Below are 57,372 nucleotides of genomic sequence, written 5' to 3' on the forward strand. Positions count from 1 at the left end.
CCTCGGCGATCGCCGCCGAGAAGCGGTCGGCATGGCTGAGGAAGCCGATCTTCGGGTCGGGCGAGAAGATCTTCTGCCAGCCGGCGGTCAGGGTGCAGATGCAGAGCCAGACCGTCGGGATGATCGTGATGAAGGCGTAGCGCTCGCGCTTCATCTTGAAGATCACCACCGTCGCGAGCGTCAGCGCCACCGCCGCGAGCATCTGGTTCGAGATGCCGAACAAGGGCCACAGGGTGTAGATGCCGCCAAGGGGGTCCGTGACGCCCTGGTAGAGGAAGTAGCCCCAGGCTCCCACGCAGAGGGCGGTCGCCACCACGCTCGGTCCCCAGGACGACGTGTCCTTGAAGGTCGGTGAGATCAGGCCGAGCAGATCCTGCAGCATGAAGCGGCCGGCGCGCGTGCCCGCATCCACCGCGGTGAGGATGAAGAGCGCCTCGAACAGGATGGCGAAGTGGTACCAGAAGGCCATCATCGCCTTGCCGCCGATGGCCGAAGAGATGATGTGGGCCATGCCGACCGCCAGCGTCGGGGCGCCGCCGGTACGCGAGATGATCGAGTGCTCGCCCACGTCCTTCGCGGTCTGGGCGATCACGTCCGCGCCGATCGGGAAGCCGAGTTTGGTCACGGCCGCCGCCGCCGTTTCCGGCGAGGTGCCGAGCAGGGCGCCGGGCGAGTTCATGGTGAAGTAGATGCCCGGATCGATCACGCTCGCGGCGACCAGCGCCATGATCGCGACGAAGCTCTCCATCAGCATGCCGCCGTAGCCGATGAAGCGGGTGTCCATCTCGTTGTCGACGAGCTTCGGCGTCGTGCCCGACGAGATCAGCGCGTGGAAGCCCGAGACCGCACCGCAGGCGATGGTGATGAACAGGAACGGGAAGAGCGAGCCTGCCCAGACCGGGCCGGTGCCGTCGACGAACTTCGTGGTGGCCGGCATCTGCATGTGCGGAGCGACGACGACGATGCCGAGCGCGAGGCCGACGATGGTGCCGATCTTGAGGAAGGTCGAGAGGTAGTCGCGCGGGGCCAGCAGCAGCCACACGGGCAGGATCGCGGCGACGAAGCCGTAGCCGATCAGCATCCAGGTCAGCTGGGTACCGGTGAAGGTGAAGGCCGGACCCCAGGTCGGGTGCTCGTTGATCTGACCGCCGCCGAGGATCGCGGCCATGAGCAGGACGAAGCCGATGATCGAGACCTCGCCGATCTTGCCCGGCCGGATGTAGCGCGCGTAGAGGCCCATCAGGATCGCGATCGGGATCGTGGCCGCCACCGTGAAGGTGCCCCAGGGGCTCTCGGCCAGCGCCTTGACCACGATCATCGCCAGAACGGCGAGCAGGATCACCATGATCATGAAGGTGCCGAACAGCGCGATCACGCCGGGGATCACGCCGAGCTCGGCCCGGATCAGCTCACCGAGCGAGCGCCCGTCGCGGCGCATCGAGATGAACAGGATCATGAAGTCCTGCACCGCGCCCGCGAGCACGACGCCCGCCAGGATCCAGAGCATGCCGGGCAGGTAGCCCATCTGCGCGGCGAGCACAGGACCGACGAGCGGGCCCGCGCCGGCGATGGCGGCGAAGTGGTGGCCGAACAGAACGGTCTTGTTGGTGGGAACGTAGTCGAGGCCGTCATTGTGACGGTGGGCGGGGGTCTCGCGCTTCGGATCGAGGCGCATGACGTTGTTTGAGATATAGAGGGAGTAGTAGCGGTAGCCGATCAGGTAGACGCAGACCGCGGCTACGACGACCCACAACGCGTTGATCGATTCGCCGCGTTCCGTGGCGACGACCGCCAGCGCAGCGGCCCCCAACGCCCCGACCAGGGCCCAGGGCCCGTGTTTTTGTAATGCGCCCATGCGACGCCTCGCTCCGTAATCAGCCGCATTCTTGATGCAGGCGGCTTTCGCGGATCTGTTTGGCGCAATTTTTCCGGCGAGGCCAGTCGCGGGAACCACACAGCCGCCGGCTCTATCAGAGATCGTGGTGACATCTGCCGACCAGCGTCACTGGAACGTTGGGATCAATCGAGGACGATCACCCGGTTCGGGAGTTCGTTGTCGCTGCGACGTCCCGGCAACGCGGTCGCGAGGACGGCTCCGACACGCTCCACGGTTGTGACCAGGCCATCGCCCAGAGCGTGGCGCCCCGCGGCGGCGAGGAGTTCGGAGACGATGGCGCGCCATTGCGTTTCCTCCACACGGACCCGAACGCCCTTGTCCGCGACGATTTCGGCGTAGCGCTCGGCGAGTGCGACGTAGATCAGCACGCCCGTGCGCCCCCGCGTTCCGGTCAGGCCGTGAGCGAAGAACTCGCGGCGGGCGGCGGCGTGGGCGCGCTCCCGCCGCCACCGGCGCGGGGTGAGGGCGACCCGCAGGCGCGGATTCAGGGAGAGCAAGAGCGTGCCGAGCACGAGGCCCGCCTGTGCGAGCGCGATCTCCCCGGCATTGAGCTCGGTGAGCAGGATCAGCGGCCAGGGCAGGGCGAGCCCGAGCGCCAGCGCGAGCGCGAGGCCGGGCGAGCGGTAGAGTCCGGCGCTGGCGGCCACGAGCACCACGATCTCGCCGGTCGTGCCGGCTTCCGCGCGACCGATCGCGGTGGCGATCCGCTCCCGCTCGGCGTCTGTGAGGATGGTCTGGCTACCAGTCACCGGACGCACCTCCACCGCCGAACGAGCCGCCCCCGCCCGAGAATCCTCCCCCGCCGCCATCCGAGAAGCCGCCGCTCCAGCCGCCGGAGGACCCCGGAATGACGACGAAGCCGCCCCCACCGCCGCGGCCCCCGCGCCCACCGCCGCTCAGACGGGTCAGGACGATCACGAGCACCACGATGACGACGATCCAGAAGATTACCGTGACGGGATCGACCGCATCCTCCCGCACGGGAGCGCGGCGCTGCCACTCGTCGGCATCGCCCGCGAGGATGGGCAGGATCGCATCCACGCCCGCCTCGACCCCGCCGGAGAAGTCGCCCTGCCGGAAGCGCGGGGTGATCGCGGTGGTGATGATGGTCTTGGACAGGGCGTCGGTGAGCGCGCCTTCGAGGCCGTAGCCGACCTCGATGCGGACCTTGCGCTCCGTGGGCGCGACCAGCAGCAGGACGCCGTTGCTGGTCTTCTTCTGGCCGATGCCCCAGGCCCGGGCGAGGCGGTTGGCGTAGTCCTCGACCGTCAGGTCTTGGAGGCTCGGAACGGTGGCGACGACGAGCTGGTCGCCGGTCCTGTCCTCGTGGGTTTTGATCTTGCCGTCGACGCGCGCGCGCGCCTCCGGCGAGAGGATGCCCGCCGCATCCACGACGCGGCCCGTGAGCTTCGGGAAGTCGGGATCGGCGGCGAGGGCAAGCCCGGCGAAGATCAGCAGGGCGAGCGGAAGCGCCGCGAGCCAGCCGATCGCGCGGGCAACGCTTCCGTTCGGACGGCGTGTCACCGGAGCGGGGACCGGACCAGCCGGGGCCTAGAACTTCACGCTCGGCGCGCGCTCCGAGCCCGGCGTGGAGGTGAAGGTCTCCATCGGCTTGGCCTCGGGGTAGAACCACGCGGCGATCCAGCGGCCGGGGATGGTGCGGATCTCGGTGTTGTAGGCCTGGACGGTCTGGATGTAGTCGCGCCGCGCCACCGCGATGCGGTTCTCCGTGCCTTCCAGCTGCGATTGAAGCGCCAGGAAGTTCTGGTTCGACTTCAGGTCGGGATAGGCCTCGACGGAGGCGAGCAGCCGCCCGAGCGCGCCTGACAGCTGGTTCTGCGCGTCCTGGAACTGCTTGAACTTTTCGGGGTCGCTCACCGTGGAGGCATCGACCTGGATGCTGGTCGCCTTGGCGCGGGCCTCCGTCACCCGGGTCAGAGTCTCCTGCTCCTGCTTGGCGTAGCCCTTCACGGTCTCAACGAGGTTGGGGATCAGGTCGGCTCGGCGCTGGTACTGATTCTGCACCTCGCTCCAGGCGGATTTCGCCTGCTCCTCCAGGCTCGGCACCCGGTTGATCGCCCCGCAGCCCGAGAGGCAGGTCGCCAGCCACAAGGCGGCCAGGGCGGAGACGATCCGGCCGAGCACCGAGCTGCGGGCTGGCGCCGCGGGGCTGAAGGAGAGGGACATGATGGTGGATCTCCTGGATCAGCTTGGCGGTGAGGCTGCAGAGGGAGATAGGCGCACATCCTCCCGAGAGAAGGGTGCCCACGAGCGCTCGGACGTGCGATCTGTCGTTTTGAGACGAGGCGCCTCGGCCAATCTGGCCGCAACACGAGTTCGCCGGCTTTCTCAAATGAGTGCGAGGACAGGAGCGTCCTCGTCGTCACGGCTTGGCCCAGCCTTGATTTGCCTTACGGGTTTAAGGAAGACTGACCAGTGGCAGAGATGCGCGAGCTCACGGTATGTAGCCAGGAAGGCATGAAATGACGTTGCCTCGCTGCTCAACGCTGTTCGGAGAAGCGCACATCGTTTCGGAAAATCCCTCGGCACGAGTGTACGACGAGTGTTTTTTCCGCCCGATGTCGAAAAATGTTTTTCTGGATCAAGACAATGATTGGGGGTTATACGCTGCTGACGGGCGTCTAATTGAGGAGGCTGCCTACCGGCGGGGGGCTTCAGGCGCATTGGTTGGGCAAAGCGAATTCCACAGTCATGATACGGCTGTCGAGCATGGTCCCGAGGACTGTGTCTACTTCGGTCCGATCATCCCCCATTTCGGACATTTCCTCGTAACGTCTCTGGCGCGACTCTGGTTGGTGTCTGAGCAGGTCAAATTGGGAAAGAAGCTACTTGCTCACAGTGACCATTCCCCGGCGGATCACTTCGCGAATCGTTATATGGGGCCCTTGCTCACCGCAGCCGGCCTTTCGGAAGCTGATTTTGCCTCTCCTTCCGTGCCATCGCGGTGCAAAAACGTTTTGGTTCCCTCGGCAGCTTTCGTTGAGCAGCACCTAGCGCATCCGGCCTATCTTCCCGCGATGCATGGCATCGGACGGAAGCTCTTAGGTGGTGTTGTGCCCACCAGACTCGATCGTTCGGTATATTTGTCGAAATCGCAGTTGCCGGCCGGGTCTGTTGCCTTCATCACGAACGAAGGAGAGCTCGAAAAACGGCTGTCCGATCGCGGATTTGACATTGTTTACCCAGAGCAACTTTCTCTACCCGAGCAAATTTCGCTATTTTACAAGTATAAATCAGTTTTAGGTTTTGTTGGATCTGCTTTTCATGCGCATATATTTTGTGAAAATCCGCCATCTGTATTTGGCCTTACGCTTGAATCATATGTCAATTCGAACATGATCCTCCTCGATAAGCTGAACCGGGTGGATGCAACTTATTTCGACGCATCGCAATACCTCATTGAGGTGCAAAAATCTGGCTATTTGAAATCGCGTCAGATCAATGACGTCGATGTACTGGCGCAAAAACTAAGTGCTGCGGTCGGCGGCAGTCCAAGCGTGGCGTCTTCCGGTCGTTCATCGTCGAATCCAAAATTCAGCGAAGAGGGCTCGAGTATGTCTTTATATTCTTATTTTCTAGACAATAAAGGCCGACCGATCCACAAGAGTGGGCATTACTTCTTTGCCTATGAACGACATTTCGCAAAATACAAGGATCGTCCCTGCACATTCCTCGAAATCGGAGCCGGAAACGGCGGTTCTTCGCAGATGTGGAAACGGTGGTTTGGGCCACACGCACGTATCGTGACAATCGACATCAATCCCGTTTGCTTGCAGTACGGAGATGAGCAAGTCGAAGTAAGGATCGGCGATCAATCTGATCCTCACTTCCTACAGTCCCTTCTCGATGAGTTCGGCGCATTCGATGCGGTCTTGGATGACGGAAGTCATCACATGGATCATGTGCCGGCAACGTTTGAATTCCTCTATCCCCGTATCGCGCCGAGCGGCGTATACATGATAGAAGATATGCACACGGCGTACTGGGCGAACTATGGTGGCGGGCTAGGTGCCTCGAACTCGATGGTCGAGAAGTTTAAGCACATGATAGACAAACTTAATGCGGACCACGTGCATGACGGGAGTCTTGTAGCCGACGCCTTCACGAAATCAACTATAGCGATGACCGCCTACGATAGTATTCTTGTTTTTGAAAAGACGCCATACGCGAACAAGATCATGAGAATCGTCGGCGACGAGAATCTGCGCGTCAACTACTAAGAGCCATTGCCGGGCGCTAGGGCCACATGAGGGACCGCCGACCGGTCAGGCTTGCGGAGGGCAGGGGGTTTAGTGCCAAGCCGTACGGACCCGACCGATGGTCGACTTCGATGCTGCCAACATATCCTCGCGATTGTGAGGGCCCGACAGCAATGCCTCGGAACCTACGTCGAGGCGTAGACGGCGTTCTTCGGCACTCGGCGCCTTGGTCGCAACCAGCTGGTCGCCACGAGGCGCGTCGGTTTGTGGCAATAACGGCAAGAATGCAGCTTGCCATCACCTGAAAGGTCGTGAAGCCCCTGTAATGTCTGACGTAAATAAAGATTCGGATCTCCGATCCTTACAGAATCGCCACCGCATCACGATTACCTACTGCACGCAGTGCCAATGGCTCCTGCGTGCGGCTTGGATGGCGCAGGAGCTTCTGTCGACTTTCCGTGACGACCTCCGCGAGGTCGCGCTCCGGCCGGGCACGGGCGGCGTGTTCGTGATCGAAGTCGAGGGGGAGGTGGTCTGGGAGCGGGTGCGCGACGGCGGCTTTCCCGACGTGAAGACGCTCAAGCGGCGGGTGCGGGACCGGCTCGACCCGGCTCGCGACCTCGGCCATGTGGACCGATCCGGGGGAACAGCCTGATCTGGGGGCGCGGCGCGGTCTCCTGCCGCAAGGTGGTTGGCATGGCCACCTGCGCTGGGGCATGATGCGTCCGCGCCGAGCCCAAAAACTTCTCAGAGCGTGAAACGCGGGACGCCTTGATCCGACGCATGCTCTCCCGGCTCGGCCAGCGTGGCTTCTCCACGCAATTCTACCTCATCATGCTGGTGATCGCGCTGATCGGGCCCGGCCTGGTCTTTACGGCGATCCTGCTGACCCGCTACGCCGCGACCGAGCGTGCCCGCTTCGAGCAGGATGCCCGGGAGAACGTGCGCGGCATCGCCCTGTCGATCGACCGCGACACCGCAGGCCTCGTCTCCGTGCTGCAGACGCTCGCGACCTCGCCGCGCATCCGGGAGGGCGAGTTCGCCAATTTCGAGAATCAGGCCCGCCTCGTGCGCGAGGCGGTCGGCCTCGATCTCGTGCTGCGGCGCCCGGACGGCCAGCAGATCGTCAACACGGCGCTCAAGCCCGGCGCGCCGCTGCCGGTCACTTCGCTGCCGATCGACCGGGAGCTGATCGAGGGCGGGCAGCGCTCGATGGTCACCGGCTATCTTGCCGGAGCCAACCCGGAACACGCGCACTATGCCGTCGCGGTGCCGGTACGGATCGACGACGCGGTCAGCTACATCCTCAGCTTCTCGGTGCCCCTGACCCGCGTCGCCGGCATCCTGTCCCGCGAGCAGGTCAAGGGATGGGTCTCCGGCGTCTCGGACCGGGACGGCGTTCTGCTGGCTCGCCTGCCGGAACTGCCGGGGGCCATCGGGCACGCCCGTCTCGCAACCCTGCGGCAGAAGGCGACGGGCACGCCCGGGGTGTGGGAGGGGCGCGACCGCGACTTCAAACCCGTCACCGTCGTCGAGGCGCGCTCGCGGCTCAATGGCTGGACCGCCGGGGCGAGCATCCCGCACGCGCTGGTCGAGGCGCGGCTGCGCCGCTGGATCTGGGCCTTCGGCGGTTTCGGCCTCCTCGTGCTCGCGACCTCCTCGGTGCTCGCGGTTCATCTCTGGTCGCGGGTCTCGAAGCCCCTGCGCCAGCTCGCGGCCTCCGGCCCGGCGCTGGCCCGCGGGCAGGCGATCCCGCGGGTCGCCTCGCCGATCCACGAGATCCGCCGCCTCGCCGACGTGCTCTCGGAGGCTTCGCTGCGCCTGCGCACCCGCAGCGAGGAGCGCGACCGGGCGCTCGCCGAGACGCAGCGCGGCCTCTCGGCCCTGCGCGAGAGCGAGGCGCGCTTCCGCCACATGGCCGATTCCGCGCCCGCCCTGATCTGGATGACCGACGAGACGGCGAAGGTGGTCTTCGCCAACATGCATTTCGACCATCTGTTCGGCCGTCCCGCCGCGGAGATGACCGGCGAGGGCTGGGAGGCGATCATCCATCCGCCCGACCTGGCCGGCTTTCAGGCGCTGTTTCAGGACGCCTTCGACAATCGCCGCCCGTTCCGGGCCGAGGTGCGGGTGATCGACCGCAACGGCGAGATCCGCTGGCTGCGTTGCGAGGGCGTGCCGCGGCTCGACGACAACGGCACCTTCCTTGGTTTCACCGGCTGCAACGTCGATGTCTCCGACGCCAAGCGGGCCGAGGAGCACCTGCGGCTGCTCATCAACGAGCTGAACCACCGGGTGAAGAACACGCTCGCCACCGTCCAGTCGATCGCCATGCAGTCCCTGCGCGGTCTCGACGGAGAGGAGGCGCAGGCGGCCAAGGCCGCCTTCGAGGCCCGGCTCCTGGCGCTGGCCCGGGCCCACGACGTCCTGACCCGCGAGAGCTGGGAGGGCGCCGAGCTGAAAACGGTGGTGGCCGATGCGATCCGCCCGCTGGAGGCAGCCGATGGCCAAGCCTCCCGCTTCGCGGTGTCGGGGCCGCGGCTGCGGCTCGCGCCCCGGCTCGCCCTCTCCATCGCCATGGCGTTGCACGAACTCGGCACCAACGCCGTCAAGTACGGCGCCCTCTCGAAGGAGGGGGGCAAGGTGACGATCACCTGGACCGTGCAGCGCCGGCCGGAGCTGCATCTTTCGCTGCGCTGGAGCGAGAGCGGGGGACCGCCCGTCACGCCGCCGACGCGGCGGGGCTTCGGTTCGCGCTTGATCGAGCGCAGCCTCGCGCGCGAGCTCGCCGGGACGGTGGAGCTGCTCTACGAGCCGGAGGGCGTGATCTGCATCATCGAGGCACCGGTGCCGCCGCCGGGCCTGCTCGAGCGGAAGGGCGGCACGCAGCTCGCCGCGACCAAACCCCTGCCGCTGGCCGGTTAGTCGAACATCCCGAGGCGCTGCCCCGCTCCGGGAAAGGGCGGCACGCCTACTGGAAGGTCACCGGGTCCGGGCCGATGCGCCCGTCGGCTTGGTCGAGCCCGGCGATCGCCCCGTGGTCCTCCGCGGTGAGACGGAAGCTGAACAGGTCGATGTTCTCGTGGATGCGGGCCGGCGTCGCCGATTTCGGGATCGCCACGAAGCCGCTCTCGATGTGCCAGCGCATCACGATCTGGGCGGGGGTGCGTCCGAGGCGGTCGGCGATGCGGGTGATGACGGGCTCGTCCAGCACCTGGGCTTGGCCCAGCGGGCTCCAGGCCTCGGTGACGATGCCGAGCCGGGCATGCGCCGCCCGCAGGGAGTGCTGCTGGAAGCGGGGGTGCAGCTCGATCTGGTTGACGGCGGGCGTGACGCCGGTCTCGGCCACGAGCCGGTCGAGCTGATCCTCGGTGAAGTTCGAGACGCCGATCGAGCGCGCACGGCCCTCCTCGCGCAGGCGGACCAGGGCGCGCCAAGTCTCGAGATAGAGGCCGCGTGCGGGGCAGGGCCAGTGGATCAGGTAGAGATCGACGTTTTCCAGGCCGAGCCGCGCGAGGCTGTCGTCGAAGGCGCGCAGGGTTGCGTCATGGCCCTGGCTGTCGTTCCAGAGCTTGGTCGTGACGAACACGTCGGAGCGCGGCACCACCGTCTCGCGCAGGCCCCGCCCGACGCCGCCCTCGTTGCCGTAGATCGCGGCGGTGTCGATCGAGCGGTAACCGCTGCCGAGCGCCGTGCCGACGAGGGCCGGCGTGTCCGCTTCCGGCATGCGCCAGACCCCGAAGCCGAGTTGAGGGATCGACCGCCCATCGTTGAGGGTGATCTGCGGGACGGGATCGGGGGATGTCATGGCCTGCCGGCTGCGGTGCACGGCCCCGGACGACGGCCGGGGCAACGGGCCGGGAGAATCTGCACGATCTTGCCTGTCGTACAGGCGCTCAGCCGAGGGGCTGGCCTGCATTTCCGTCAGGGCCCGGTCCCCGAGAGCGGTTCGGAGGCCCCCTGTTCGGGCGTGTTCACGAGGTGGAGATAGGCCGGGTCGAAATCGCAGAAGGCGCGCAGGCGCTCTACCTCCGGGACGTGGAGGTGGCGATCCTTCAGCTCGATCAGACCGGCCTCGCGCAGGTCGCGCAGGATGCGGCTGACGTGGATCGGGGTGACGCCGAGGATGTCGGCGAGCATGGGCTGGGTCAGCGGCAGCGGACAGTCGCGCGCGCCGGCGGCGCCGACGAGCTGCTGGCGCAGCAGCAACTCGCAGAACAGGTGGGCGATCCGCTTGTCGGCGGGGCGCTGGCCCATGCTGGCCAGCCACTCGCGCAGGACGCTCTCGTCCACCAGCGTGGCCCACCACAGGGCTCGGGCGATGCGCGAGTCGCGGAAGATCAGGGCGTCGACCTGCCGCTGCGGCACGTCGGCGATGATGCAGGCCGTCAGGGCCGCGATGTAGTGGTCGGAGGGGCCGAGCACGATCGACTGGAGGTCGCAGAAATCGCCCGGCAGCAGAAGGCCGAGGATCTGCCGCCGCCCGTCCCTGACGAGCTTGTAGCGGAAGGCAAAGCCCTCCAGCACGAGGTGGACGCCGCTCGACCGCTCGCCGGCCCGGACGATGTCCTGCTGCGGCTCCAGGCTCCGCGTCGCCCGGAAGGCGTCACCGAGCAGGGCGCGGTCCCCGGCATCGAGATCCATGCCGAAGCGAAGTTTCAGAAGCAGCGGATTCACGTGTGGGAGCGTAACGATCGCGTCCATCCACGCACAACGTCAGCGACCCGATTTCGTGCCATGCATTCCATGTCTCGGGACGGGCCGTCGGCGTTCCCGCTGCGCGAGGGCAAAGGGACTCGCAGCGCAGCGCGCAGGATGATCGATACGGACGCGGTCCGACGCGTCAGGCCGCCTTCCAGCGCCGGGCGGTGTGGTTGCCGAAGGCGCGGGCGTAGAGGTCGCAATAGTTCAACGCAGCCCCGTCCCAGCCGAAGGAGCGGGACATGGCGCTGCGGCGCATGGTGTTGAGGCGCTTCTTCTGGCCGAAGGTCTCGAAGGCGCGCCGGATCGCGGAGCCCAGTCCCCGGGGCGACGCCTCACCGAAGGTGAAGCCGGTGACGCCGTCCTCCACCGTGTCGTTGAGGCCGCCGGTGCGCCGCACGATCGGCAGGGAGCCGAAGCGTTGCGCATACATCTGCGCCAGCCCGCAAGGCTCGAAGCGCGAGGGCATCAGCAGGAAGTCGCTGCCGGCGAAGATGCGGCGCGCCTCGGTCTCGCGGAAACCGACATGGACGCCGACATTGTCGGGATGGCGCCCGGCGAGATCCCGCAGCGCCTCCTCGAAGCGGCCCTCGCCCTGGCCGATCACCACGAGCTGCCCGCCCTCGGCGACGATCGACTCGGCGGCACTGATGCTGAGATCGATTCCCTTTTGGTGGACGAGCCGGGAGACGATGGCGAAGAGGGGGCCGCGCGAGACCGCCATGCCGAACTGCTTGCGGACCTCGTCGGCATTCGCCCGCTTGCCCTTCCAGTCGTCGGGCTCGAAACGGGTGGCGAGGTGGGGGTCGGTGCGCGGGTCCCAGCTCTCGTCGATGCCGTTGAGGATGCCGGTCAGCCGGCCCTGCGCGGCGCGGGTGCGGAGCAAGCCGTCGAGACCGCAGCCACCCTCGGGCGTGGTGATCTCGCGGGCATAGGTCTCGCTCACCGTGGTGACATGCGAGGCGTGGTAGATGCCGGCCTTGAGGAAGGAGAGCTGCCCGTAGAACTCCACGCCATCCATCTGGAAGGCGTAGTCCGGCACGCCGATCCGTCCGAGATTGTCCCGGTGGAACAGGCCCTGATAGGCGAGATTGTGAATCGTCAGCACGCTCGGGCGGCGGATGCCGAGCCAGGACATGTAGGCGGGCGCCAGCGCCGTCTGCCAATCGTTGAGGTGCAGGAGGTCGGCCGACCAGAGCGGATCGAGACCGGCGGCGAGTTCCGCGGCGGCCCGGCTCAGGCGGGCGAAGCGCAGGTCGTTGTCCTCGAAATCGCCGCGCGCGTCGCCGTAGGGGGTTCCTTCGCGCTCGTAGAGATCGGGGGCGATCAAGACGTAGACGCCGAGGCCGTCGGGCGTCGTGCCGAAGCCGAGCTCACAGGCCGGTACGCTCGCGAAGGCCGCAAACCGGCCCAGCATCGTCAGGTTTTCGAGGCCGGCGAGGACCCGCGCGTAGCCCGGGATGAGCACGCGCACGTCGTAGTGACGACGCAGCGCCCGGGGCAGGGCGCCCGCGACCTCGCCGAGGCCGCCGGTCTTCACGAAATCCGCCATTTCCGGCGTGGCGTAGAGGATGCGGGGGAGAAGGGCGTTGCCGAGCCTGGCATCCGGCTCGACGGCGAACGGAGACGGCGCCTCGGTGACCCGCGGCACACCGAGATCCACGTAAGCCATTAACCTGCCCCCAAACCGCTTCGAAAAAGCGGGTTCCGCTACTGCTGCGCCCGGCATGAGAATGCTCCGGAAGGCGTTCGGTTCCGTTGCATCGCACAATTCAGACCAGGTTCAGCCGCTTATTTTTCCGGGAGAGCGGCGCCGGCATCATGGGTTGCATGCGTTGGGCGAATGCGGCGGGTGTTCCGCTCTAAGGCACCGCTTCTCGCGCCCGCGATGTGGCCGGATGCAACCGCGTCAGACGGATAGGGCACCGAGGATGAAGCCCTCATCCGGCTCGAGACAAATGTTGCGCTGCGCAGTCTCGCCGCTTCGCCCTGCATGGGTCGAGAGCAGGACGGTCCAGGCGCTTCCGTCTTCAAGGGCGAGGTTACGCTCCGCGCTGCCGAAATTGAGCAGAATGCGCAAGGTTTCCCCTTCCGCGATCCGCTCGAAGGCAAGCACATCCCCGGCGAGATCCGGGGGCAGCTGCATGCCGCGATAATCACCGACCGACAGGGCCGGGTGGTCCCGGCGCAGGGCCAGCAGCCGGCGGTACAGGGTCAGGATCGAGCGGGAATCGTCGCGCATCTCATCGACGTTGCGCCGGGCCGCATCGGCGCTCTGCGGCAGCCAGGGCGTCCCGGTGCTGAAGCCCGCATGCGGCGCATCCTCCCACTGCATCGGCGTCCGCGCCGGGTCGCGGCCGTGACCGGGCTCGTTGCGCCCCCAAGGATCCTGCGCCCGCTCCGGCGGAACCGGTACCCGTCCAAGCCCGATCTCGTCGCCGTAATAGAGGGTCGGCGTACCGCGCAGGGTCAGGAGCAGCATGGCGGCGATTCTGGCCTGCGCCTCGCCGATGCGGGCGGCGATGCGGGGCTGATCGTGGTTGCCCAGCACCCAGTTCGGCCAGCCGCCCTGGGGCAAGGCCGCTTCGTACTCCTCCACCAGCGCCGCCACCGCATCGGCGCGCCACGGCGTCTGGATGAGCTGGAAGTTGAAGGGTAGGTCGGCGCCTGTCAGACCCGGACCGTAATAGGCCACCAGCCGCTCGATCGGCAGGTAGATCTCGCCGATCAGAACCCGCTCGCCGTAGGCGCGCAGCACCGCCCGCATGCCAGCGATGACGTCGAGCACCTCCGGCCGATCGCAGGAATAGACCTGCTGGAAGCGGTTGATCCCGGCTTGGTGCGCTTCGAAGTCGGCGTTCTCCGGATTGTCGCGAAAACCCTCGTCCTTGATCAGGTGCCAGATCACATCGACGCGGAAGCCGTCCACGCCGCGCTCCAGCCAGAAGCGCAGGACATCGTGCATCGCTGCCCTGACGTCGGGGTTGCGCCAGTTCAGGTCCGGCTGCTCGGGCAGGAAGGCGTGGTAGTAGTACTGGCCGGTGGCCTCGTCCCGGGTCCAGGCCGGGCCGCCGAAATTCGAGAGCCAGTTGTTGGGCAACCCGCCATCGGGGGCGGCGTCGCGCCAGATGTACCAGTCGCGCTTCGGACTCTCGCGGCTTGCCCGGCTCTCGGCGAACCACGGATGCTCGATCGAGCTGTGGTTGGGCACGAAGTCGAGGATCACCTTGAGCTTCCGCCGATGTGCCTCGGCGATCAGGGCGTCGAAATCCGCGAGCGTTCCGAACAGAGGATCGACATCGCAGTAATCGGCTACGTCGTAGCCGAAATCGGCCATCGGCGAGCGGTAGAAGGGCGAGATCCAGACGGCGTCGACGCCGAGCCAGGCGAGGTAGTCCAGCCGCGCCGTGATCCCGGGAAGGTCGCCGACGCCGTCGCCATCCGTGTCCTGGAACGAGCGCGGATAGACCTGATAGACCGTCCCGCTTTGCCACCAGATCGTCTCAAAGCCGCTCGTGCCGGACATCGGACCTCCCGCGGTGACGGCTTTGCTGCCTCTCGCTACGGGGTGGGTTAGGGCCGTTCAGGAAGCCTTCAAGCGTTGCGGTGCAATTCTCGTCTTCGAGACCGATGGATGCGGCAGGGTTGTGTTGGGGAAGACACACGCATGCAGGCACGCGTCTTGCGCGGAGGATCTTCGCCGGGATGTGTCTCGACAAGTCAGGCCACCGGCAACACCATGGCCGGTGCAGGGCGACAGACCATGTCGCGGATCAGCGCGCCGCCGCCAGAAGCGGGCGAGTTCCGTGGCGAACCGACAACGTATCGGCTGCAACGAAGGGGGATACCTAGGTGCTTAACGAAGCTCTGTCCGTTCCCGCCAGGGGCGATAAGGCGGATACGTCCAACTCATTGACGACGACGAAGAAGGCTGCCGCTACCTATGTTAAGCAAGGCGCGCAAGACCGGGGCGATCTCGTAGTGGAACTGCGCGAGGACATCCGCGCCAAGCTCATCTACGCGCTCGGCAAGTCACCGGATTCGGCCCGCGAGCGCGACTGGTTCGCTGCGACCGCGTTGGCCCTGCGCGACCGGATCGTCGATGCCGGGCGAAAGGGCCAGGTCGATCGCGTCCCCGACAAGCGGGTCTACTACCTCTCGCTGGAATTCCTGATCGGCCGGTTGCTGTCGGACGCGATGAACAATCTCGGCCTCGTCGAGGCCACGAAGTCGGCCCTGCGCGACCTCGGCGTCGACCTCGCCGAGGTCGAGGGGGCCGAGCCCGACGCGGCTCTGGGCAATGGCGGCCTCGGACGGCTCGCCGCCTGCTTCATGGAGAGCATGGCGAGCCTGTCGATCCCGGCCATGGGCTACGGCATCCGCTACGATCACGGCATTTTCCGCCAATCGCTGGAGGATGGCTGGCAGCGCGAGGCGCCGGAGACCTGGCTCGAGGAAGGCAATCCCTGGGAGTTCCCGCGGCCAGAGGCGACCTACACCATCGGCTTCGGCGGCCACGTCACCCTGTCGAGCCAGGGCGACCATCACATCCGCCGCCACTGGCATCCCGCCGAGACCGTGAAGGCGGTCGCCTACGACATCCCCGTCGTCGGCTGGCGGGGCAAGCACGTCAACGCCCTGCGCCTGTGGAAGGCGGAGTCGGATGCGCCGGTCGAACTCGCTCGCTTCAATGCCGGCGACCATGTCGGGGCCGTGGCCGGCCGCGCCCGGGCCGAGGCGATCTCGCGGGTGCTCTATCCGAGCGACTCTTCCGCGGAAGGGCAGGAGCTGCGCCTGCGCCAGGAGTTCTTCTTCACCTCCGCCTCGCTGCAGGATCTCGTTCGCCGTCACGTCGCCGAGCGCGGCAGCCTGCACAGCCTGCCGGACCACGCCGCGATCCAGCTCAACGACACCCACCCGGCCATCGCCGTGCCGGAGCTGATGCGCATCCTGATGGAGGATCACGACCTCACCTGGGAGGATGCGTGGCAGATCACCTCCAACACGCTGCACTACACCAACCACACCCTGCTGCCCGAGGCGCTCGAGACCTGGCCGGTGGAGCTGATGGAGCGGCTGCTGCCGCGCCACATGCAGATCATCTACCTGATCAACTGGCTGCATCTCGAGGAGCAGAGCAAGCACGCCCGGGCCGATGCGCCCGACGGGGCGGCCCATCTCGCCGCGATCTCGCTCATCGACGAGTCGAACGGCCGGCGCGTGCGCATGGGGCCGCTCGCCTTCCACGGCTCGCGCCGGGTCAACGGCGTCTCGGCGCTGCACAGCGAGCTCCTGAAATCGACCGTGTTCGAGGATCTGCACACGATCGAGCCGGAAAAGATCGTCAACAAGACCAACGGCATCACCTTCCGCCGCTGGCTGCACAACGCCAATCCCGAGCTGACGGCGCTCGCCGTCGAGGCGGCGGGCGAGGCGGTGCTCGACGATCCGATCAACCTGCTCAAGCTCAAGCCGTTCGCCGACGATCCCGAGTTCCGCACGCGCTACGCGGCGATGCGAAAGCTCCGCAAGAAGCGGCTGGCCGCTGTCATCGCAGAGCGCACCGGCATCGCCGTCGATCCCTCGGCCCTGTTCGACGTGCAGATCAAGCGCATCCACGAGTACAAGCGCCAGCTGCTCAACCTCGTCGAGACGGTGGCGCTCTACCAGGCCATCAAGAAGGCCCCGCACAAGGACTGGACGCCGCGCGTCAAAATCTTCGCCGGCAAGGCGGCGCCGAGTTACGTCCAGGCCAAGCTCATCATCAAGCTGGCCGGCGACATCGCCCGGGTCGTCAACGACGATCCTGAGATCGGCGGCAAGTTGAAGGTGGTGTTCCTGCCGAACTACTCGGTGAGTCTGGCCGAGGTGATCATCCCGGCCGCCGATCTCTCCGAGCAGATCTCGACCGCCGGCATGGAGGCCTCGGGCACGGGCAACATGAAGCTCGCGCTCAACGGAGCGCTCACCGTCGGCACGCTCGACGGCGCCAATATCGAGATCAAGGACCACGTCGGCGCGGAGAACATCTTCATCTTCGGCCTCGACGCCGAAGGGGTGCTCGCCCGCGTGAACGAGCCGGACTACGCGGGCAAGGCGATCGCCGCCTCGGCCCGGCTGGCGGCAGCGCTCGACGCCATCGGCGACGGCACCTTCTCGCCCGACGATCCCGGCCGTTTCGCGCCCCTCGTCGACGAACTGCGCCACCGCGACCGCTACCTGACCACGGTCGATTTCGAGGATTACTGGCGCGTCCAGCGCGAGATCGACGCCGCCTGGAAGCGCCCGGCCCAATGGTGGCGCACGGCCATCCTCAACACCGCCCGGATGGCGTGGTTCTCCTCCGACCGCTGCATGCGGGAATATGCCGAGGAGATCTGGCGGGTGAAGCTGGGCTGAGAGCCACGACGCGAACAATCAAAGGGGAGGAAGGGCATCCTTCCTCCCCTTTGTCTTGGCTTGCGGTGTGCAGGGGCAGAAGCGCTCGCAGCCTACCCCGCCTTGAATGCGGGGCGCCTTCCTCGTGAAGGATGCTTCGAAGAGGCGTCACCTTCTTGCCGGCGAACGGGGCCTGACCGACGCGACCGTCTCATCCGGTCAGCGCCGCGCTGGCCGGATGGCTTCGGCGTCGCTTCGCAATGACGGCGCAAGTCGTTCTCTTCGTCGTCGCGAGCGTCAGCGAAGCGATCCAGCACCGTGACGGCTGCCGAAGGAAGCGCCACGGCGCATCGGGAGAGCGGGCCTGCCTAAGGGCGCCCCTCACGCTCCCGGTTCGAGCGGGATCGGGTAGAAGCGTGCGCCCGCCGCTGCCGCCAGCACCTCGACCGCGCCGAGGGTCGAGGAGCAGCCGGAGGCGTGCACCACGTCGTTGGTGCGCAGGCTCGGGATGTGGGCGGTGAGCGGGCCGGGGCGCACGTCCGGCGCGCGCTGGCGGTGGCGGTCGGCGGCCAGTGTGATGCGGGTGACGCCTGTGGCGCGCAGCCATTCGAGCGAGGGGCGCATGTAGAGGTCGAGGGGATCGCGCGCGCCCACCACGAGGCAGATCTCGCGGGCCGGTTCCACGTAGCGCGCGGCGCGCGCGATGGCCCAGATGCCGGCAAAACCCGTCTCGGCGGCGACGAGCACGAGGCGTCCGCCGCCGGGCCGGTAGGCGCCGTGGCCGACGGGACCCTTCACCTTCAGCGCGAGGCCGGGTGTGGGCGCGCAGCCGAACAGGGCGCCGAGATCCTCCGCGCATTCGCCGCGCAGGTGAAAGACGAGTTCGTTGAGTTCCGCCCCGCCCTCGACGCCGAGGGTGGGGGCGAGCGTGACGGGACGACCGCCCTCGAGCGTGACGACGACCTGATCGCCGGGCTCGAAGGAGAGCCGCCGGTCCAGCGTGGCGACCACCTGCAGGACGCGCGGCGCCAGCGCCGTGATCGCGTCGATGCTGCCGGTGCGTCGCGCCACCGTCCGCGACAACGTTTCGGACTTGCTCCTGGCCTTGGCCCCGGGCCGGATCGCGGCCGCCGGATCGGGTACGGACAGGGTGACGGATTCCGCGCGCCGCGCGCGGGCCGGCAGTCGCCGCGAGGCGGGGCCGGCGCCCTGGCCGAGCAGGCCGGTCATCGGGGCGATCACGCCGTCGGCGAGGGCGGTTTCGAGAGAGGTGTCGCCGGGGGACACCCGCAGGGGCTGGCCGTTCACGACAAGCGAGCAACGGGCGCTCGTGGGAGCACGCATGGCGGCAACCCGCTCCGATCGGATCAAACAGGTTTCGGGATCAGAGCGAATCGTGGATCAGGCGCTCGACCAGGGCGGCCCAGCGCTCGCGCACGGCCCGCGCCTCCTCGCCCAGCGTCTCGGGCTCGGAGAGGCCGAGGCTGGCCCGCAAGGCCTCGCTCTCCCGGCGCTCGGCGGCCAGGGCCGCCTTCATCATCATCACTTCGAGGCGCAGGCGCGCGAGGTCGTCCGCAGCCTCCTCCGGCTCGTCGGCGGCCGGCGACGCTTCCACCACGGTGAGGTGGGGTTGCGCGGCGCCGCTGAGCTGCGCCTGGATCGGGCGGGTCATGAGGCGCCGCATCGCGCTGCCGGTGGGGGCCGGGCTCCTGCGTCTCGTCGCCTCGATCATCGTCCATCCTCGGGTAGGCCGGATCGCCGACGGGCGTCCCGGATACTAGGGATGAACCTTCCCTCAACATGGTTAAGGGAGATTTAAGCGGATCCTCGACGCTCCTGCCTCGTCGTGGGATCGGCTCGCGTCAGGCGGCCTCGGGTGCGGCGCCGACGAGCTGGCGGGCCTGGAGCATCGTCATCGGCTCGCCGAAGGCCGCGCCTTGCGCGTAGTCGCAGCCGAGTTCCTGCAGCGCCTGCGCGTCCTCCTCCGATTCCGCCCCCTCGGCGATGGTGGCAAGACCGAGTTCCTGCCCCATCCGCAGGATCGAGCGCAGCATGGCGGTCCGGCCCTGGCCCAGCTGGCGCACGAAGGTCTGGTCGATCTTGATCGTGTCGAAGGGGAAGCGCTGGAGGTAGGAGATCGCCGAGTAGCCGGTGCCGAAATCGTCGAGGACGAGGCCGGCGCCGAGGTCGTGGATGCGCGCCAGCATCTGGGCCGCGTATTCGGGGTTCTCCATCACCAGCCCCTCGGTCATCTCCAGCTTGAGCGAGCCGGGCAGGACGCCGGTGCGGGCGATGACGGTCTTCACGTCGTGAAGGAGGTCGTGGCGCAGGAGTTGGCGCGAGGAGACGTTGACCGAGGCGAAGATCGGCGGCTCGACGTCGAGCGAGCGCTGCCAGGCGGCGAGTTCCAGGGCCGTGCGCTCGATCGCGAAGTTGCCGAGCGGGACGACCACGCCCGTCTCCTCGGCCACCGGCATGAAGGTCGCGGGCGGGATGCGCCCGAGCTTGGGATGATCCCAGCGCAGCAGCGTCTCGAAGCCCGCCACCGTGCGGTCCTCGAGCCGGACGATGGGCTGGAACAGCACCTTGATCTCGTTGCGCTCCAGCGCCTTGCGCAGGTCCGCCTCCAGCATGAGCCGGTCGGAGCGCTCGACGCGCATGTTGGCGCGGAACACCTCGATGCGGTCGCCGCCGCCGCGCTTGGCCTGGATCATGGCCATCTCGGCGTTCTTGAACACCTCGTCGCGCCGCGCCGGCCCGGTGCCCTGGCTGCCGCCCTGCGCCGCCTCGTGCAGGGCGATGCCGATGGAGACGGTGAGGAACACCTCGCGGTCGGCGTAGGTCACCGGCGTGGCGATGGCGCGCCGGATCATCTCGGCGAACGACAGGATGCGGTCGGGCTCCCGCTCGGAGAGCAGGATCACGGCGAACTCGTCGCCGGCCACCCGCGCCAGGGTGTCCTGAGGGCGCAGCAGCCGGCCGAGGCGGCGCGAGAGGGTGAGCAGGATCGAGTCGCCCGCCGAGAGGCCGATGGCGTCGTTGATCGCCTTGAACCGGTCGATGTCGAGGGCGATCACCGCGGGCTTGAGGCGCGGATCCTGGCTCGCCAGCGCCAGTGCCGCCTCCAGCCGGTCGTGGAACAGCTCGCGGTTGGGCAGGCCGGTAAGGCTGTCGTGCACGGCGTCGTGCAGCAGCCGCTCCTCGGCTGTCTTGGCCTCGGTCACGTCGCTGATCGTGCCGACGATGCGGATCACCTCGCCGTCGGTTCCGATCACGGGCCGCGCCTTCAGCCGGTACCAGGCGTAGGGGCCGTCGGCCGAGCGCAGGCGGAAATCGTGGAGAATGCGCCCGCGCCGCTCCTCGATCACCGTGTCGAGGGCCGCCGAGTAGCGCTCCACGTCGAAGGGATGGAGCAGGCCGAGCCAGTTCGCCGCCGGCCCTTCGAGGGTGCCGCGCTTGAGCCCGAGCTGCGCCTCGATCTCGGGACCGGCGAAGACGCGGTCACCGGGCACGTCCCAGTCGAACACGATGTCGCCCGCCCCCGTGAGCGCCAGCGCCCGGCGCTCGGTGTCGGAGACGAGGCTGTGGCTCAGCCCTCCGCCCGCAAAGGCGTGCTGCATCACCGTGAAGCCGATCAGCATGACGATGAGCACGAGCCCGCCGATGAGGGCCGGCTGGACGAGGTCGGAGCCGATCTGGCCCGTGATGGCAAAGCCCGCCGCCACCACCCAGAACAGCAGGAGCAGCCACGTCGGCACCAGCAGGATCGCCCGGTCGTAGCCGTTATGGACGGCTAGATAGAGGATCAGCAGCAGGCCGACGCCGGCCACCGCCGCGATCGAGATGCGTGCCACGCCCGCCGCCACGGGCGGATCGAACACGGCGAGCCCGACGAGGCCGGCGAGGAAGGTCAGCCAGAAGAAGGCGACGTGGCTGTAGCGCACGTGCCAGCGCGAGAGGTTGAGGTAGGCGAACAGGAAGACGAGCAGGGTGGCGCCGAGCACGGCCTCGGCGGAGGCGCGGTAGATCCGCTCCGCCTGCTCCGCGACGGGGAAGATCCGCTGCAGGAAGCCGAAATCGATGCAGGCATAGGCGAGCACGGCCCAGGAGAGCGCGGCCGCGGCGGGGAAGATGATCGCGCCCTTCACCACGAAGATGATGGTGAGGAACAGCGCCAGCAACCCGGCGATGCCGATGATGATGCCCTTGTAGAGGGTGAGCCCCGAGGTCTTCTTGCGATAGGCGTCCTGATCCCAGAGGTAGACCTGCGGGATGTTGGGCCCCTTCAATTCGGCGACGTAGGTGACCGTGGTTCCGGGATCGATGGTGATCAGGAACTGGTCGGCCTCCAGGCTCTCGTCGCGCTCGGGCCGGATGCCCTCGCTCGCGGTGATCGCGGCGATGCGCGAGCCGCCGAGATCGGGCCAGATCACGCCCGAGCCGACGAGGCGGAAATGCGGGGCGACCAGCAGCCGGTCGATCTGCTCGTCGGTGTCGTTGGTGAGCGCGAACACCATCCAGTCGGGCCGCGCACCCGCCTCGCGGGCCTTGACCGCGATGCGCCGCACGATGCCGTCCTTGCCCGGCGCCGTGGAGATCTGGATCATTTCGCCGTCCGAGCGGTAGCGCTCGATCGTCGGCGTGAGATCGATGGCGGGCGCGTCGAGGGTGACGCGCACGGCTTCGACCGCGCGGGCGGGAACGGCGGTCCCGAGGAGGGCGGCCAGGGAGCCGGCCACGACCGTCAGGAACGCGAGGACCAGTGAGAGCGTGCGCAACGGGCGTTTCTTGACAACCGGCTTGAGCGGTAGGGCGAGCGGCCAAGTCGTATCGGCGGCATCCTGCCCCCGCAAGGCGACCCGGCCGGAGCGGGCGGCGCACCCACCGTTCTTTCGGCCCGCCGCCCGACGCGGATCGCGTGGCTTTGCGGCCAAAACAAGTTGGGATCGTCCGATCGGCCCCGGCGCGGCCTCGCTTGAGGGGAGGAGGGCGGCTAGAGCGGGGACCATGCAAACGATCGGAACACGCCGTCTCGAAGCCTCCCTCGAGGGGGGAAGGGCCGTCTCGCGGCTTGCGGCAGCCCGATGACCTTCGCTCCTCTCCTCGCCGTGCTGCTCGCGGCGCTGCTGTCCGCCGGGCTGATCGTCCTGCTGAAGCCCCTGTTGCAGCGCTACGCCCTGGCGCGGCCGAACGCCCGCTCCAGCCACCGGGTGCCGACGCCTCAGGGCGGCGGGATCGCCATCATCGCCGCCGCGCTCGCTGCCGCCGCTCTCCTGGCCGTCCCGATGGGGATCCGCCTCGGCTCGGCCGAGTTGCCGGTGCTGGCGCTCGCCGTCCTCGTGCTCGCCGCGACCGGCGCCCTCGACGACATCCGCCCGTTGCCGGCCTCGCTCCGGCTCGTGATCCAGGCGGGCGCCGTGGCCGCGGTCGTGCTCGCCACCGGGGGGCGGCTCCTGCCCGAGGCGCCGCTCTGGCTGGAGCGCGGCCTCGCGATCCTGGCCGGTCTCTGGTTCGTCAATCTCGTGAACTTCATGGACGGGCTCGACTGGATGACGCTGGCCGAGTTCGTGCCGCCGGTCGCCTTCCTGCTCGTCCTCGGGCTCGCCGGCTTCTACGCCCCCGCTCCGACGCTGGTGGCCGGCGCCCTGCTCGGCGGGCTTCTCGGCTTCGCGCCGTTCAACCGGCCGGTGGCGCGGCTGTTCATGGGCGATGTCGGCTCCCTGCCGGTCGGCCTGATCGTGGCGTGGTTGCTCTACCGGCTCGCGGGGGAGGGCGGATTGGCGGCCGCGCTGATCCTGCCGCTCTATCCGGTCACCGATGCGACGCTCACGCTGCTGTGGCGCCTGCGCCGTGGCGAGGCCGTCTGGCAGGCCCATCGCAGCCACTTCTATCAGGTCGCCACCGTCCACGGCTTCTCCGTCCCCGGGGTGGTGGGACGCGTCTTCGGGCTCCAGAGCGCGCTCGCGCTGCTCGCGGCCGCGACCTTGCTTTGGCCGCACCCCGCGGTCACGCTCGCCTGCCTCGGCCTCTCGGCGGGGTGCGTCGGGTGGCTGCTGCGCCGGTTCGCGACTGGGCGGCCGGGCGGTGCATGAGAGGGACAGGCAGGTGACCGGAAAGCTGATCGCGCTGACGGGAGCGACGGGCTTCATCGGCCGCCACCTGCTGCGGACACTCTCGGCCCGGGGCTACCGTGTGCGGGTGCTGCTGCGCCGCCCCGTGGAGGTGTCCGAGGGCGCGAGCGGCGCCGTGGTGGGCGATCTGGCCCGGCCGATGAACATGGCCGCCGCGCTCAGCGGGGTCGATGCCGTGGTGCATTCGGCGGGACTGGCCCACGCCATGTCCGGTGCGCCGGAGGACGATTTTCGCAATTCGAACACGGAGGCGACGCGCAAGCTGGCCGAGGCCGCGCAGCGGGCGCGGGTCGGCCGCTTCGTCTTCCTCTCCTCGATCCGGGCGCAGACCGGTTCGAGCGCGCCCCTGCCTCTGTCCGAGGCGGACGTCCCCGCTCCGACCGACGCCTACGGCCGCTCGAAGCTCGCCGCCGAGGAGGCGCTGGCCGAGATCGGGCTCGATTGGGTCGCCCTGCGCCCGGTGCTGGTCTACGGCGCCGGCGTGAAGGGCAACATGGCCGCGCTGCTCAGGCTGGCCCGCACACCCTATCCGCTGCCGCTGGCGAGCCTGAGCGGCCGGCGCTCGCTGGTCTCGGTCGAGAGTCTGGCCGCTGCCGTGGCCACGGTGCTGGAGGCCCCCGCGCCCCTGGACCGGCCGCTGATCGTGGCCGATCCCGACCCGCTGACGCTGCCCGAGATGCTGACCGCGCTCCGCTCCGGTCTCGGCCGCGGCCCCGGCCTGCTGCCCTGTCCGACCCCGCTGATCGGGCTCGCCTGCCGCGCCGCCGGCCGGGAGGCCGCCTTCGAGCGCCTCCAGGCCCTCGTCGCCCGCGCCGAGGGCCTGGAGGCGCTGGGTTGGCGGCCGGCGCAGACCTCGCGCGACGGCCTCGCGGTGCTGGCGCGGACCGGGGGCTGAGGCCGCCGCGCTCAGGCCGTCCTTCTCAGGCCGCCTTGAGGGCGCTCGCTGCCTCCAAGGCGCCGGTAAGCGCCTGCTCGCGCGCTTCTGATCCCAGGGCGATGCCCTCGGCGACGATGAATTCCGGCGCCGTGATGCCGATGAAGGCGAGCACCGTGCGCAGATAGGTTTCGGCATGTTCCGCTGCGGCCGCCGGCGTGCCGGGTCCGTAGAGGCCGCCGCGGGCGAGCGCCACGATCACGCGCTTGGAGCCCGCAAGCCCTTCGGCGCCTGATGGCCCGTAGCGGAAGGTGATGCCGGCCACGAGGATCCGGTCGATCCAGGCCTTGAGCTGGCTCGACAGGGTGAAGTTGTAGAGCGGCGCGCCGATCACCACGATGTCGGCGGCGAGGAACTCGTCGAGCGCCCGTCGGCCGAGATCCACGTCGTGCTGGATATCGGGCGTGTTCGTGGCGTTCGGCTGCGCACCTGCGAGGACGGCGCCCGAGAGGTGGGGAAGGGGCGCCCGCGCGAGGTCGCGATAGGCGACGGCGAGACCGGGATTCTCGGATCTCAGGCGATCCACGATGGCGGCGGAGACCGTCCGGCTCACGGAATGGGCGCCCAGGATGCTGCCGTCGACGTGCAGGAGCTTCATGTTTGATCCTCGGTATCAGAAATGAACCGAGGCGCTATAGATAACCACTGTCATCGCCGCGCAAGGAGGCACATTCTTGGAACCCGGGCACATCGAGGGAACCGAGGCGTCGGGTCCCGATCACCATACCGGACAGGATTGCCGCCTCGTCGGTACGGTCCTGGCGCGGATCGGCGACAAGTGGAGTGTGCTCGTCGTGATGATGCTCGCTGACGGACCGAGGCGCTTCAACGAGCTGAAACGGATGATCGGCGGCATCTCGCAGCGGATGCTCACCTTCACGCTGCGCGGGCTGGAGCGCGACGGCCTCGTCACGCGCACGATCTTCCCGACCATCCCGCCACGGGTCGATTACGAGCTGACCGAGCTTGGCCGCTCCCTCAAGGGGCCGATCCAGGCGCTCGGCGCTTGGGCCTTCACCCATCTGCCGGAGATTCAGGAGGCCCGCGCCCGTTTCGACGGCCGCGACGGCAAGGCGGGTTGAGCGTCAGGCCGGGGTCGTCGCTGCGGTCTCGGCGCGTGGCGGGAGGCTCGCGGGCTCCGCGTTCGGCACGGCGCCGGCCCGGTGGCGGAAGTCCGGGATCGCTTCCTCGAACACCGCCTCCGCCGCCGCACGATCTCCCGCCGCGACAGCCTCGCGCAGGCGGTCGATCCAGCCCTCCAGCACCGCGCGATCGGCGAAGACGGGTTTGGCCGCCATGACGCCGTCGATGCCGGCGAGCGTCACCCGCGGCTCTTCCTTCGCGAACAGGATCTCGTTGAGCCGCTCGCCCGGCCGGGCGCCAGTGACCTGGATCTCGATGTCCTCGCCGGGCTCGAAGCCGGCGAGCCGGATCATGCGCTCGGCCAGATCGCGGATGCGCACGGGCTGGCCCATCTTGAGCACGTAGACCGCGGCGCGCTGGTCGCCGGTATCGCCACGTCCTTCCGCGTCGGCGTGGGAGGCGGCGGTGAGCACGAGGTCGGACGCCTCGCGCACGGTCATGAAGTAGCGCACCATCTCGGCATGCGTGACGGTGACCGGACCGCCGCGGGCGATCTGCGCCTTGAACACCGGCACCACCGAGCCCGCCGAGCCCAGCACGTTGCCGAAGCGCACGGCGATGAGCCGCGTCGCCTCCGGGCCGGCGCGCTCGGCGTCCAGAGCGGTTTCATGGTCGAGAGCTTGCGCCACCATCTCGGCGAAGCGCTTGGTGACGCCGAGCTGCGAGACCGGCTCGATCGCCTTGTCGGTCGAGATCATCACCAGGGCCCGGGCGCCGGCCGCCACGGTCGCGTCGGCCACGTTGATCGAGCCGAACACGTTGGTCTTGATGCCCTCGGCCCAGTCGCGTTCGAGATAGGGCACCTGCTTGAGTGCGGCGGCGTGGAAGACGTAGGTCGGCCGGAAGTCGCGCAGGATGGCGTGCAGCCGCTCGCGGTCGCGGATGTCGGCGAGCGCGCCCTCGACCTCGGCTTCGGCGTGCAGGAGGGCCGGGCCATTCAGGACGGCGTGCAGCGCCGGCTCGGAATTCTCGATGACGAGCAGCGCCGCGGCGCCGAAGGCGACCGCCCGGGCGCAGATTTCGGAGCCGATCGAGCCGCCCCCGCCCGTCACGACGACCCGGGCGCCGGTGAGGAAGCGTTCGAGGCGCGGCCGATCGATGGCGACGGTCGGTCGGAGCAGCAGATCCTCGATCTCGAGCGGCGCGAGTTCGGCGTCGCGCATCCCCTCGCCGAGGCTGGTGACGCGAGCGAGCGGCAGGCCGAGCCGCCGGGCGCGGGCGATCAGGTCGTCGGGCTCTGATTCAGGGGCGAGCGCGCTCGGCGTCGCCACGAGCCGGCGTACGGGCAGGCCGCGACCGGCGAGGTCGGCGACCACCTGCTCAAGGTCGCGAAATCCGCCGAGCACGGGCACGCCGCGCATCATCTGGCCGGCCTCGTCGGCCCGCGGCGAGAGGATGCCCTTGGGCGAGAGCCGCTTGACCGAACCGGATTCGATGGCCCGCAGCACGATCTCGATGTCGCTGCCGCGCCCCAGCAGCAATGTCGGGGTGGTGGCCGTGCGGGCCCGGCTCTGGCGGGAGCGGGCGTATTTCAGATAGCGGAAGGCCAGCCGCGGGCCGCCGAGCAGGAAGATCTGCAGCACCCAGTAGAGGATGATGGCAACCTTGCCGAAGAAGTAGAACCCGTAGAGGTTCGAGGAGACCAGCACGTAGTCGAGCACGAGCAGCGTCAGCGCGGTGACGCTCGCGGCGCGCACGATGCCAGCCAGATCCGGCAGCGAGGCGAAGCGCCACTTCGTGCGGTAGAGCTTGAACCACGCGTAGATCAGCCCGGCATAGATCAGGAAGGGCGGCAGCAGCAGCGGCAGGGCGTGCAGGCGCTCGGCCAGCGCCCCGTCCTGGAAGCGGAAGACGAAGGTCAGCACCACGGCCGCCGCGGTGGCGGCGAGATCGAGGACGACCATCGCCGCCGTCTTGAGGGTGCGCTTCTGCATGGTGCTTCGCGTCAGAGCATCCGCCCGAACGAGGGAAACCGGTTCTCGGTGAGAGCCCGCTCGGGCGCAGGCGTGTCGGCGCCGCTCTGGGCTATGTCTCCGGGCGCTGTCAACGCGACGTGGACGCGGCGGCCTTCACCGTGCCGCGCGCACCGCCTTGGTGAGCGCCCCGTCCGCATCGCCCAGATCCGGGGCGTCGATGTGGCGGTAGCGGGCCTGGATCAGACCGAAGGCGCCGAAGGCGAAGTGGCCGGTGGCGACGATGGCGAGCAGCACCCAGCCGTAGGGTTGCGCCCTGAGGGCCGAGAAGGCGCCCGAGAGGCCCGTGGCCTCGGAGGAGGCTTGCGTCCATGCGGCGGTGAGCACGAAGCCGCCGATCATCAGGAAGACGAGGCCCCGCGCCGCGTAGCCGAACCGGCCGAGACGGTCGGCCCAGGCTTCCGAGCCGGCCGGGAGCGACAGGCGCTCGGTGACGTTGCCCTTCCAGGCCTTGGCGGCGTAACCGATCCCTGCCGAGACGATGCCGAGCCCGACGAGCCCGACGAGCCAGGGTCCGAGGGGCTGGTCGAGCAGCCACTTGGTCCAGTCCCGCACCCCGTCGCCGCCCGCGGAGGCGCGGCCGATGCCGAAGGCGAGGCGGCCCGCGGTGAGGGCGAGGCCGGCATAGATCACGGCGCTGATGAGGTGGGCGCCCCGCACGGCCAGGGCCTTGGGCGAGCGCCCGCGCCGGTCGGCGTCGGTCGCCCCCTCGACGAGGCGCCACAGCGCGAAGCCCGCGAGGCCGAGCGTGATGAGCCCGACGATGATCACGCCGAACGGACCGCCGAGCACGGCGCGGATCGCGGATTTGCTGTCGCCGGCCGAGCCGCCCTGCCCGAAGGCGGCGAGCACGGCGAGCGTCCCCACGACGCAGTAGACGAAGCCGCGGGCGCCGTAGCCGAAGCGGGCAAGGTGTTCCAGGGCGTTGTCGTTCCGGGTCCAGGCCATGCCGGTCAATCGCGCTCGCGCGCCGGCTTGCCGGCCAGCGCCACGTAGAAGCCGAGCCCGTCCTCCGCGGGCAGGGTCTGGAGCCTTTCGATCCAGCCGCGCCGCTTGGCATCGAGGAGCTGGCGCCCGATCGGCTGGAACAGGGTCTCGCCGCCGCCCTCCGGCGGCGGATCGAGCCGGATCGCCACGGTCTTGCCCTTGGCGAACCGGCTGCGCTCCAGCATGTCGGTCAGCGAGGCTTCGGCCGTCGGGCGGTTGGCCCCGCGTAGGTCGAGTACGGATTCCGCGTCGGTGACCCCGAGCGAGCCGCGCAGCTTGTTGGCGTAGAAGTCTTCGAAATGAGGCAAGGCCGGATCCGCGCGGGTTCGTCGTCTAGAAGGCGATGTCGTCGTAGCTTTCGGCAACGGCCGGGGCGCCGCCGAGTTCGACCCGCGGCTCGTCCTGATAGACGATCGGGAAGAGCTTGAGCGAGACGATGCTCCGGTAGAAGTCGGTCTTGCGGCCGCGATCCCGGCTCTTGGCGGGTGACATCATCACCGGCACGCCGTCGATCAACGCCCAGCGCTCGTCGTCCGGCCGTGTTGCGGCCCAATCCCGATACGCGGCGACCTGCATGCGCGTGTCGCGGCGTGCTGGCACGGCCATAGATCAGCCTCCGGTTCGAAGGCGCGAATCGTAACAAAAAAGGGCCGCCCCGGACAGGGCGGCCCTCTTCAGGCTTTGCGATGGAATGGCCTCAGCCGTGCACGAGCACGTTGCGGAACTGCCAGGGGTCGCTCGGGTCGATGTCCTCCGGGAACAGGCCCGGGCGGTCGGTCAGCGGGGTCCAGTCGGTGTACACGCCCACCACCGGGCCGAGATACGGCGTCTGCACCTCAAGACAGCGGCGGAAGTCGATCTCGTCGGCCTCGACGATGCCGGCCTCCGGGTTCTCCAGCGCCCAGACCATGCCGGCCAGAACCGCCGAGGTCACCTGAAGGCCCGTCGCGTTCTGGTAGGGCGCGATCCGCCGCGTCTCCTCGATCGAGAGCTGCGAGCCGTACCAGTAGGCGTTCTTCTCGTGCCCGTAGAGCAGCACGCCGAGTTCATCGATGCCGTCGACGATCTCGTTCTCGTCGAGGATGTGCTGGCGCTCCTGCACCTTGCCGGCATTGCCCCACATCTCGTGCAGCGAGAGCACGGCATCGTTGGCCGGGTGGTAGGCGTAGTGGCAGGTCGGGCGGTAGACCGCCTCGTCACCGTCACGGACCGTGTAGTAGTCCGCGATCGAGATCGCCTCGTTGTGGGTCACGAGGAAGCCGAACTGCGCCTGAGCGGTCGGCGTCCAGGAGCGCACGCGGGTGTCGGCGCCGGGCTGGAGCAGGAAGATCGCGCAGCGCGAGCCCTTGGTCTGTTCCTGGGCATTGGCGGGCTTCCAGGTCTCGTGCGTGCCCCAGCCGAGCTCGGCCGGCTGGTTGCCCTCGGAGACGAAGCCCTCGACCGACCAAGTGTTGACGAACACGCCCTGGGGCTTCGGGTTCTTGGCACGCTGCGTGTCGCGCTCGGCGATATGAACGCCCTTGACGCCCAGCTCGCGCATCAGCGCGGCCCATTCCTCGCGGGTCTTCGGCTCGGGCGTGGTCGAGCCGGTGTCCTTGGCGACGTTCAGGAGCGCCTGCTTGACGAACCATGAGACCATGCCGGGATTGGCGCCGCAGCACGACACCGCCGTCGGGCCGCCGGGGGCGGCGCGACGGGCGGCGAGGATGTTCTCGCGCAGCGCGTAGTTGGTGCGGTCGGCCTGGCTCAGGTCCTTGTCGAAGTAGAAGCCGGTCCAGGGCTCGGCGACGGTGTCGATGTAGAGCGCACCGAGTTCGCGGCAGAGTTCGAGGATGTCGCGCGAGGAGGTGTCGACCGACAGGTTCACGCAGAAGCCCTGGCCGCCGCCCTCGGTGAGGAGGGGCGTGAGGACGTCGCGATAGTTCTCCTTGGTCAGCGCGACCTTCTCGAAGCGCAGGCCGTGCTTGTCGGCCAGATCCTTATGGCTATCGACCGGATCGATCACGGTGAAGCGGGCGCGGTCATACTCGAAATGGCGCTCGATCAGGGGCAGGGTGCCCCGGCCGATCGAGCCGAAGCCGATCATCACGATCGGGCCGGTGATGCGACCGTGGACGGGCCAATCCTTCTGCGGGCCATCGGACATGCGCGGACACTCCTTGTCGGGGCTGCTCTTTGCTTGAGAGCGGGTGATTGGTGCTTGGAAGTGACGAGCGGATGACGGTTCGGCGTCTGCCGGTCAACCAGTCGCTCAAGGTGAGCATTGCAAAAATGTGAAGATTGCCCGGCCTCAGCCATGAATTGTGCGCAGGGCTGAGGCCGGTTTGCGCCGGAGACACACGCCGAAAAGCGGGTCTATGCTGCGCTGCAACAAGGGAGTGGCGCCGAGGGGCAGAGACAGCACGCACAAGGGATTCGAACCATGCTGACCGTCCTCACCGCACCGTCCATCCACCCCGAAATCGAGACGATCGATCGCGATCCGGGCATCATCACGCTCCTGGCCGCCCTCATCCGCTCGGGACGCACGGTCGCCGGCCAAGCCCGCGCCTTCCACGAGGGCATCAGCCGCCTGTCCTTCTCCGCGACCGCTTGGCCCTATCACCGCTGAGCCCGAAATCCGTGGCGGGGTCCCCGGCCTGTCCCCGGACGACCATCGACCGAAACAGGGTCCGCCGCCGCTCTTGCGCGTCGACGGGCCCTGTTTCGCGTTCAATCGAATGACGTGAAGCGGGCGCCGCAGCCCGGCCTCGCCTCAGGCGGCGCGTCGTCGCGCCGCGAATGCGGCGGCCTCGGCGGCGACCTCCGGCAGCGGCTCGAGCGCACCGGTCGCGCGCAGAACGCCCTCGGCGCCCTCCAGCGCACCCGCCTGCAGTTCAAGACCGAGGAAGCGTTCGCGCTCGAACGGGCCGGGCATGTAAAGTCCGGCAGCCTTCTCCGGGGCGAAGCCGAAGCGTGCGTAGTAGGGCGCGTCGCCCACCAGAAGCACGGCGCCGTGGCCGCATTCGGCCGCGCGCGCGAGAGCGGCGCGCATCAGCGCTCCGCCGAGGCCGACGCCCTGCAGCGAGGGATCGACCGCGAGCGGGCCCAGCAGCAGGGCCGGGCGGCCGCAGCCGGCCTCGACATCCCACAGGCGCACGGTGCCGACAAGCCTGTCCTCCTGCACGGCGGTCAGGGCCAGGCCACGCGCGGGCTGGCGGCCCTCGCGGAGGCGCTGCGAGGTCTTCAGGAAGCGGCCGGGGCCGAAGCAGGCGTCGAGCAGATGCTCGCGGACTACGATGTCGGAGGCGATCTCATCGCGGATCTGGATCATGGCCGTACCCTCCCAGGATCGCTGGCAAGCGGGGGGAAACAGCCCTCGCACCCGCCGCGTGGCGGGCCGTCCGGGACACATCGACAAGCACGTCTCGTAAGACGAGCGGCACTTCTGACGGAAGAGGCGTGAACGAAGCCTGACCGGGCTGTCTCCCTGGGACGCGTCCCGGGGCCGCAGCGGATCAGATCACGATCTGCTCGAGGGGCGGGAAGCCGTTGAAGGCGACCGCCGCGTAGGTCGTGGTGTAGGCGCCCGCGCCCTCGATCCACACCTTGTCGCCGATCGAGAGGGAGACCGGCAGCGGGTAGTGGTTCTTCTCGTAGAGCACGTCGACCGAGTCGCAGGTCGGGCCGGCGACGACGCAGGGGGCCTTGCGGTCCTCGTCGTGGTCGGTGCGGATCGCGTAGCGGATCGATTCGTCCATGGTCTCGGCCAGCCCGCCGAACTTACCGATGTCGAGATAGACCCAACGCACCTCGTCCTCGGCCTCCGACTTCTTGGAGACGAGCACGACTTCCGCCTCGATCATCCCGGCATTGCCGACCATGCCGCGGCCCGGCTCGATGATCGTCTCGGGGATGCGGTTGCCGAAATGCTTGGTGAGCGCCCGGAAGATCGCATCGCCGTAGGTTTCCACACCGGGCACCTGCTTGAGGTACTTGGTGGGGAAGCCGCCGCCGAGGTTGACCATCGACAGGCCGATGCCGCGCAGCGCGCATTCCTGGAAGATCTGGGAGGCGGAGGCGAGCGCCCCGTCCCAGGCCTCCGTGTTGGCCTGCTGCGAGCCGACGTGGAAGGAGACGCCGTAGGCGTGCAGGCCGTGCCGGTGGGCGTGCTCCAGCACGTTCACCGCCATCTCCGGCTCGCAACCGAACTTGCGCGAGAGCGGCCAGTCGGCGCCCGCGCCGTCGCAGAGGATGCGGCAGAACACCTGCACGTCGCCGGTCTCGACACCCGCCTCGCCGGCGGCGCGAAAGATCTTCTCGACCTCGGCCTGGCAATCGACGGCGAAGAGCCGGATGCCGAGCTTGAGCGCGCGGACGACGTCGCGCTCCTTCTTGATGGTGTTGCCGAAGGAGACGCGCTCGGCCGTGGCGCCGGCAGCCAGCGCCATCTCGATCTCGGCGACCGAGGCCGTGTCGAAGCAGGAGCCCATCTCGGCGAGCAGGCGCAGCACTTCCGCGGCCGGGTTCGCCTTCACAGCGTAGAACACGCGGGTGTCCGGGAGCGCCCGACTGAACGCGGTGTAGTTCTCGCGCACGACATCGAGGTCGAGGACCATCACCGGACCTTCGTCCCGGCCGAGGTCACGGCGCGCGCGCAGGTAATCGCGGATGCGATCGGTCATTGGTCGTCCCCACCACAGGTTCGAGGCGCCCTCTCTCGGGCGCGAGATCGAATCGGGACGGTCCGGGCAAGCGAACCGTCGGCGTCAGGGGGCGATGCGTCGCGTCATCCGTGCGCTTTGGAGACGCGCGGATGGCAACAGGCGCAGAGCACCCGGAAGCTGCCGTGGATTGGATGGGGGAACCCCAACCGCACGCCGGGCAAGGATAAACAAGCCTCTTCGGTGTCGGCCTTTGGAGGGCCGACGAGACCAAAAAAGCCCGTTCGTCGTTGCTTTAAGCTGCGTCCCCCGTGGAGAGCGGGGTTCGCCGGTTTCGCCTCCGGCTGTCGGTTGTTGTCGGGGTCTGGTGTCGCCACCCGGATGCCGGCCGTAGGGATCCACCCTTTCGACCATCGATCCTTTAAGACCCCTGGCGGCTGTCCGGCAGTTGACCGGATGCCCACCAACCGACACGCGGCCACAGGCACGTGCGAAATTGGGCAGGGGCGATATACGGCCGAGTGCCCGCGGCCACAAGGGAAAAAAGTCGCGTCGTCCGAGGAAATTCGCTCCTGGCGGCGATTGTTGCGGAAAGGGCGCAGGGCCGCGTCGCAGGTGCCGGCTTCCCCCTTCCCAAGCCCCGGCGAAGCGGCCATTGAACCGTGGCATTGCGGAACGGGATCATGATCCAGGCCAAAGGTCATGCCGGGGACGATACGGCGCCGGACGGAGCCGCGCCCTCGCGCAGAAGGGTGATGACGGGGCTGACGGCCGCCGGCCTCGCCGCCGCCTTGCCCGCCATTGCCCGGCCCGCCGCATCCGAGCCACTCCCCTTCGAGCCGGCCGTGGTCGAGCGCTGGGCGCAGGCGCTCGCGGCCCAGCCCTTCGACGACACGGTTCCGCCTCTGCCGCCCGCGCTGGCGGGGCTCGACTACGACGGCTGGCGCGACATCCGCTTCCGGCCGGACCGGATGCTGCTGGGCGAGGCCGGCGGACCGTTCCGGCTTCAGCTCTTCCACCGCGGTTTCCTGTATCCGCGCCCCGTCGCCGTGAATCTGGTCCGCGACGGGGTGAGCACACCCGTCAAATACGATCCGGCGCTGTTCGATTTCGGGCGGACGCGGGTCGACGGGCCCCTGCCGGAGGATTTGGGCTTTGCCGGCATCCGCATCCACGCGCCGCTGAACCGGCCTGACCGGCTCGACGAACTCATCGTCTTCGTCGGCGCGAGCTATTTCCGCTTTCTCGGAAAGGACCAGCTCTACGGGCTCTCGGCGCGCGGCCTCGCCATCGGCACGGAAGCGGAGAGAGAGGAATTTCCGCTCTTCCGGGCCTTCTTCATCGAGGTGCCGGGGCCGGGCGCGACATCGCTCACGATCCACGCCCTCCTCGACGGTCCTTCGACCACGGGCGCCTACCGCTTCGTGGTCGAGCCGGGGGCGCAGACGGCCGTGCGGGTGAGCGCGACGCTCTATCCGCGCCGGCCCCTCGCTTCCGTGGGCATCGCGCCGCTGACCTCGATGTTCTTCATCAGCGAGACCGACCGCGGCCACAGCGACGATTACCGGCCCGAGCTGCACGATTCCGACGGGCTCCAACTCGCCACCGGGGCTGGGGAATGGCTGTGGCGGCCCCTCGACAATCCGCGCCACCGGCGCGTCTCGACCTTCCTCGACCGGACACCGAAGGGCTTCGGCCTGATGCAGCGCGACCGCGACTTTGCCAGCTATCAGGATCTGGAAGCCGGCTATGAGCGCCGGCCCGGCTACTTCGTGGAACCGGAGGGCGATTGGGGCGAGGGTAGCGTCTTTCTGGTCGAGCTGCCGACGGACAACGAGACCGCCGACAACGTCGTGGCCTTCTGGCGCCCGAAGACGCCCTATCCCCCGGGCGAGCCGGTGCGGCTCGCCTATCGCCTGCGGGCCTTGGCGGGGGAGGCGCTCCACCCGAACGGCAAGGTGGTCAACACCTTCGTCGCCGAACCCGCCGCGAGCGGCGCGGCGCGCCGGACGCCGGACGGCACCGCCCTGCTCGCCCGCCGCTTTCTGATCGATTTCGGCGGCGGGGAGCTCGGATCGCTGCTGGCCGACCCGATGCCGCCGGACGTCGTGGCGAGTGCGAGCGTCGGGCGCATCACCGCGACCTCGATCGTGCCGAACCCGCATGTCGGCGGTTTCCGCGTCGCGATCGACGTGCGGCTCGACGCGCCGGGCGCGACCGAGTTGCGGGCCTACCTGCGCAGGCAGGATCGAGCAGGCGAGCGGGCGCTGACCGAGACGTGGTCCTATCCCTGGAGCGTGGCGTGAGCGCGCCGGCCGAGCGCGCAGCCGCCCGGCTGGCGGTGGAAATCCGGCCCGCCCGCCTCGCGGACCTGGATGCCCTGGCGGCACTCGAGCAGGCCGCCTTCACCACCGACCGGGCCGAGCGGCGGGCGATCCGCCACGCGATCCGTTCGCCCAGCATGACGCTCCTCGTCGCGATCGCGCAGGAGTGTTCGGCGGGAGCCGGCAAGCGGACCGGCGGCGGGACCGAAGGACCCGAAATTCTGGTCGGCGCCGCGACCCTGGAGCGCCGGCGCACGAGCCGCGTCGCCCGTCTCTCCTCGCTCGCCGTGGCGCCCGCCCGCGCCGGCGCCGGGCTCGGACGCCGTCTCCTGCTGGCCGCGGAAGCCGATGCCCGCGCCCATGGCTGCGAGCGCCTGCGCCTGGAAGTGCGGGCCGACAACGGCAGCGGCATCCGGCTCTACGAGCGTGGCGGCTATGCGCGCACCGGGACCAAGCCGGACTACTACGAGGACGGCATGGAGGCGTGGTGCTACGAGAAGCGCCTCGCCGAGAGTTGAGCGCCGGGGGCGGCACGGGACAGCGGAGGTGCGCCAGCGCACTGGCGGAATGGGGAAGGCAACACAAGGTTCGGCCTTCCAAGAAGCAGCGGGGACGCTTCCCCGGAAGCCGCCCCGCCCAAGAAGAGATTCGAATGCCGTCCCTGTTCGATCCGATGACCCTCGGCGCCATCAAGCTGCCGAACCGCATTCTCATGGCTCCGCTGACCCGCGGCCGCTCCACCCGGAGCCACGTGCCGACGCCGCTGATGGCCGAATACTACGCGCAGCGCGCGGACGCCGGTCTCATCATCTCGGAGGCCACCGGCATCAGCCAGGAAGGGCTCGGCTGGCCCTACGCCCCCGGCATCTGGTCCGACGAGCAGGTCGAGGCCTGGAAGCCGATCGTGAAGGCGGTCCATGATCGCGGCGGGCGCATCGTCTCGCAGCTCTGGCACATGGGCTACCTCGTCCATCCCGACTTCCTCGGCGGCGAGCCGCCGGTCGCGCCCTCCGTCGCTACCGCGCCGGACGAGGCGCATACCTACGAGGGCAAGAAGCCCTACGGGCAGGCCCGGGCTCTGCGCGAGGACGAGATCCCGCGTCTCATCGCCGATTACGAGCGCGCGGCGCGCAACGCCGTGGCGGCCGGCTTCGACGGCGTGCAGATCCACGCGGCCAACGGCTATCTCCTCGACGAATTCCTCCGCGACGGCAGCAACAAGCGCACCGACCGCTACGGCGGCTCCGTCGAGAACCGGGTACGGCTCGTCACCAAGGTGGCGCAGGCCGTGGCCGGCATCGTCGGCCCCGAGCGCACCGGTATCCGCTTCTCGCCCAACGGCCCGATCCAGGGTGTGGACGATTCGAACCCGCACGAGACCTTCGGGCTCGCCGCCGAGATGATGGAGCGCGTCGGTCTCGCCTTCATCGAGCTGCGCGAGCCGGGCCCGGACGGCACCTTCGGCAAGGCGACGGTCGCGCCCGTGGCCCCCGTCATCAAGGAGCGCTTCGGCGGTCCCGTCATCCTCAACTGCGACTATGACGGCGAGCGCGCCAAGGAGGCGGTCGCCTCGGGAGAGGCCGATGCCATCGCCTTCGGCCGTCCCTTCATCGCCAACCCGGATCTGCCCGAGCGCATCGCCAAGGGCCTGCCGTTCAACAAGGACGACATGAAGACCTGGTACAGCCAGGGTCCGGAGGGCTACGTCGACTACCCGGCCCTGTCGCAGGCCGCGTAAACCGGCGGCGTCGGATCGCGGATTGCGCGACGATCCATGGACGGCTCCGCCCCGGCGGAGCCGTTCGCATGTCGGGGGGGAGGAGCGGGCGCATGTTCGAAGGCGAGGGGATGCGGTCGCCCTACCGGCTCGTCGCCTTCGACTTCGACGGCACGCTGGCCGACACCTTCCCCTGGTTCAGCGCCCAGCTCAACGGCGTGGCCGACCGCTACCGCTTCCGCCGGGTCGAGGCGGGCGAGACCGGACGGCTGCGCGCCATGGGCGCCCGGGAGATCCTGCGGGATCTCGGCATTCCGGCCTGGAAGCTGCCCCTGATCGCCCGCCACATGCGCGGGCTCGCCACCCGCGATGCGGGGACGGTGCGGTTGTTTGCCGGCGTGCCGGCGATGCTCGACCGGCTCGACGCGGCCGGTCTCGTGCTCGCCGTCGTCAGTTCCAACAGCGAGGCGAACGTGCGGCGCGCTCTCGGGGATCGCGCCGGATGCATCCGCCATTACGCCTGCGGCGCCTCGCTGTTCGGCAAGGCGCGTCACCTGCGGGCCGTGGCGCGCAGGGCCGGCGTGGCGCCCGCCGCGATGCTGGCGGTGGGCGACGAGATCCGGGATGCGGAGGCGGCGGCGCGGGCGGGCTGTGCCTTCGGCGCGGTGGCCTGGGGCTATACGGCGCCCGAGGCCCTGGCCGGCACGGAGCCGGCCCGCCTGTTCGGTGGGCCGGACGACGTGGTGCGCGCCCTGACGGGCGACCCTTACTGGCCCGCGCGGGCGCCGGGGACGATCGAGGCGCCGGCACCGCTGCCGAACGGCTCGTAGCGGGTCAGGCCGCGGAAGAGCTGGCTGATGAAGGCGCGGTCGGCGCCGCTCGACGGCGTGGTGCGCTCGATGAAGTCGAACACGCGTCCGTCCTGCAGGCCGTAGAGCGCCACGCGCTCGACCTTCATGCCCTGGTTGAAGTAGACGGCCGTGACCTTCTGGTCCTCGACCTGCTCGCCCAGGAACATCACCGTGCGGCGGGTGTTCTGGGTGATGTAGTACCAGGACTTGTTGCCGACCGTGGAGACCGTGGACGGCGTGCCGAGGATCTGCAGCACCTGCTCGGCGCCCATGCCCGGCTTCACCGTGGCGAGCGCGGCTTGATCGATCTGGTAGCCGTGGCGGATATCCTCGCCGATGCAGCCTGAGACGCCGACCGCGACGGTGCCGAGAACGGCGGCGCGGGCAAGCGACGAGACGAGACGGCGCGACATCGGCCCCCCTAATTCCTGCGAAGCGGGATTCGTCCGCGGCGCGATTGGCCTCGCGCGTCTTCGGACTTGCACCCTGGTCCGGGGTTGCCGTACCGCGGGGTTATGGCTTTGACAAGGCAAGCTCGGCCACAGCCCCGGCCGATCCGGTGGACCATATGATCGCGGGCCTCTTCCGCCGCGCCGACCGGCGCCGACGCACGATCCGAGCGCTGCACCAGCGCATCGGCGAGGCCGCGCGCCGTCCCGGTCTCTACGAGGGGCTCGGCGTGCCCGATACCGTGGAAGGGCGCTTCGAGGCGCTCGCCCTGCACGTCATCCTCGTGCTGCGCCGCCTCGGCCAGCTCCCGCCGCCCGCGGCGGACGTGGCGCAGGATCTCGTCGACTCCGTCTTCCTCCAGCTCGACGCATCCCTGCGCGAGCTCGGCATCGGCGACATGGGCATCCCGAAGCGCATCAAGAAGCTCGGCGCCTCGTTCTACGCCCGGGCCGGCGCCTACGGCGCGGCTCTCGACGCGAGCGACCGGACGGGTCTGGCCGCCGCGCTCGCCCGCAACCTGCTGGGCCGCGAGGATGCGCAGAGCGCAGCGCCGCTCGCCGCCTACGTGGAGGCCTGTGCCGCCGCCCTCTCCGCCCAGGATCTCGACGGCCTGCTGGAGGTCGGACCGCGCTTCCCCGAGCCGCCCGGCCAACCCGATGCGTCGGCAGGAGGCATCCGATGACCCTCAGGAGCGAGAGCCCGCTTTCCCGTTCGGTCAATGTCGAGCGCCTGCCCAAGGACCGCGCCGAGATCGTCGTCGAGGCGAGCCCGGCGGAGTGCGAGGCGCTCGCCCGCGACTTCAAGATCCCCGCCCTCCGCGACCTCGTCGGCCGCTTCACTCTGAGCGGCTCCCTGACCCGGCTGCTCGCCGAGGGTCGGGTGGAGGCCGTCGTGACCCAGGTCTGCACGGTGACGCTGGAACCCTTCGAATCGAAGGTCTCCGAGCCGGTCGAGGTCGAGTTCACCAACGCCGACATCCTGGAGGGCACCGAGGCCGAGGATGTGGAGCTGCCCGACCCGATCGTGAACGGACGCGTCGATTTCGGTGCGCTCACGGCGGAATTCCTGGCGCTCGGGCTCGATCCCTACCCGCGCAAGCCCGGCGTCGCCTTCGATCCGGTCACGGTCGGCGAGGATCCGCTGCCCTTCTCCGATCTGGCGGCCCTGCGCGCCCGGCTCGAGCCGAAGGAGGACTGATCGGCTCGCATCCGGTCCCCTGCGCGGGACCGCTTCAGTTTTTGTTTGCCCGGCGGGGCGCTGCCGCTATTTTGCGCGCCGCCGATCCGGGGCGCATCCAGGCGCCCCTTCACGCTCGCTGTCCGCAAAATCCCGCCGCGGCCTCCCGAAGGAACCATGTCGAACCGCGTTTGCATCTCGCTCGACGCCATGGGCGGCGATCACGGCCCCACGACCGTCGTGCCCGGTGCGGCCATCGCCCGCGAACGGCATCCCGAAATGACCTTCCTGATGTTCGGTGACGAGGCGGTGGTGCGTCCCCTCGTCGAGGCCGAGCCGCGGCTGAAGGGCGCCGTCGAGATCCGCCACACCACGGTCTCGGTTGCCATGGACGACAAGCCGAGCCAGGCGGTGCGCCAGGGCCGGGGCAAGTCCTCGATGTGGCGCGCGATCCAGGCCGTGCGCGACGGCGAGGCCCAGGCCGCCGTCTCGGCGGGCAATACCGGCGCCCTGATGGCGATGTCGAAGATCTGCCTGAAGACCATGGCCGGCATCGAGCGGCCCGCCATCGCCTGCCTCTGGCCGACGGTGCGCGGCGAGAGCGTCGTGCTCGATGTCGGCGCCACCATCGGCACCGATGCCGAGCACCTCGTGGAGATGGCGGTGATGGGCTCGGCCATGGCCCGCATCGTGCTCGACATCGAGCGCCCGACGGTCGGCCTGCTCAACGTCGGCACCGAGGAGATGAAGGGCAACGAGGCCGTCAAGGAGGCCGCCCGCCTCCTGCGCGAGTCCGAGCCCGAGAATTTTTCCTACCACGGCTTCGTCGAGGGCAACGATCTCGGTCGCGGCACCACCGACGTGGTGGTGACGGAAGGCTTCACCGGCAACATCGCCCTCAAGACGGCCGAGGGCACCGCCAAGCAGATCGGCTCCTATCTCAAGGCGGCGATGGGCCGGACGATCTCGGCCAAGATCGGCTACCTGTTCGCGCGTCAGGCCTTCGCGGCCCTGCGCGAGAAGATGAATCCGAGCCGGGCCAATGGCGGCGTCTTTCTCGGCCTGGAGGGCATCGTCATCAAGAGCCACGGTTCGGAGAACGCTCACGGCTTCGCGGCGGCGGTCGACCTTGCCTACGACATGGCGCGCCACGACCTGATGCGGACGATCCGGGACATGCTGGAGCAGACGCCCGCGGTCGCGGCCGGCCTGACCGCCGGCCTCGAGGCCGGCGCGGCCGACAAGTGATGGAAGGGACGGATCTGATGGCGCATCGGCGCTCCGTCGTGATCGGCTGCGGGGCGTATCTGCCCGAGACCGTCGTCACGAACACCGATCTCGCCGAGCGCGGGATCGAGACCTCGGACGAGTGGATCGTGCAGCGCACCGGCATCCGCCAGCGCCACATCGCGCGCCCCGACGAGACGACTTCGGTGCTGGGCAGCCGCGCGGCGCTCGCCGCTTTGGACGATGCCGGGCTCTCGGCCGCCGATATCGACCTCGTGATCTGCGCGACCTCGACGCCCGACCACACCTTCCCCTCCACCGCGACCCAGATCCAGGCGGCTCTGGGGATCGAGTCCGGCTTCGCCTTCGACCTGCAGGCGGTCTGTGCCGGCTTCGTCTACGCGGTCGCCACCGCCGACCGCTTCCTGACCACGGGCGGGGCCAAACGCGCCCTCGTCGTCGGCGCGGAGACCTTTTCGCGCATCCTCGACTGGGAGGATCGCACCACCTGCGTGCTCTTCGGCGACGGCGCCGGCGCGATCGTGCTGGAAGCGCGCGAGGGGGATGGGACAACGAGCGATCGCGGCGTGCTCGCGAGCTGCCTGCGCTCGGACGGGCGCCATCGCTCCAAGCTCTACGTCGATGGCGGCCCCGGCTCCACCGGCACCACGGGCAAGCTGCGGATGGAGGGCCGCGAGGTGTTCCGCTTCGCCGTCGGCTCCGTCACCGACGTGATCGCCGAGACCTTCCGCGCCTCCGGCACCACGGCGGACGACCTGTCGTGGTTCGTGCCGCATCAGGCCAACCGCCGGATCATCGAGGCCTCGGCCGACAAGCTCGGCATCGCCCGGGAGAAGGTCGTGCTCACGGTCGACCGGCACGGCAACACCTCGGCTGCCTCGATCCCCCTGGCGCTCGATGCGGCGCGCCGGGACGGGCGCATCCGCGAGGGCGACCTCGTGATGATCGAGGCGATCGGCGGCGGCTTCACCTGGGGCGCCGCGCTCATCCGCTGGTAAGCCGAACGGTTCGGACCTTCGGGCGTCTGCGGGGGGCTGGATTATCCGACGGGGATGGTTCGCAAGCTGTCAACCGCAAGGTTCGGTTGACCATGGCTCATCTGCCGATTAGCGTGTCCGATCATAGGGATACGCGGCGGGGGTTCGACTCGGCCGGGAGGGGGAGCGCATGGCGGGGAAGACGGTCACACGCGCCGATTTGAGCGAGGCCGTCTACCAGCAGGTCGGACTCTCGCGCGCCGAATCGGCCGCCCTGGTCGAGACGGTGCTCGCCGAAATCTGCAGCTGCCTGTCCGCCGGCGAAACGGTGAAGCTGTCCTCGTTCGGCTCCTTCGTCGTGCGTTCCAAGGGCAAGCGCATCGGCCGCAACCCCAAGACCGGCGTCGAGGTCGAGATCGAGCCGCGGCAGGTCATGGTGTTCAAGCCCTCGAACGTGCTGAAGGCCCGCATCAATGGCGGCCACGTCAACGGGCACGACACGGACGAGGACGATTGAGCCGCTCCGCAGGCTCGAAACCCCCCGGCCTGCGATCGGATCGGCTCGTCGCCCCCTGGCAGGCCGGAAGCCATCCCGGCCCCGTTGAAAAGACCGGATTGAGGCGCCGCCATGGGATTGCCGCTCGAAGCCCCGATCGACGAAGAGCGCGCTGAGAAGAGTCCCGGCGCCTTCCGCACCATCACCGAGGTCTCCGAGGAACTCGGCGTGCCGCAGCACGTGCTGCGCTTCTGGGAGAGCCGCTTCAGCCAGATCAAGCCGACGAAGCGCGCCGGAGGACGGCGCTACTACCGGCCCGAGGATGTCGAGCTGCTTCGGGGCATACGCCGCCTGCTGCACGGGCAGGGCTACACGATCCGCGGAGCCCAAAGGGTCCTGAAAGAGAACGGCGTGCGCTTCGTCCAGGCGGTCGGCCGGGGCGAGGCCGAGGCCGGCGCGCCGACGGGAGCGGAGCGGGACGAGGAGAGCGTCGAGGCGGCCGCCGCGGATCGCCGGGCGCTGGAGGGGGCGCTCGCCGAACTGCGCGCCTGCCGGGCTCTGCTCGCGGGGCTCGGCGACGCGAATCACGAGATGGGCGCGCCGGCCTGATGTCGTGACGGCCGGCGGCCGTCGCGAGCCGCCTGCCGCACCAACTCGCTTGTGCGCAAGGTATTGGTTCGTCTCGCGCTTTTCCGACTCGTCCCGGCTGGCGCGGCGAACATTCGACCTGAACTTTACGGGCGGAGCGGCGTTGAGGCGCCATGGCTCCCCCCCGATCCCGGATGTCTCCCACTCAGGAACTCATCGCCCGCGTCATGCGGATCGTGCGCGTATGCCCCGAGGCAGCCAACGAGGTTCTGGAGCTGATGTTTCTCGTCAGCCAGATCGAGGCCGCGACCACGGTCGATCGCGAGTATCGCGACGCGCGACGGGTCATCAGCCGCCTGCGGGCACCGCTCTGGGACATGGGGCCCGCCGACCGCGACACCTTGCTCAAGGCCGCCGAGACGATCCGCCGGGTCTGCGATCTGCCCAACCAGGAGATCCCATCCACGCCGCTGGCCGATCTTGGCGAACGGGAAAGAGTCGAGAAGGCGCTCACGCAGGCCCTGGTCGGAACGCTCGATCAGGCGCAGATCGCCCGCGTGACCGGAGCTGTCGCCGCCGCGCTCCAGCAGTGAGCGGGCGCCTGCCGCGTTGCGGCAGGACGGGAGATTCGCGGCGCAAGCCTCGACGCGGAGGAGGGGGGCCCCCACATTCCGCCTTCAGCCCGCTGTGCCGAGGCCGGATCGTCCGGCCGGCCGTTCGCGGGCCGTGAGGAGGCCAAGAAACGCCGATGGATGCGCCGACCCCCGCCCTGAAACCGATCGCAGCTCTTCCCGTCGCAGCCCTGTGGCTCGCTCTGGCGGGTCCGGCGCTCGCGCAGACCACCGTCACGCGCAGCGAGACGGTGCCCACTGGGAAGCAGGCCCGCCTCGTGATTGTGCCGAACCTCAAGAAGGACTGCTCCCTCGGTCCGATGCCGGAGATCAAGGTGACGACCGCGCCGGGCTCCGGCTCGCTCATCACCAAGGCCGGCAAGCTGAAGACGCCGGCCAAGTACCGTTGCCCGAACAAGGAGGCCGAGGTTCAGGCGCTCTTCTACCAGTCCAAGGACGGCTACACGGGCTCGGACACGGTCGTCGTCGAAATCAAGAACGCCGACGGCGAGATCGAGAAGCGGGATATCCGCATCACCGTCGACAAGGCCGACAAGGCCAAGAAGGACACGACCGACCTCTGATCCTGCCGGGCCGGTCGCTGGCCGGCCATGCTGCGCTGCGAAGACAGCGGACGCGTCGCGACGGCATCCGGCCCCGTCTGAGGGCTGGATGCCGTGCTCCGCTAGCGATGAAGGCTGCGTTAAATCCAAGTCACTCTTGGCTGTGGCGCGTTTCACACGCAGGTCTGCCGGCCTGTGGGCGGTGCGACAAATCCCGCAATGTCAGTTGCATCCAGCCCGAGACAGGATGAAGCTGTGATCAGCCTGAAGGGGGTGTTCGAATGCCGCTGCACTCGACGAACGACCTGTTCCAGAGCTTCGCTCGCGGCTATGAGGCGCGCCGCGACACGGAGATGACCCTCTCCGAATATCTTGAGGCCTGCCGCGACAATCCGCTGATGTACGCCTCCGCGGCCGAGCGCATCCTCGACGCGATCGGTCAGCCCGAGATGGTGGACACCGCCCGAGACGCACGCCTCGGCCGTGTCTTCATGAACCGCACGATCCGGGTCTATCCGGCCTTCGCCGAATTCTACGGCATGGAGGAAACGATCGAGCGGATCGTCTCGTTCTTCCGCCACGCCGCGCAGGGGTTGGAGGAGCGCAAGCAGATCCTCTACCTGCTCGGCCCCGTCGGCGGCGGCAAGTCGTCGCTGGCCGAGCGCCTCAAGGCGCTGATGGAGGTCCACCCGGTCTACGTGCTGAAGGCCGGCGACGAGGTTTCGCCGGTCTTCGAGAGCCCGCTCGGCCTGTTCGATCCCGAAGTCATGGGCCGGGAGATCGAGGAGCGCTTCGGCATCCCGCGCCGGCGTCTGACCGGCCTGATGAGCCCCTGGGCCCTCAAGCGCCTCGACGAGTTCGACGGCGACATCTCCCGCTTCAAGGTGATCAAGGTGCGGCCCTCGCGCCTGCGCCAGATCGCCATCGCCAAGACCGAGCCGGGCGACGAGAACAACCAGGATATCTCCTCGCTCGTCGGCAAGGTGGACATCCGCCGGCTCGAGACGCTCTCCCAGGCCGACCCGGACGCCTACAGCTACTCGGGCGGCCTCAACCGGGCGAACCAGGGCGTTCTCGAATTCGTCGAGATGTTCAAGGCGCCGATCAAGATGCTCCACCCCCTGCTCACCGCGACGCAGGAGGGCAACTACGTCGGCACCGAGAACATCGGCGCGATCCCCTTTACCGGCGTGATCCTGGCCCACTCGAACGAGGCCGAGTGGCAATCGTTCAAGACCAACAAGAACAACGAAGCCTTCATCGACCGCATCTACGTCATCAAGGTGCCCTACTGCCTCCGGGTCACGGAGGAGCAGCGCATCTACGAGAAGCTGATTTCGGGCTCCGAACTGTCCACGGCGGCCTGCGCCCCGGGCACGCTGGAGATGCTGGCCCGCTTCTCGGTGCTCTCGCGCCTGCGCGAGCACGCCAACTCCAACCTGTTCTCGAAGATGCGGGTCTACGACGGCGAGAGCCTTCGCGAGGTCGATCCCCGTGCCCGCTCGATGCAGGAATACAAGGACACGGCGGGCGTCGACGAGGGTATGGACGGGATCTCGACCCGCTTCGCCTTCAAGGTTCTGGCCGCGACCTTCAACCACGACACCACCGAGGTCTCGGCCGATCCGGTCCACCTGATGTACGTGCTTGAGCAGGCGATCCGGCGCGAACAGCTGGCACCGGAGACGGAGAAGCGCTTCATCGAGTTCATCAAGACCGAACTCGCCCCGCGCTACGCCGAGTTCATCGGCCACGAGATCCAGAAGGCCTATCTCGAATCCTACCACGATTACGGGCAGAACCTGTTCGACCGCTACATCGACTACGCGGATGCCTGGATCGAGGATCAGGACTTCAAGGACGCCGAGACCGGCCAGCTCCTCAACCGCGAACTCCTGAACCAGGAGCTGACGAAGATCGAGAAGCCGGCGGGCATCGCCAATCCGAAGGATTTCCGCAACGAGGTGGTGAAGTTCGCCCTGCGCTCGCGGGCGCAGCACGGCGGCCGCAACCCCTCCTGGACCAGTTATGAAAAACTGCGCGAGGTGATCGAGCGGCGGATGTTCTCGCAGGTCGAGGAACTGCTGCCCGTGATCTCGTTTGGCTCGAAGAAGGATAGCGAGACCGAGAAGAAGCACGGCGAGTTCGTCGATCGCATGACCGACCGGGGCTACACCGAGCGGCAGGTCCGACGACTCGTGGAATGGTACATGCGCGTGAAGCAGGCGGGTTGAGGGGGCTTCCCCTGAGCATCCGCCGCACTTTCGCACCTTTGTCCCTCGACCAGGGACGTGAGACTAGGCGCTGAGCGACCCCGGATGCACATCGTCGACCGTCGGCTCAATCCAGGTGGGAAGAGCCTCCCGAACCGCCAGCGCTTCCTGCGCCGGGTCAAGGACGTCGCGCAGCGCGCGGTTCGGGAATCCGCCCGCGAGAAGGACATCAAGAACCTCGGCAAGGACGGGCGCATCACCGTGCCCGGCGACGGGGTGCGCGAGCCGCGCTTCTCCCGCCAGCCGGGCTCGGGCCATCAGGACTACATCCTGCCCGGCAACAAGACCTACGTGGAGGGCGACCGCATCGAGCGCCCGCCGGGCGGCGGGGGCGGTAGCGGCTCCGGGGAAGGCGGCGAGGGCGGCGAGAACAGCGAGGACGCCTTCCACTTCGTCCTGACCCGCGAAGAATTCCTCGACCTCTTCCTCGAAGACCTCGAACTGCCCGATCTCGCCAAGCGCCGCCTCGCCATCGTCGAGACGGAAGGCCTGCGCCGGGCCGGCTACACCGTCTCGGGTTCGCCGGCCAACCTCGCGCTCTCCCGCACCCTGCGCAATTCCATGTCCCGGCGCATCGCCCTCAAGCGGCCGAAGCTGGAGGAGGTCTCGGCGCTGGAGGCCGAGATCGCCGAGGCCGAGGCGGCCAACGATCCGCGCCTGCCCGACCTGCAGCTCAAGCTTCTCGGCCTGAGGGAGCGCTCCAAGCGCATCCCCTACGTCGATCCGATCGACCTGCGCTTCCGCCGCTTCGAGCCCTATCCGAAGCCGATCGCCCAGGCCGTGATGTTCTGCCTGATGGACGTCTCGGGCTCGATGACCGAGCACATGAAGGATCTGGCCAAGCGCTTCTACATCCTGCTGCACATCTTCCTGACGCGCCGCTACAAGCATGTCGAGATCGTCTTCATCCGCCATACGGACAAGGCTACGGAGGTGGACGAGGAGACCTTCTTCGGCTCCCGCGAGACCGGCGGTACGCTCGTCTCCTCCGCGCTGGTCGAAATGAAGCGCATCGTCACCGAGCGTTACTCACCGGACGACTGGAACATCTACGCGGCGCAAGCCTCTGACGGCGACAACGTCTCTTCCGACGGTCCGACCTCGACGGAACTCTTGCGCGCCCACATCCTGCCGGCCTGCCAGCACTTCGCTTATCTCGAAGTCGGCGACGAGAACGGCCCGCGCGCGGGCTTCGTCGAGCACCGCACCACTCTGTGGCGAACCTACGAGGCTCTGGCCAAGGCCGGCGAGCCGCTCGCCATGCGCAAGGTGAACCACCGCCGCGACATCTACCCCGTGTTCCGCGAGCTGTTCGGCCGCAAGGACGCGCGGGCGGAGGCGTAGCGATCGACCTCCTCGCGAGGGGAGGAGAGACAGCGTCGAAGAGAAGGGCCGACATGGTCGCGAGCCTGAGCCGCACGAAGTCCACGGCGCCCAAGCCCGGAGAGTTGCTGTTCACCGGCAACGACTGGGACTTCGAGACGATCCGGCGCATCCACGATGCCTGCGAGGCGGTGGCCGGGCCGGAACTCGGCCTGTCGTGGTACCCGAACCAGATAGAGATCATCACCGCCGAGCAGATGCTCGACGCCTATGCCTCGATCGGGATGCCGCTGTTCTACAAGCACTGGTCCTTCGGCAAGCACTTCGCCCAGCACGAGGCGAGCTATCGCCGCGGCCTGATGGGGCTCGCCTACGAGATCGTCATCAACTCCGATCCGTGCATCTCCTACGTCATGGAGGAGAATACGGCCACGATGCAGACGCTGGTGATCGCCCACGCCGCCTTCGGCCACAACCACTTCTTCAAGAACAACTATCTGTTTAAGCAGTGGACCGACGCGGAGGGCATCCTCGACTATCTCGACTTCGCCAAGAGCTACATCGCCCGCTGCGAGGAGCGCTACGGGCACCAAGCGGTCGAGCACGTGCTCGACGCCGCCCATGCGCTGATGAGCCAGGGCGTCCACCGCTACCCCCGCAAGAAGCGGCCGGATCTGGCGAGCGAGCAGCGCCGGGAGCGTGAGCGCGAGGAGCACGGCGAGCAGATCTACAACGACCTCTGGCGCACCCTGCCGGCCAAGACCGGCGCGGCCAAGGGCGACCCGGCCCTGGAGCGGCGCAAGGCACTGCTGGAACTGCCCCAGGAGAACATCCTCTACTTCCTGGAGAAGGTGGCGCCGCGCCTGCGGCCCTGGCAGCGCGAGATTCTTCGGATTGTCCGGCTCGTGGCGCAGTATTTCTACCCGCAGCGCCAGACGAAGGTGATGAACGAGGGCTGCGCCACCTACTGCCACTACCGGATCATGAACGCGCTCTCGCAGAAAGGTCAGCTCAGCGAGGCGGCCTATCTCGAGTTCCTGACCTCGCACACCAACGTCATCCGCCAGCCGACCTTCGACGATCGCTCCTTCGGCGGCCACAATCCTTATGCGCTGGGCTTTGCCATGATGCAGGACATCGCCCGCATCGTGGAGCAGCCCAGCCAAGAGGACCGGGAGTGGTTCCCCGACATCGCCGGCACCGGCGATGCCATGGGCGTGCTGCGCGACTGCTGGGAGAATTACCGCGACGAGAGCTTCATCGCGCAGTTCCTGAGCCCGAAGCTGATGCGCGACATGCGCCTGTTCCACGTCGTGGACGATCCCGACGAGCCGGAGATGCGCGTGGAGGCGATCCACGACGAGCGCGGCTACCGCAAGATGCGCCGCTCCTTCGCCCGTCAATACGACGTGGCGTGGCTCGACCCGGACATCGAGGTGGTGGACGTGGACTTGGAGGGCGACCGCAAGCTCATCCTCCACCACAAGGCGCTCAACCGGATCACCCTGCAGAGGGAGGACGCCCGGCGGGTGCTCCAGCACCTCGCCGACCTCTGGGGCTACGATGCGGTGCTGAAAGAGGTCGATCCGGCGAGCGGCGCGGTGCTGGTCGAGCACTCGGCGAGCGCACGGCCGATCTTCTTCTGAGCCGCTTCGTTGTTCTCGCTGAACGCTTGCTTCCCGCTTCCGTCATTGCGAGGCGAAGCCGAAGCAATCCAGTGCGCCGCCTCTTCCGGAAAGGTCGCGCCGCTGAATCGCTTTGCCGACGCTCGCGATGACGGAGTGTGGCCGAACCCCGGAAGCGATCGGCTGGAGACCGTCAGAGCGAAAGGATCGCGGCCCCAGCGTCGCGCGCCTGAGCCGTGAAACGAACGCGGCCCCCCTCCAACGCGGCGCCGCCGCCCGCGATCAGGGCGAGCGCCGCCGGGTAGAGCCGGTGCTCCTGCACGATCACGCGGGCGCTTAAGCTGTCGGCATCGTCGCCCGGAAGCACCGGCACGGCAGCCTGCGCCACGATCGGACCGGCATCGAGTTCGGGTACGACGTAGTGCACGGTGCAGCCGTGCAGACGCACCCCCGCTTCCAACGCGCGCTCATGGGTGTGCGTGCCCTTGAACAACGGCAGCAGCGAGGGGTGGATGTTGATCATCCGGCCCGCCCACGCCTCGACGAAGGCGTCGGTGAGGATGCGCATGAAGCCGGCGAGCACGATCAGCTCGATGCCCGCTTCGTCCAGCTCCGCCCGGAGCGCGGCGTCGAAGCGGGCACGATCGGGGAACGCCTTGTGGTCGATGGCGCGGGCCGGGATGCCGGCCTCCCGCGCGCGGTCGAGGCCGGCGGCGTCGGGACGGTTCGAGAGAACGAGCACGATCTCGGCCGGATAGTCGGGCGCCCGTGCCGCCTCGATCAGCGAGACCATGTTCGAGCCGCGACCCGAGATCAGGATCGCGACGCGCTTCCTCGGGATTGGGGCGCTCACAGGGCGAGCTGCCCCTTGAAGGTCACCGGCTCGGCGCCCCGCTCGGTGATGTGCCCGAGCAGGACCGGCGCCTCGCCGGCCTCGGTCAGTGCGTCGGCTACGGCATCCGCCGCGTCGGCAGCGGCGACCACCACCATGCCGATGCCGCAGTTGAAGGTGCGCAGCATTTCCGCTTCCGCCACACCCCCCTCGCGCGCCAGCCAGCCGAAGACCGGCGGCACGGCAATCGCCGAGAGGTCGATCTCGATGCCGACGCCGTCGGGCAGGACGCGGGGAAGGTTGTCGGGGAAGCCGCCGCCGGTGATGTGGGCAAGCGCCCGGATGCCGCCGGCCCGTTTCAGGGCGGCGAGCAGCGGCTTTACGTAGATCCGGGTCGGTTCCAGCAGCGCCTCGCCGAGGCTGCGGCCGGCGGCGAACGGCGCGTCGGCGTCATAGCCGAGGCCGGTCTTGGCCACGATCCGACGCACCAGCGAGAACCCGTTCGAGTGGACGCCCGACGAGGGCAGGCCGAGCACGACATCGCCGGGCAGGATGCCGGGGCGCGGCAGCAGCGTGCCGCGCTCGGCCGCGCCCACCGAGAAGCCGGCCAGATCGTAGTCGGCGCCGTCGTAGAGGCCCGGCATCTCGGCGGTCTCGCCGCCGATCAGCGCGCAGCCCGCCTGCCGGCAGCCCTCGGCGATGCCGCGCACGATGTCGGCGCCGACGCCGGGCACCAGCTTGCCGGTGGCGTAGTAGTCGAGGAAGAACAGCGGCTCGGCACCCTGCACGATGATGTCGTTGACGCACATCGCCACGAGGTCGATGCCGATCGTGTGGTGGCGCCCGGTCTCGATGGCGATCTTGACCTTGGTGCCGACACCGTCGTTGGCAGCGACCAGGATCGCATCCTTGAAGCCCGCCGCCTTGAGGTCGAACAGGCCGCCGAAGCCGCCGATCTCGGCGTCCGCCCCAGGCCGGCGCGTGGCGCGCACCAGCGGCTTGATGGTCTCGACGAGCGCGTTGCCCGCGTCGATATCGACGCCCGCCTGCGCGTAGGTGAGCCCGTTCCCGTCCTGCGCCGTCATCGCCGCCCCGTCGTCCGGTAATTGCTGGTCAATTGGCCGATCATGCGGAAATCCGCTGCCACATCGCGGCGCGATTGACCACTGTCACCGGCGGGGGACGGCCCGCTCGGGCACAGCATCATGCCGTGCCGCGGGCAAAAAGCGCCTCGAACAGGGCGGCCGAGCGCTCCAGCCCCTCCGGCGTCAGCCGGACCGACTTCTCCTCGCCGACGGGGGCGTCGATCAGGCCTTTGGCATGAAGCCGGCCCAGCACGTCCCAGGACTGCTCCTTCCAGGCCCGGTCACCGTCGTGCAGCGTGAGCTGGAGGAGGGCGAGAACCGCTGCGTCGATCCGGTCGATATCCTCGGTGTCCATGGCGTCACGTCTCCGTCGAGGCCGGGCTTCCATCGAACGCCCTCCCGCCGCGCGGGGCAAGACCCGCCTTGACCGGGCGTGCGGTGCTTCCCACTGTCCCGGCCGGACGGATTTACACAAAGGACGGGCGCGCGATGCGTGGGCGGGCAATCATCGGGCTCTCGATCCTCGCGGTCGTGGTCTTCCTGCTCTACGAACTGCGCGAGGTGATGCTGCCCTTCGTGGCGGGGCTGGCGCTCGCCTACCTGCTCGATCCGCTGGCCGACCGGCTGGAACGACTCGGCCTCGGGCGGCTTGCCGCCACGCTGCTGATCCTGTCGGGCTTCGTGGTCGGGTTCGTGGTGTTGCTCATCATCGTGGTGCCGCTGGCCGCCGGCCAGATCGCCTCGCTCGTCAATTCACTACCGAATATGGTCGGGCGCCTGCAGAGCATCCTCGTGGAGCGGGCGGGGCCGCTCCTCCAGCGCGTCGGCGGCACCGAAGTCGTCAACGAGTTGCAATCCTCCGTCGGCACGCTGGTGGGGCAGGGCGGGGCGTGGTTCCTGGCCTTCCTCAAGTCGCTCTGGACGGGAAGCCAGGCGCTGGTCTCCATCGCCTCGCTGCTGGTCGTGACGCCGGTCGTGGCCTTCTACGTGCTGCACGACTGGGACCGGATGATCGCCACCCTCGACGGCTGGGTGCCGCCGCGCCACCGTCCGACCGCGCGGCGGCTGGCGGGCGAGATCGACGGTGCGGTGACCGGCTTCGTGCGCGGCCAGAGTCTCGTCTGCCTGATCCTCGGCTCGTTCTACGCCGTCGGCCTGTTCCTGGTCGGGCTCAACTTCGGCGTGCTGATCGGGATGATCTCGGGCTTCCTCACCTTCATTCCCTATGTCGGCACGCTCACCGGTTTCATGCTCTCCGTCGGCGTCGCCCTCGTGCAGTGGTGGCCGACCGGCGACTGGCTGCATATCGGCCTGACCGTCGGCGTCTTCCTCGTCGGGCAGTTTCTCGAGGGCAACGTGATCTCGCCCAAGCTCGTGGGCGACTCGGTCGGCCTCCATCCGGTCTGGCTGATGTTCGCGCTGCTCGCCTTCGGCTCGCTGTTCGGCTTCCTCGGGCTCCTGCTCGCGGTGCCGGTGGCCGCCTCCATCGGCGTGATCGTGCGCTTCGGCATCGAGCGATATCTCGAAAGCAAGATCTACCGAGGCGACGGACCGGTGCTGATCGGGGATTCCGCGAGCCCCTCGCTGCCTGCTCGCGATTGATCGCGCGCGACGGTGTATGGTGGGCGGATGCGCGACAAAGCTCCCCCGAAGCAGCTCACCTTCGACCTGCCGCTCGATCCGCGCTTCGGCGCCGAGGACTTCCTCGTCAGCCCCTCCAACGAGGAGGCCTATGCCCTGATCGAAGCTTGGCCCGACTGGCCGGACACCGTGTTCCTGCTTCGCGGCCCGCCGGGCAGCGGCAAGAGCCACCTCGCCTCGATCTGGGCGACGCGGGCGCAGGCCTGGACGGTCGCCGCCGCGGAGATCGACGGGAGCAACGTCTCCCACCTGATCTCCAACGGCGCCCTCGTGATCGAGGACGTGGACCGCGAGGCGGGCCGCGACGAGGCGGCCCTGTTCCACCTGCTCAACCTCGCCCGCGAGCGGCGCTTCCCCGTGCTGCTCACGGCCTCCGCCCCGGTCGACGCCTACGGCCTGAAGGTCGCGGATCTGCGCTCGCGCCTGCGGCTGGCGCCGGGTGCCGAGATCGGCCCGCCGGATGACGGGTTGCTCCGGGCGGTCATCGTCAAGCTGTTCGTGGACCGGCAGCTCGTGGTCGATCTCGCCGTCGTGGACGCCCTTGCCCTGCGGATCGACCGCTCGCTCGACCGGGCCCGCGCGGTGGTGGCCGAACTCGACCGCGATGCCCTCGGACGGCGGCGGCGCATCACCCGGCCCCTCGCCCTCGCCGTCCTCGACCGGCTGGACGCTGCCGACGGGGCGGAGGAGGATGGCGACGAGGCCGAGAGCGGTGCCGAGGGAGCCGGAGACGGAGCCGCGTAAGCCCCGGCCCGTTGTCATCAAACCGTCAAACAGGTTCGGCCGCGCCATGGTAGGAGCCGGGCCGAGCGAAGCGGAAGGGAGCCAGCGCGTTGTCGGAAGTGGAGTCGGAAGTCGCCGCCCGGGACGTGGAGGCGGAGGCCGAGGAGACCAGCCTTGCCACGGAGCGGGGCGTGCGCAGCGAGTCGGCCCGCGCCCGGACCGCCCGCGCTGCCCGCATCCTCGCCGCCGAGAAGGCCGCCGAGAAGCCGGCCGAGCCCGATACGGCCGGGGAAGCCGAGGCGGCGGAGGCTGCCCGCGAGCCGGTGCTGGAAGCCGGCCGCTCCCTGCGGCACTCCCCCGAGCGCTTCGTGAACCGCGAGCTGTCCTGGCTCCAGTTCAATCGCCGGGTGCTGGAGGAATCCTCCAATCCGAACCATCCGCTCCTGGAGCAGCTGCGCTTCCTCTCGATCTCGGCCAACAATCTGGACGAGTTCTTCATGGTGCGCGTGGCCGGCCTGCACGATCAGGTCCGCGCCGGTCTCGTCGTGCCCTCTCAGGACGGCCTGACCCCCTCCGAGCAGCTCGCCCGCATCGGCACCGAGGTTTCGCGGCTGGCCCTCGACCAGCAGGATCGCTGGCGGGTGCTGCGGGAGGAGCTGAACACGGCCGGCATCCACCTCGCCGAGCCTGTCGAGCTGTCGGACGCGCATCTGGCGTGGCTCGACGACTACTTCCTGTCCTACATCTTCCCGGTGCTGACGCCGCTCGCCATCGATCCGGCGCATCCCTTCCCGTTCATCCCGAATCTGGGCTTCACGGTCGCGCTGATGATGGTGCGGCCCCGCGACGGGCGGACCCTGCGCGCGCTGATCCGTCTGCCGTCCCTGCTCGACCGCTTCGTGCGCCTGCCCGACGTGGCCGGGGACGGCACCGCCCGCTTCATCGCCATCGAGCAGGTGATCGCGAAATACGCGAGCCGGCTCTTCCCCGGCTACTCGCTCAAAGGGCAGGGTGCCTTCCGCGTCGTGCGCGACTCCGATCTGGAAATCGAGGAGGAGGCCGAAGACCTCGTCCTGCACTTCGAATCCGCGATCAAGCGCCGCCGCCGCGGCGTCGTCATCCGCCTGGAGGTCGAGGCGGGCATGACGGAGGAGCTGCGCGCCTTCGTCGCCGACGAGCTGGAGATGGCGCCCGACTCGGTCTTCGTGGTCGAGGGGATGCTGGCGCTCAACGAGCTCTCGCAGATCGTAGGGATCGACCGGCCCGATCTCAAGTTCAAGCCCTACAACCCGCGCTTCCCCGAGCGCATTCGGGAGTCGGGCGGCGACGTTTTCGCCGCGATCCGGCAGAAGGACTTCATCGTCCACCACCCCTACGAGTCGTTCGACTCCGTGGTGCAGTTCCTCGCGCAGGCCGCCCGCGACCCGAACGTGGTGGCGATCAAGCAGACGCTCTACCGCACCTCGTCGAATTCGCCGATCGTGGCCGCGCTGGCGGAAGCCGCGGAGGCCGGCAAGTCGGTGACCGCGCTCGTCGAGCTGAAGGCCCGCTTCGATGAGGAGGCCAATATCCGCTGGGCGCGAAACCTCGAGAAGGCGGGCGCGCAGGTGGTGTTCGGCTTCGTCGAGCTGAAGACCCACGCCAAGCTCTCGATGGTGGTGCGCCGGGAGGGCGACCGCCTCGTCACCTACTGCCATCTCGGGACGGGCAATTATCACCCGATCACCGCCCGCATCTACACGGACCTGTCCTTCTTCACCGCCGACCCGGCCATTGCCCGGGACGTCTCGCGCATCTTCAACTTCGTCACCGGCTACGCCGAGCCGGCGGAACTGGAGCGCATGGCGGTCTCGCCGCTGACCCTGAAGCCGCGTCTGCTTCAGCATATCGAGGAGGAGATCGCCCATGCCCGGGCCGGGCGTCCGGCGGCGATCTGGATCAAGTGCAACTCGCTGGTCGATGCGCAGATCATCGACGCGCTCTACGATGCGAGCGCGGAGGGTGTGCAGATCGACTGCATCGTGCGCGGCATCTGCTGCCTGCGACCGGGCATCCCGGGCCTGTCCGAAACGATCCGGGTGAAGTCGATCGTCGGGCGCTTCCTCGAGCACGAGCGCGTCTACGCCTTCGGCAACGGCGCCGGGCTGCCGCATCCGAAGGCCACCGTCTACATCTCCTCGGCCGACCTGATGCAGCGCAACCTCGACCGGCGGGTCGAGGCTCTGCTGCCCATCACCAATCCGACTGTGCACCAGCAGGTGCTCGACCAGATCATGCTGGCCAACCTCCTCGACAACAGACAGAGCTGGCGTGTACTGGCGTCGGGTGCCAGCGAGCGGATCGGCCCCGCGGAGGGGGAGGAACCGTTCAATGCGCACAAGTATTTCATGACGAATCCGAGCCTGTCCGGGCGCGGCAAGTCATCGAAGAAATCGAGCCCACGGGCGCTCAGCCGCCGCGCCCAGCGGTCCTGACGACGACCTGATCCGGGCCGGCGATCGGCCCGGCACCATCGTGAGCGCTCCGCCTGCGGGGCACTGCCCTCGAAGGGGGATGCATGGGTCCGACACGTCCCCACCTGACGCTTGCCCACTCGGTCGAACGGCCGGCCCCTATGACGATTGGCATGACGGTCGAACCTGTCGCGATCATCGATATCGGCTCGAACTCGGTGCGGCTCGTCGCCTATGACGGGCTCCAGCGCGCACCGACGCCGCTCTACAACGAGAAGGTCCTGTGCGGGCTCGGCCGCAGCGTCTTCTCCACGGGCCGCCTCAACGAGGATTCCGTGCAGCGGGCGCTCGCCGCCCTGCGCCGCTTCCGCGTCCTGTGCGACACCATGCGGATCGAGCGCATCTTCGTGCTGGCCACCGCCGCGGCGCGGGACGCGGCCAACGGCCCCGCTTTCCTGGAGGCGGCTCGCGCGGCGCTCGGCCAGGAGATCCAGCTGCTCTCCGGCCGACGCGAGGCCGAATTGTCGGCGCTCGGCGTCGTCTCGGGCTTCTACGCGCCCGACGGCGTGGTGGGCGATCTCGGCGGCGGCTCGCTGGAACTGGTCGATGTCAGGGGTACAACGGTGGGGCAGGGCGTGACCATGCCGCTCGGCGGCCTGGCCCTCCAGGATCTCTCCGAGGGCTCTCTCAAGAAGGCGCGCAAGCTCGCCCGCGACCATCTGAAGAAGGCCGAGCCGCAGCTCGACACCCTGCGCGGGCGCACCTTCTACGCCGTCGGCGGGACGTGGCGGGCGCTGGCCCGCCTGCATCAGGCCGCCCGGCAATACCCGCTCCACGTCATGCACGGCTACGCGGTGGAGCCTTCCGACGAGCTGAGCTTCCTCGAAATGGTGGAGGCGAGCGACGCCGCGACCCTGCAGGAGGTCGAGACCATCTCCGAGGCGCGCCGGCCGCTGCTGGCCTTCGGCGCGGTGGTGCTGGAGGAGATCATCCGCCTGGGCAAACCCCGCGAGATCGCGATCTCCGCCTTCGGCGTGCGCGAGGGCCTGCTGTTCGAGCAACTCGACCGCGAGACGCGCCTGACCGACCCGCTGATCGTCTCGGCCCAGGAGCTGAACCTGCAGCGTGCCCGCTCCCCCGATCACGGCGAGGAACTGCGCGACTGGACCGACCACTTCATCACGAGCCTCGACGGCCCCGAGACGGCGGGCGAGCGCCGCCTGCGTCACGCGGCCTGCCTGCTCTCCGACATCGGCTGGCGGGCCCATCCCGATTATCGCGGCGAGCAGAGCCTCAACGTGCTGGCCAACGCCGCCTTCGCCGGCATCGACCATCCCGGCCGAGCCTACCTCGCGCTGTCGGGCTATTTCCGCCACGAGGGCGTGGCGCCGGAGAAGGCGAGTCAGACC

Annotated in this window: 50 protein-coding genes (2 of these 50 only partly in view); 27 read left to right on the forward strand and 23 right to left on the reverse strand. The window is 68.7% G+C overall.

The features are described from left to right. The 4 genes from BY998_RS15540 to BY998_RS15555 form a co-directional block, all read right to left on the reverse strand. Window positions 1–1,855, reverse strand: the 5' portion of a protein-coding gene (locus BY998_RS15540) for a carbon starvation CstA family protein (RefSeq protein ID WP_110352516.1). It extends 203 nt beyond the left edge of the window; 1,855 of the gene's 2,058 nt are visible here — the first part of the coding sequence; it begins with the start codon at window positions 1,853–1,855; its stop codon lies beyond the left edge, outside the window. Window positions 1,856–2,019: 164 nt separating this feature from the next. Continuing rightward, window positions 2,020–2,646, reverse strand: a complete 627-nt coding sequence (locus BY998_RS15545) for a hypothetical protein (RefSeq protein WP_110352590.1) — start codon at window positions 2,644–2,646, stop codon at window positions 2,020–2,022. Next, window positions 2,636–3,421 carry a TPM domain-containing protein gene (locus tag BY998_RS15550; protein WP_110352517.1) on the reverse strand — a complete coding sequence of 262 codons (786 nt, stop codon included), beginning with the start codon at window positions 3,419–3,421 and terminating at the stop codon, window positions 2,636–2,638. Before BY998_RS15550 ends, BY998_RS15545 begins: the two co-directional genes overlap by 11 nt. Window positions 3,422–3,448: 27 nt before the next feature. After that, the gene (locus tag BY998_RS15555; protein ID WP_110352518.1) at window positions 3,449–4,084 is read right to left on the reverse strand and encodes a LemA family protein; all 636 of its coding nucleotides are present in this window, start codon (window positions 4,082–4,084) and stop codon (window positions 3,449–3,451) included. A gap of 296 nt (window positions 4,085–4,380) precedes the next feature. On the opposite strand from BY998_RS15555, the gene BY998_RS15560 reads away from it, so the two are divergent. The 3 genes from BY998_RS15560 (at window position 4,381) to BY998_RS15570 (ending at window position 9,042) form a co-directional block, all read left to right on the forward strand. After that, complete coding sequence (locus tag BY998_RS15560) at window positions 4,381–6,138, forward strand: glycosyltransferase 61 family protein (RefSeq protein WP_110352519.1); 1,758 nt, start codon at window positions 4,381–4,383, stop codon at window positions 6,136–6,138. Between the two features lie 304 nt (window positions 6,139–6,442). Then, window positions 6,443–6,772 (forward strand): SelT/SelW/SelH family protein, encoded by a 330-nt coding sequence (locus BY998_RS15565; protein WP_110352520.1) that lies wholly within the window; start codon window positions 6,443–6,445, stop codon window positions 6,770–6,772. A 128-nt stretch (window positions 6,773–6,900) separates the two neighbouring features. Further along, entirely contained in the window at window positions 6,901–9,042 is a 2,142-nt protein-coding gene (locus BY998_RS15570; protein ID WP_110352521.1) for an HWE histidine kinase domain-containing protein, read from the forward strand. A 46-nt stretch (window positions 9,043–9,088) separates the two neighbouring features. Here BY998_RS15570 and BY998_RS15575 read toward each other — a convergent pair whose 3' ends face one another. The 4 genes from BY998_RS15575 to BY998_RS15590 all read right to left on the reverse strand — a co-directional run bounded on the left by BY998_RS15575 (window position 9,089) and on the right by BY998_RS15590 (window position 14,344). After that, window positions 9,089–9,925 (reverse strand): aldo/keto reductase, encoded by an 837-nt coding sequence (locus BY998_RS15575; protein ID WP_110352522.1) that lies wholly within the window; start codon window positions 9,923–9,925, stop codon window positions 9,089–9,091. A 116-nt stretch (window positions 9,926–10,041) separates the two neighbouring features. Beyond that, window positions 10,042–10,794: a Crp/Fnr family transcriptional regulator gene (locus BY998_RS15580; RefSeq protein WP_245421609.1), complete on the reverse strand. Its 753-nt coding sequence runs from the start codon at window positions 10,792–10,794 to the stop codon at window positions 10,042–10,044. 166 nt (window positions 10,795–10,960) lie between these two features. Continuing rightward, window positions 10,961–12,490, reverse strand: coding sequence for a glycogen synthase GlgA (gene glgA / locus BY998_RS15585; RefSeq protein ID WP_110352524.1), 1,530 nt, complete (start codon window positions 12,488–12,490; stop codon window positions 10,961–10,963). Window positions 12,491–12,727: 237 nt separating this feature from the next. Next, window positions 12,728–14,344, reverse strand: coding sequence for an alpha-amylase family glycosyl hydrolase (locus BY998_RS15590; RefSeq protein WP_110352525.1), 1,617 nt, complete (start codon window positions 14,342–14,344; stop codon window positions 12,728–12,730). Window positions 14,345–14,670: 326 nt separating this feature from the next. Here BY998_RS15590 and BY998_RS15595 point away from each other — a divergent pair, with 326 nt between their 5' ends. Further along, window positions 14,671–17,217 carry a glycogen/starch/alpha-glucan phosphorylase gene (locus tag BY998_RS15595; RefSeq protein ID WP_110352526.1) on the forward strand — a complete coding sequence of 849 codons (2,547 nt, stop codon included), beginning with the start codon at window positions 14,671–14,673 and terminating at the stop codon, window positions 17,215–17,217. Between the two features lie 360 nt (window positions 17,218–17,577). Here BY998_RS15595 and BY998_RS15600 read toward each other — a convergent pair whose 3' ends face one another. The 3 genes from BY998_RS15600 to BY998_RS15610 form a co-directional block, all read right to left on the reverse strand. After that, window positions 17,578–18,540 (reverse strand): ferredoxin--NAD(+) reductase, encoded by a 963-nt coding sequence (locus BY998_RS15600; RefSeq protein ID WP_110352527.1) that lies wholly within the window; start codon window positions 18,538–18,540, stop codon window positions 17,578–17,580. Between the two features lie 40 nt (window positions 18,541–18,580). Further along, window positions 18,581–18,868 carry a hypothetical protein gene (locus BY998_RS15605; protein WP_245421610.1) on the reverse strand — a complete coding sequence of 96 codons (288 nt, stop codon included), beginning with the start codon at window positions 18,866–18,868 and terminating at the stop codon, window positions 18,581–18,583. A gap of 190 nt (window positions 18,869–19,058) precedes the next feature. Next, entirely contained in the window at window positions 19,059–21,974 is a 2,916-nt protein-coding gene (locus BY998_RS15610; protein WP_110352529.1) for an EAL domain-containing protein, read from the reverse strand. Window positions 21,975–22,280: 306 nt separating this feature from the next. Between BY998_RS15610 and BY998_RS15615 the strand changes: the two genes are divergently transcribed. Together BY998_RS15615 and BY998_RS15620 are read left to right on the forward strand one after the other, a co-directional pair. Then, entirely contained in the window at window positions 22,281–23,288 is a 1,008-nt protein-coding gene (locus tag BY998_RS15615; RefSeq protein WP_110352530.1) for a glycosyl transferase, read from the forward strand. Between the two features lie 13 nt (window positions 23,289–23,301). After that, window positions 23,302–24,222, forward strand: a complete 921-nt coding sequence (locus tag BY998_RS15620) for an NAD-dependent epimerase/dehydratase family protein (protein ID WP_110352531.1) — start codon at window positions 23,302–23,304, stop codon at window positions 24,220–24,222. A 25-nt stretch (window positions 24,223–24,247) separates the two neighbouring features. Here the strand turns inward: BY998_RS15620 and BY998_RS15625 are convergent, their stop codons facing one another. Then, a complete protein-coding gene (locus tag BY998_RS15625; protein ID WP_110352532.1) occupies window positions 24,248–24,859 on the reverse strand; it encodes an FMN-dependent NADH-azoreductase in 612 nt (203 codons plus the stop codon). A gap of 76 nt (window positions 24,860–24,935) precedes the next feature. Here BY998_RS15625 and BY998_RS15630 point away from each other — a divergent pair, with 76 nt between their 5' ends. Then, window positions 24,936–25,343 carry a helix-turn-helix domain-containing protein gene (locus tag BY998_RS15630; RefSeq protein WP_110352533.1) on the forward strand — a complete coding sequence of 136 codons (408 nt, stop codon included), beginning with the start codon at window positions 24,936–24,938 and terminating at the stop codon, window positions 25,341–25,343. A gap of 3 nt (window positions 25,344–25,346) precedes the next feature. Here the strand turns inward: BY998_RS15630 and BY998_RS15635 are convergent, their stop codons facing one another. The 5 genes from BY998_RS15635 to BY998_RS15655 form a co-directional block, all read right to left on the reverse strand. Beyond that, on the reverse strand, window positions 25,347–27,338 hold the full coding sequence (locus BY998_RS15635; protein WP_110352534.1) for a polysaccharide biosynthesis protein: 1,992 nt from the start codon (window positions 27,336–27,338) through the stop codon (window positions 25,347–25,349). A gap of 135 nt (window positions 27,339–27,473) precedes the next feature. Continuing rightward, window positions 27,474–28,325, reverse strand: a complete 852-nt coding sequence (locus tag BY998_RS15640; RefSeq protein WP_110352535.1) for a DUF1206 domain-containing protein — start codon at window positions 28,323–28,325, stop codon at window positions 27,474–27,476. A gap of 5 nt (window positions 28,326–28,330) precedes the next feature. Next, window positions 28,331–28,672 carry a hypothetical protein gene (locus BY998_RS15645; RefSeq protein WP_110352536.1) on the reverse strand — a complete coding sequence of 114 codons (342 nt, stop codon included), beginning with the start codon at window positions 28,670–28,672 and terminating at the stop codon, window positions 28,331–28,333. 25 nt (window positions 28,673–28,697) lie between these two features. Beyond that, complete coding sequence (locus tag BY998_RS15650; RefSeq protein WP_110352537.1) at window positions 28,698–28,970, reverse strand: hypothetical protein; 273 nt, start codon at window positions 28,968–28,970, stop codon at window positions 28,698–28,700. A 91-nt stretch (window positions 28,971–29,061) separates the two neighbouring features. Beyond that, on the reverse strand, window positions 29,062–30,510 hold the full coding sequence (locus tag BY998_RS15655) for a homospermidine synthase (protein WP_110352538.1): 1,449 nt from the start codon (window positions 30,508–30,510) through the stop codon (window positions 29,062–29,064). 276 nt (window positions 30,511–30,786) lie between these two features. Between BY998_RS15655 and BY998_RS15660 the strand changes: the two genes are divergently transcribed. Next, window positions 30,787–30,975: a hypothetical protein gene (locus tag BY998_RS15660; RefSeq protein WP_110352539.1), complete on the forward strand. Its 189-nt coding sequence runs from the start codon at window positions 30,787–30,789 to the stop codon at window positions 30,973–30,975. A gap of 144 nt (window positions 30,976–31,119) precedes the next feature. Here BY998_RS15660 and BY998_RS15665 read toward each other — a convergent pair whose 3' ends face one another. Both BY998_RS15665 and BY998_RS15670 read right to left on the reverse strand, forming a co-directional pair. Then, window positions 31,120–31,677, reverse strand: a complete 558-nt coding sequence (locus BY998_RS15665; RefSeq protein WP_110352540.1) for an N-acetyltransferase — start codon at window positions 31,675–31,677, stop codon at window positions 31,120–31,122. A 184-nt stretch (window positions 31,678–31,861) separates the two neighbouring features. Beyond that, complete coding sequence (locus BY998_RS15670) at window positions 31,862–33,028, reverse strand: type III PLP-dependent enzyme (RefSeq protein ID WP_110352541.1); 1,167 nt, start codon at window positions 33,026–33,028, stop codon at window positions 31,862–31,864. A gap of 662 nt (window positions 33,029–33,690) precedes the next feature. Between BY998_RS15670 and BY998_RS15675 the strand changes: the two genes are divergently transcribed. The 4 genes from BY998_RS15675 to BY998_RS15690 all read left to right on the forward strand — a co-directional run bounded on the left by BY998_RS15675 (window position 33,691) and on the right by BY998_RS15690 (window position 37,878). Then, complete coding sequence (locus BY998_RS15675) at window positions 33,691–35,313, forward strand: glucan biosynthesis protein G (RefSeq protein ID WP_110352542.1); 1,623 nt, start codon at window positions 33,691–33,693, stop codon at window positions 35,311–35,313. After that, window positions 35,310–35,849 (forward strand): N-acetyltransferase, encoded by a 540-nt coding sequence (locus tag BY998_RS15680; RefSeq protein WP_245421611.1) that lies wholly within the window; start codon window positions 35,310–35,312, stop codon window positions 35,847–35,849. The genes BY998_RS15675 and BY998_RS15680 overlap by 4 nt, the downstream gene beginning before the upstream one ends. Before the next feature lie 134 nt (window positions 35,850–35,983). Then, window positions 35,984–37,069, forward strand: coding sequence for an alkene reductase (locus BY998_RS15685; RefSeq protein WP_110352544.1), 1,086 nt, complete (start codon window positions 35,984–35,986; stop codon window positions 37,067–37,069). Window positions 37,070–37,161: 92 nt separating this feature from the next. Further along, window positions 37,162–37,878: an HAD hydrolase-like protein gene (locus tag BY998_RS15690; protein ID WP_181425536.1), complete on the forward strand. Its 717-nt coding sequence runs from the start codon at window positions 37,162–37,164 to the stop codon at window positions 37,876–37,878. Here BY998_RS15690 and BY998_RS15695 read toward each other — a convergent pair. Next, window positions 37,815–38,312 carry an outer membrane protein assembly factor BamE gene (locus tag BY998_RS15695; RefSeq protein WP_110352546.1) on the reverse strand — a complete coding sequence of 166 codons (498 nt, stop codon included), beginning with the start codon at window positions 38,310–38,312 and terminating at the stop codon, window positions 37,815–37,817. The two genes, BY998_RS15690 and BY998_RS15695, sit on opposite strands and share 64 nt — an antisense overlap. A 155-nt stretch (window positions 38,313–38,467) precedes the next feature. On the opposite strand from BY998_RS15695, the gene BY998_RS15700 reads away from it, so the two are divergent. The 11 genes from BY998_RS15700 to BY998_RS15750 all read left to right on the forward strand — a co-directional run bounded on the left by BY998_RS15700 (window position 38,468) and on the right by BY998_RS15750 (window position 49,250). Further along, the gene (locus BY998_RS15700) at window positions 38,468–39,031 is read left to right on the forward strand and encodes a ubiquinol-cytochrome C chaperone family protein (RefSeq protein WP_110352547.1); all 564 of its coding nucleotides are present in this window, start codon (window positions 38,468–38,470) and stop codon (window positions 39,029–39,031) included. Beyond that, window positions 39,028–39,546: a YceD family protein gene (locus BY998_RS15705; protein WP_110352548.1), complete on the forward strand. Its 519-nt coding sequence runs from the start codon at window positions 39,028–39,030 to the stop codon at window positions 39,544–39,546. The genes BY998_RS15700 and BY998_RS15705 overlap by 4 nt, the downstream gene beginning before the upstream one ends. Window positions 39,547–39,702: 156 nt before the next feature. After that, window positions 39,703–40,773, forward strand: coding sequence for a phosphate acyltransferase PlsX (gene plsX, locus BY998_RS15710; protein ID WP_110352549.1), 1,071 nt, complete (start codon window positions 39,703–39,705; stop codon window positions 40,771–40,773). Between the two features lie 17 nt (window positions 40,774–40,790). Beyond that, entirely contained in the window at window positions 40,791–41,771 is a 981-nt protein-coding gene (locus tag BY998_RS15715) for a beta-ketoacyl-ACP synthase III (RefSeq protein ID WP_110352591.1), read from the forward strand. Between the two features lie 169 nt (window positions 41,772–41,940). After that, the gene (locus BY998_RS15720; RefSeq protein ID WP_110352550.1) at window positions 41,941–42,267 is read left to right on the forward strand and encodes an integration host factor subunit alpha; all 327 of its coding nucleotides are present in this window, start codon (window positions 41,941–41,943) and stop codon (window positions 42,265–42,267) included. A gap of 111 nt (window positions 42,268–42,378) precedes the next feature. Then, window positions 42,379–42,855, forward strand: a complete 477-nt coding sequence (locus tag BY998_RS15725) for a MerR family transcriptional regulator (RefSeq protein ID WP_110352551.1) — start codon at window positions 42,379–42,381, stop codon at window positions 42,853–42,855. A gap of 152 nt (window positions 42,856–43,007) precedes the next feature. Beyond that, window positions 43,008–43,427 (forward strand): hypothetical protein, encoded by a 420-nt coding sequence (locus BY998_RS15730; RefSeq protein ID WP_110352552.1) that lies wholly within the window; start codon window positions 43,008–43,010, stop codon window positions 43,425–43,427. Window positions 43,428–43,582: 155 nt separating this feature from the next. Then, window positions 43,583–44,029, forward strand: a complete 447-nt coding sequence (locus tag BY998_RS15735) for a 4-aminobutyrate aminotransferase (RefSeq protein ID WP_110352553.1) — start codon at window positions 43,583–43,585, stop codon at window positions 44,027–44,029. A 260-nt stretch (window positions 44,030–44,289) separates the two neighbouring features. After that, entirely contained in the window at window positions 44,290–46,242 is a 1,953-nt protein-coding gene (locus BY998_RS15740) for a PrkA family serine protein kinase (RefSeq protein WP_110352554.1), read from the forward strand. Window positions 46,243–46,326: 84 nt separating this feature from the next. Continuing rightward, window positions 46,327–47,625: a YeaH/YhbH family protein gene (locus tag BY998_RS15745; RefSeq protein WP_110352555.1), complete on the forward strand. Its 1,299-nt coding sequence runs from the start codon at window positions 46,327–46,329 to the stop codon at window positions 47,623–47,625. 53 nt (window positions 47,626–47,678) lie between these two features. Continuing rightward, on the forward strand, window positions 47,679–49,250 hold the full coding sequence (locus BY998_RS15750) for a SpoVR family protein (RefSeq protein ID WP_110352556.1): 1,572 nt from the start codon (window positions 47,679–47,681) through the stop codon (window positions 49,248–49,250). Window positions 49,251–49,422: 172 nt separating this feature from the next. Here BY998_RS15750 and purN read toward each other — a convergent pair whose 3' ends face one another. The 3 genes from purN to BY998_RS15765 form a co-directional block, all read right to left on the reverse strand. Then, the gene (purN, locus tag BY998_RS15755) at window positions 49,423–50,082 is read right to left on the reverse strand and encodes a phosphoribosylglycinamide formyltransferase (protein WP_110352557.1); all 660 of its coding nucleotides are present in this window, start codon (window positions 50,080–50,082) and stop codon (window positions 49,423–49,425) included. Further along, a complete protein-coding gene (gene purM / locus BY998_RS15760) occupies window positions 50,079–51,146 on the reverse strand; it encodes a phosphoribosylformylglycinamidine cyclo-ligase (RefSeq protein ID WP_110352558.1) in 1,068 nt (355 codons plus the stop codon). Before purM ends, purN begins: the two co-directional genes overlap by 4 nt. Window positions 51,147–51,264: 118 nt before the next feature. Then, complete coding sequence (locus BY998_RS15765; protein ID WP_110352559.1) at window positions 51,265–51,501, reverse strand: DUF6429 family protein; 237 nt, start codon at window positions 51,499–51,501, stop codon at window positions 51,265–51,267. A 134-nt stretch (window positions 51,502–51,635) separates the two neighbouring features. On the opposite strand from BY998_RS15765, the gene BY998_RS15770 reads away from it, so the two are divergent. The 4 genes from BY998_RS15770 to ppx form a co-directional block, all read left to right on the forward strand. Beyond that, complete coding sequence (locus tag BY998_RS15770; protein ID WP_110352560.1) at window positions 51,636–52,748, forward strand: AI-2E family transporter; 1,113 nt, start codon at window positions 51,636–51,638, stop codon at window positions 52,746–52,748. A gap of 27 nt (window positions 52,749–52,775) precedes the next feature. After that, complete coding sequence (locus BY998_RS15775; protein WP_110352561.1) at window positions 52,776–53,531, forward strand: hypothetical protein; 756 nt, start codon at window positions 52,776–52,778, stop codon at window positions 53,529–53,531. Window positions 53,532–53,620: 89 nt separating this feature from the next. Then, window positions 53,621–55,984 (forward strand): RNA degradosome polyphosphate kinase, encoded by a 2,364-nt coding sequence (locus BY998_RS15780; protein ID WP_110352562.1) that lies wholly within the window; start codon window positions 53,621–53,623, stop codon window positions 55,982–55,984. An 83-nt stretch (window positions 55,985–56,067) separates the two neighbouring features. Further along, window positions 56,068–57,372, forward strand: partial view of an exopolyphosphatase gene (gene ppx / locus BY998_RS15785; protein WP_110352563.1) — the 5' portion only. Its footprint extends 249 nt past the window's final position; only the first 1,305 of its 1,554 coding nucleotides appear in the window; its start codon is at window positions 56,068–56,070; the stop codon falls past the right edge of the window.

The organism is Methylobacterium sp. B4, from assembly GCF_003201865.1.
In the GTDB taxonomy this organism is placed as follows: Bacteria; Pseudomonadota; Alphaproteobacteria; order Rhizobiales; family Beijerinckiaceae; genus Methylobacterium.

Coding starts and splice junctions, on each gene's coding strand:
- BY998_RS15555 (WP_110352518.1), bottom strand. CDS start 4,084: ATGTCCCTCTCCTTCAGCCCCGCGGCGCCAGCCCGCAGCTCGGTGCTC.
- BY998_RS15560 (WP_110352519.1), top strand. CDS start 4,381: ATGACGTTGCCTCGCTGCTCAACGCTGTTCGGAGAAGCGCACATCGTT.
- BY998_RS15565 (WP_110352520.1), top strand. CDS start 6,443: ATGTCTGACGTAAATAAAGATTCGGATCTCCGATCCTTACAGAATCGC.
- BY998_RS15570 (WP_110352521.1), top strand. CDS start 6,901: ATGCTCTCCCGGCTCGGCCAGCGTGGCTTCTCCACGCAATTCTACCTC.
- BY998_RS15575 (WP_110352522.1), bottom strand. CDS start 9,925: ATGACATCCCCCGATCCCGTCCCGCAGATCACCCTCAACGATGGGCGG.
- glgA (WP_110352524.1), bottom strand. CDS start 12,490: ATGGCTTACGTGGATCTCGGTGTGCCGCGGGTCACCGAGGCGCCGTCT.
- BY998_RS15590 (WP_110352525.1), bottom strand. CDS start 14,344: ATGTCCGGCACGAGCGGCTTTGAGACGATCTGGTGGCAAAGCGGGACG.
- BY998_RS15600 (WP_110352527.1), bottom strand. CDS start 18,540: ATGCGTGCTCCCACGAGCGCCCGTTGCTCGCTTGTCGTGAACGGCCAG.
- BY998_RS15605 (WP_245421610.1), bottom strand. CDS start 18,868: ATGACCCGCCCGATCCAGGCGCAGCTCAGCGGCGCCGCGCAACCCCAC.
- BY998_RS15615 (WP_110352530.1), top strand. CDS start 22,281: ATGACCTTCGCTCCTCTCCTCGCCGTGCTGCTCGCGGCGCTGCTGTCC.
- BY998_RS15625 (WP_110352532.1), bottom strand. CDS start 24,859: ATGAAGCTCCTGCACGTCGACGGCAGCATCCTGGGCGCCCATTCCGTG.
- BY998_RS15635 (WP_110352534.1), bottom strand. CDS start 27,338: ATGCAGAAGCGCACCCTCAAGACGGCGGCGATGGTCGTCCTCGATCTC.
- BY998_RS15640 (WP_110352535.1), bottom strand. CDS start 28,325: ATGGCCTGGACCCGGAACGACAACGCCCTGGAACACCTTGCCCGCTTC.
- BY998_RS15650 (WP_110352537.1), bottom strand. CDS start 28,970: ATGGCCGTGCCAGCACGCCGCGACACGCGCATGCAGGTCGCCGCGTAT.
- BY998_RS15655 (WP_110352538.1), bottom strand. CDS start 30,510: ATGTCCGATGGCCCGCAGAAGGATTGGCCCGTCCACGGTCGCATCACC.
- BY998_RS15660 (WP_110352539.1), top strand. CDS start 30,787: ATGCTGACCGTCCTCACCGCACCGTCCATCCACCCCGAAATCGAGACG.
- BY998_RS15665 (WP_110352540.1), bottom strand. CDS start 31,677: ATGATCCAGATCCGCGATGAGATCGCCTCCGACATCGTAGTCCGCGAG.
- BY998_RS15670 (WP_110352541.1), bottom strand. CDS start 33,028: ATGACCGATCGCATCCGCGATTACCTGCGCGCGCGCCGTGACCTCGGC.
- BY998_RS15675 (WP_110352542.1), top strand. CDS start 33,691: ATGATCCAGGCCAAAGGTCATGCCGGGGACGATACGGCGCCGGACGGA.
- BY998_RS15685 (WP_110352544.1), top strand. CDS start 35,984: ATGCCGTCCCTGTTCGATCCGATGACCCTCGGCGCCATCAAGCTGCCG.
- BY998_RS15690 (WP_181425536.1), top strand. CDS start 37,162: ATGTTCGAAGGCGAGGGGATGCGGTCGCCCTACCGGCTCGTCGCCTTC.
- BY998_RS15695 (WP_110352546.1), bottom strand. CDS start 38,312: ATGTCGCGCCGTCTCGTCTCGTCGCTTGCCCGCGCCGCCGTTCTCGGC.
- BY998_RS15700 (WP_110352547.1), top strand. CDS start 38,468: ATGATCGCGGGCCTCTTCCGCCGCGCCGACCGGCGCCGACGCACGATC.
- BY998_RS15705 (WP_110352548.1), top strand. CDS start 39,028: ATGACCCTCAGGAGCGAGAGCCCGCTTTCCCGTTCGGTCAATGTCGAG.
- plsX (WP_110352549.1), top strand. CDS start 39,703: ATGTCGAACCGCGTTTGCATCTCGCTCGACGCCATGGGCGGCGATCAC.
- BY998_RS15715 (WP_110352591.1), top strand. CDS start 40,791: ATGGCGCATCGGCGCTCCGTCGTGATCGGCTGCGGGGCGTATCTGCCC.
- BY998_RS15720 (WP_110352550.1), top strand. CDS start 41,941: ATGGCGGGGAAGACGGTCACACGCGCCGATTTGAGCGAGGCCGTCTAC.
- BY998_RS15725 (WP_110352551.1), top strand. CDS start 42,379: ATGGGATTGCCGCTCGAAGCCCCGATCGACGAAGAGCGCGCTGAGAAG.
- BY998_RS15730 (WP_110352552.1), top strand. CDS start 43,008: ATGGCTCCCCCCCGATCCCGGATGTCTCCCACTCAGGAACTCATCGCC.
- BY998_RS15735 (WP_110352553.1), top strand. CDS start 43,583: ATGGATGCGCCGACCCCCGCCCTGAAACCGATCGCAGCTCTTCCCGTC.
- BY998_RS15740 (WP_110352554.1), top strand. CDS start 44,290: ATGCCGCTGCACTCGACGAACGACCTGTTCCAGAGCTTCGCTCGCGGC.
- BY998_RS15745 (WP_110352555.1), top strand. CDS start 46,327: ATGCACATCGTCGACCGTCGGCTCAATCCAGGTGGGAAGAGCCTCCCG.
- BY998_RS15750 (WP_110352556.1), top strand. CDS start 47,679: ATGGTCGCGAGCCTGAGCCGCACGAAGTCCACGGCGCCCAAGCCCGGA.
- purM (WP_110352558.1), bottom strand. CDS start 51,146: ATGACGGCGCAGGACGGGAACGGGCTCACCTACGCGCAGGCGGGCGTC.
- BY998_RS15765 (WP_110352559.1), bottom strand. CDS start 51,501: ATGGACACCGAGGATATCGACCGGATCGACGCAGCGGTTCTCGCCCTC.
- BY998_RS15770 (WP_110352560.1), top strand. CDS start 51,636: ATGCGTGGGCGGGCAATCATCGGGCTCTCGATCCTCGCGGTCGTGGTC.
- BY998_RS15775 (WP_110352561.1), top strand. CDS start 52,776: ATGCGCGACAAAGCTCCCCCGAAGCAGCTCACCTTCGACCTGCCGCTC.